The organism is Sphingobium sp. GW456-12-10-14-TSB1, assembly GCF_059424385.1.
The window spans coordinates 2,485,001-2,540,130 of the sequence record NZ_JBWKZI010000001.1 but is presented as its reverse complement, the minus strand read 5'-3'; the positions used below and the strand labels follow the sequence as shown (position 1 = coordinate 2,540,130).

The following is a 55,130-nucleotide window of genomic DNA, read 5'->3' as shown; positions in this document are numbered from 1 at the left end:
GACAAAAACGCTTTGCCATTTTGCATAACTACAGAAATTCGTCAAGAATTTTTGTAACTACAAAAATCACTCGGCCGCCAGCAAGGCTTCGGCGCTCTGGAGGTTGACCGAAACGAGGCGGCTGACGCCGCGTTCGACCATGGTGACGCCGAACAGGCGGTGCATCCGCGCCATGCTGACGGCATTGTGGGTGACGATGAGGTAGCGGGTCTGGGTCTGGGCGACCATGGCGTCGAGCAGGTCGCAGAAGCGCTCGACATTGGCGTCGTCCAGCGGTGCGTCGACTTCGTCGAGCACGCAGATCGGCGCGGGATTGGTAAGGAACAGGCCGAAGATCAGCGCCACGGCGGTCAACGCCTGTTCCCCGCCCGACAGCAGGGTGAGCGCAGCCAGCTTCTTGCCCGGTGGCTGGGCCATGATCTCAAGCCCCGATTCCAGCGGATCGTCACTGTCGATCAGTTCCAGATGCGCCTGACCGCCATTGAACAGGGTGGTGAAGAGGCGCCGGAAGTGGGCGTCGACCGCCTCGAACGCGGCGAGCAGGCGCTGGCGGCCTTCGCGGTTGAGGCTGCCGATCGAGCCGCGCAGGCGATGGATCGCCTGGGTCAGTTCCTCGCTTTCGGCGCGGCTGCTGGCCTGCACCTGCTCCAGTTCCTCCAGTTCCAGCGCCGCGACGAGATTGACCGGGCCAATCCGCTCGCGATCGGCCGTGAAGCGGTCATGGTCGGCCTGTTCGGTCTGGGCGAGGCGGATGTCGGCGCTGGCAAAGCCCAGCTTTTCGGGCAAGAGCGGGGGTGGGCATTCGAAACGTTCGCCCGACAGCCGGTTGGTTTCGATCCGCCGTTCATCCGCGGATTCGGCGCGGGCCGTGGCGGTGGCGCGCGCTTCGCGGGCAGCGGCGAATAATTCGCCAGCCTGTGCGGATCGCTGCTCGGCCTGGCGCAAGGCAGCTTCGGCGTCCTGCTCGGCATGGCGGGCAGCATCGGCGGCAGCGGTCAGCGTCGCGCCCTGATCGTCCAGCGCGGCGATGGCCTGCGCCAGCGCGTCGGGCTGGCCCGCGATGGTGGCGCGTTCGGTGGCTATCTCGTCGCCACGTGCGACCATGGCGGCGATGCGTTTGGCCGCTTCGCCCGCGCGGGCGCGCCAGCCCTTGATCTCCGCATCGGCGGCGGCTTGCCGTTCGCGGTCGCTCGACAGGGCACGGTCGGCCAGGGCCTGATCGGCCTGTAGCTGGCTGACGATGGCGCGCGCCTTTTCGCTCGCCTGCGCCAGCGTGGCGACCAGAGTGCGCGTGTGCGCGCCGTCGGGCATGGCGGCGCGGGCCGATTGCGCGCTGTCATGATCGGCGCGGGCGGCATCGGCGTCGCGCCGCGCCTCGGCCAATCGCTCCTCAATCCCTTCGCGCCGCCCGGCCAGCCGTTCCAGCGCAGTGGTCGCCTCGTCAGCGCTGCGCAGCGCGATCCGCAAGCCCTGATCGGCCTGGGCAAGCTGGGTGCGGCCGCTGGCGAGCGATTCGCTGGCACTTTGTTCGCGCGCCTTGGCCTGCTGCTGGTCGGTGCTGGCGGCATCGACCTGCGCCTGGACGGCGGGGCGGTTCGCGGCGATCGCCTCCAGCCGGTTGAGCCGGATCAGTCGTTCCGCCGCCGCAGCCCCGCCTTCCATCGCCACATAGCCGTCCCAGCGGCGCAACTGGCCATCACGGGTGACAAGGCGCTGGCCCACGGCAAGGGGCTGGCCCTCATCCCTGTCGGAGACCGCAATCTGGGCCAGACGGCGGGCGAGTTCGGGCGGGGCGGTGACATGGGCGGCGAGTGGCGCGCAGCCGTCGGGCAGTTTGGGGTCGCTTATCAGCGACGGCGCGCCGGCCCAGCGGCGCTTGCCGTCGGGGGCGATCGGCGCTTCCAGATCGTCGCCCAGCGCAGCAGCCAAAGCGCGTTCATAGCCTGGCGCGGCCTTGAGTTGATCGAGCGCACGGGTACGACCGCCGGGACCGCTATCTACCGCGCGTTTGAGCGCAGCCGCTTCGCTGTCGAGCGCGGCGAGTGCGGCGCGCGCGGCGGAGAGCGCGCCTTCGGCAGAGGCACGTTGCTCGCTTGCCGACTGGCGCGCGGCTTCGGCGGCATGGATCGCGGCTTCTGCGGCATCGCGGGCGACGTTGGCCTGTTCCTGCGCAGCGATGGCGGCGGCGCGCTGCGCTTCCAGCGGTGCGGGGTCGGGCAGGGCGGCGGCTTCGCCGCTCAAGCGCTGAACCTCGCGTTCCGCGCGCTCCAGCCGGTTGCGCGCGGCCACCAGCGCCGCTTCGGCGACGCGCAGTTCGGCCTGCTCGCCTGCCTGCTTTGCCATCGCCTTGGCCAGATCCAGTTCGGCGTCGCGGGCGCTGTCCTCGGCGCTGGCGATGCGGCTGGCGAAATCGGGGCGCAGCTTTTCGGTTTCGGCGATGCGCGCCTTCAACCTCGCGATTTCGGCGGTAAGGCGCGCGATGGCGTCAGCGGCGTCATTGGCGAGCGTGCCTTCGCGCGCGCGATCCTCGTCCAGCCGGGCGGCCTGCTGGGCCAGATCATGCAGCCGCCGGACCACGCCGTCGCGCTCGGTGCGCAGCGTGGCGAGGCGATGGCCAGCCTCACTGGCGTCATCGCGCGCGCGTTGGGCGGCGGCGCGACGCTCGGCCAGCGCGGCCAGCGCGGCTTGGGCATGCGCGGCGGCAGCGAGTTGCGCGTCCTGCGCGGCGGCGACGGCGGCCTCAGCCTCTTTCGCCTGCGCGCGGGCGGTTTCGGCGCTGGCATGGGCCTCACGCCAGCGAGCGAAAAGGGCGCGCGCTTCGGCGACCCTGATCTGATCGGACAGGCGGATATAGCGTTCGGCGGCGCGGGCCTGACGACGCAGGGCATTGGCGCGCGCGTCCATGTCGAGCAATATTTCGGCGAGCCGGGCAAGATTGGTTTCGGCCGCGCGCAGTTTCTGCTCGGCGTCCTTGCGTCGGACATGCAGGCCCGCAATCCCGGCCGCTTCCTCCAGCATGGCGCGCCGCTCCTGGGGCCGGGCGGCGATGACGGCGGCGATTCGGCCCTGGCTGACCAGCGCCGGGCTGTGCGGGCCGGTGGCGGCGTCGGCAAAGATCAGCGACACATCCTTGGCGCGCACGTCGCGGCCATTGGCGCGATAGGCGCTGCCTGCGCCGCGCTCGATCCGCCGGGTGACCTCCAGTTCGCCGTCCGGGCCTATATCGACGGCGGAAAAAAGCTCACCCTGTTCCTGCACCGTCAGCAGCGAGACTTCGGCAAAATCGCGCTGGGGCCGGGTGGCGGTGCCTGCGAAGATCACATCCTCCATGCCGCCGCCGCGCATGGATTTGGCGCTGGATTCGCCCATGACCCAGCGTATGGCTTCCAGCAGGTTGGACTTGCCGCAGCCATTGGGGCCGACAATGCCGGTCAGGCCGGGTTCAATGCGCAATTCGGTCGCATCGACGAAGCTTTTGAAGCCGGAAAGCTTGAGCCGCTTTATCTGCATTGCTGTTGTCTGCGCCAAGGCCGCAATGCGGCGCAGAACAAGGCCGCGCAGGGGAGGCGTGCGGCCGCCCCCGCCTTCATGCGCTCAGGCGCTGATGTCCGCCCCCCGACGCGCAATCAGATGCCTGCTTCCTTGAGCTTGGGCTGAAGCGTCGCCCAGTTGGCGACATTGTCGACCAGCACGCCGTTGATCAGGAAGCTGGGCGTGCCCGTGATCTGATACTGGCTGTTGGCTGTTTCGACGCCCTTGGCCAGCTTTTCGGCTGCCCCGGTATCGGCCAGACATTGTTTCGCCTGATCTTCGGCAATGCCGCGCTGCTTGGCGAAATCGATCAGGCCCAGCGCACCGGCCAGCCGGCCGAAACGCTGTGCCGGCGGGGCGCTCATCAACGCCTGATAGGGCTGGTCGCCCAGAGCCTGCGCCTTTTCGAACATCGCGTTCTGGTTCGCGAAAAACTGTTCGGACAGGGGATAGAAGATGTCCTTGCCGCCGCAACGGGCAAGCAGCGCGGTCGAAATGTCGATCGGGTCGCGGACATAGGTGCGGAATTCAAAGCTCATCTTGCCGGTGTCGACTAGCTTCTTGATCTCCTCCGACGCTTCGACGGAAAAGTCGCGGCAATGGCTGCAAGTGTAGGAGCCATATTCGACCAGCTTCAGCTTGGCCGCCGGATTGCCCATGACGAAATAGCCCTCTGGCGTCGCCGCGATGGTTTCCGACCAGCTGGTGCCCGCTGGCGGCGCGACGGCGGCAATGGCTTCGCCCTTGGGCGCGGCGCCCTCTTCGCTCTTGCCGCAGGCGGCAAGGGTGAGGGACAGGGCGATAAGGACGACACCGGACAAGGCTTTCACGACGGGCAAGACTCCGATTATGGGCGGGTTGACGGCTTTATTAGATCAGCGGGCGACGGGGGGCAATGCAGCCTGGAGCTTGCCCCAGTCCGATCCGGCGACCAGCGCGCCGTTGATGGTGAAGCCGGGCGTGCCGTTGATCTTCACCTTGTTCCATGCCTCGTCGGTCATCGCCATGACCTGCTTCATCGCCATGGGGCTGGCGATGCAGGCATTCAACTGGGCGGGCGTGTAGCCGCGCTTGGCCATCAGCGTGTAGAGGCCTGTTTTCTGGCCGATGTCGCGTAGCGCCGCAATCTGTTCGGTCGGCTTCACCGCGTCCCGATCATAGGCAAGCAGCTGTTCCATCCACGCATCCTGATTGGCGAACAGCGCTTCATGATTGCCCATGAAGCGCGCCGGGCCGCCGCAGCGGGCAAGCAGCGCGGCGGTCAGGTCATATTTGTCGCGCACGGCGTTGCGCACTTCGACGCTGACCTTGCCGCTTTTGACATAATCGGCCTTGAGCGGGGCGCTCGCTTCGCCGACGAAATGGGCGCAATGGCTACAGGTGTAACTGACATATTCTACCAGCTTTGTAGGCGCGGCGGGATTGCCCATGGCATGGCCGCCGATCGCCGAGACGGTGACGCGGTCGACCCAGTTGGCGGCGGGCGCGGCCAGGACGGCGACGGGGAGGGCGAGAAGGGCGAGGGAAAGCAGCTTTTTCATGAGCCAAGTCCAGTTAATGACTGGTGCTGAACGCCAGCCGAACGATTATCCGATTTTGGGCAGGCCGCTGCTGTTGGCAAGTCCCTGCGCCAGCGATTCCAGCACCGTGCGCAATTCCGGGTCGCCAATGTCGCGCAGCGAATCGCCCAGTTCGACCGGAATGGGCTTGAGATTGCGGGGCGGCGGGCGGCGCTCGGCGGGACTGGGCATGATTTCGCCCTGCCGCATCGCCACTTTCGCCACGGCGGCATAGCCGAAAAAGCGGTTCACCCGTTCGATGATGTCCGGCACCATGTGCTGGACCATCGGCGCATGGCCGCTCATGACCGTGAGTTGCAGCGTGCCGCCAGCCTTTTGCCCGACCGGGAAGCGGATCGATTCGGGTGCGGAAATGCTGGCATAATGGCTGCCGACGATTTCCGACCAGCGGGTGACGATGCTCGACTGGACGAAGCCGAACTTGCGGAAGGCGGCGCGGCCAATGTCGGGCATCAGATCGGCGATTCGCCGCGATCCGCCGACGCGCGGCCGCTCCGCCGCAGGAATGGCGCGACTTTTCACTTTGGGTGTCGGGGGGCGTTCCGTCATGGGCCGCACCATGGCATAGCGCCGCCATGCGCGTCGAGGGTGACATGGTAAAAGACGGGGTAAAAATAGCAGCCGACCTGCTGGCCCATTATGATGTCCATGCCCGGCGCCTGCCTTGGCGCGCGCTGCCCGGCGCCAATGCGACCGACCCCTATCGGGTCTGGCTGTCCGAAGTCATGCTGCAACAGACGACGGTGGCGGCGGTCGGCCCCTATTTCGCGAAATTCACGGCGCGCTGGCCCAGCATAGAGGCACTGGCGGCGGCAGACGATGCCGATCTGATGGCGGCCTGGGCGGGGCTTGGCTATTATGCCCGCGCCCGCAACCTGCTGGCCTGCGCGCGTGCGGTGGTGCGCGATCATGGCGGGCATTTCCCCGATACGGAGGAGGGGTTGCGCGCCCTGCCGGGGGTGGGCGCCTATACCGCCGCTGCGGTCGCGGCGATCGCCTTTGGGCGGCGCGCGGTGGTGGTGGACGCCAATGTCGAGCGGGTGGTGGCGCGGCTGTTTGCCATCGATACGCCATTGCCAGCGGCCCGCCCGGCGATCCGCGCGGCAGCGGATGCGATCACGCCCGATGCGCGGGCGGGGGATTTTGCGCAGGCGATGATGGACCTGGGCGCGACCATCTGCACGTCGCGTAATCCGGCGTGCGGCATCTGCCCGTTGCGGGACGATTGTGCGGCAGTGCGCACGGCTGACCCCGCCGCCTATCCGGTCAAGGCGGCCAAGAAGACGCGGCCGCATCGTAACGGTCATGGCTGGTGGATCGAGCGGGCGGACGGTCATGTCTGGCTGGTGCGCCGTCCGGACAAGGGGCTGCTGGGCGGGATGCGGGCATTGCCCAGTTCCGACTGGAGCGCTGAACCCGACGCCGCGCCACCTTTTGCCGGGGACTGGCGGACGCTGGCCGATCCGGTTGCCCATGTCTTTACTCATTTCTCACTGGCGCTGACCGTTCATACCACCCATGTGGAGCAGGATCATGTCCCGTCCGGCGCAGGCGAATGGTGGCCGGTCGAACGCATTGCCGATGCGGGCCTGCCCACTTTATTCGCCCGCGCGGCGCAGGCGGTGTTGAAGGAGAAGGATGCGGATGCACGGCACTGACCCCCGGCTCGATGACCCGCCCGGCTTTGTCGGCGGCACGCTCGATCGTGTCGACCATATCCGCTCGAACCCTGCGTTGCTGGCGGAGACATTTGCCGATCCGGCAGCGCGCGTGCTGGTGTTGGACGGGCTGGAGCCGGTCGAGGTCGATGGCGCGCTGGTGCTGGAGCCGATCGATGGCGGCGCGATGGTCGAGGATCATGTGCTGCTGGGCGTCGATCCGGCGGGACGACCGATCTTCGCTGAATTGCTGGTCGAATTGACGAGCGGTTCGGGAGCGACGCCCCGTAGCCGGGCATTGGCAGGGCAAGTGTCAGCGCAGGAACTGGCGCTTTACGGGACAGCGCGCAGTTTGCTGCATTGGCACGTGCGCCACCGCTTCTGCGCGGTCTGCGGCGGGCGGACTGCGCCGGTCAAGGCAGGCTGGGCGCGCCAGTGCGGGGCGTGTCAGGCGGAGCATTTTCCACGCGTGGACCCGGTGTCGATCATGCTGGCGGAATATGAGGGCAAGGTGCTGCTGGGCCGCCAGCATGCCTGGCCACCAGGACGCTATTCGGCGCTCGCGGGCTTTATCGAGCCGGGCGAGACGATCGAGGAAGCGGTGGCGCGCGAATTGTTCGAGGAAGCGGGTATCCGCGTCCATGGCGTGCGCTATGTGATGAGCCAGCCCTGGCCCTTCCCGTCGTCGTTGATGATCGCCTGCGTCGCGCAGGCAGCGGGCGACGCGCTGACGCTGGACTCGACCGAGATTGAGGACGCCTTCTGGTGCGATGCCGATGGCGTGCGTGCGGCGATGGCCGGGGAGCCGGACGCACCCTTCATCGCGCCGCCGCGCATGGCGGTGGCGTGGCACTTGCTCGACCATTGGCTGGCGGGCGTTGCCCCGCGCGAGCCAAGCGCGTAAGGCCGACCCATTGTTTTTTCGTTTCGGGAATAGCTTGCCTCCATGCTCAGCCTAGAAGAAGCCCAGTCGCGCGCGCAGGATCTGGTGAGCGCCGCGCGCAAGGCGGGGGCGGACGCAGCCGACGCCATCTATGCCTGCAATGCCTCCACCAACATATCGGTGCGGCTTGGCGCGCTGGAGGATATCGAGCGGTCGGAGGGCGAGGAGATCGGCCTGCGCGTGTTCATCGGCAACCGGTCGGCCAGCATTTCCGCGTCTGACATGAACCCCGCAACGCTCGGCACGCTGGTCGACCGGGCGGTGGCAATGGCGCGCGAGGCGCCCGAAGATCCTTATGCGGGCCTTGCCCCGCAAGACCGGCTGATGAAGAAGCGCCCGCCCGCGCTGGACCTGACCGATAGCGAGGAGCCGGAACCCGCTGCGCTGCGCGAACGCGCGATGATGGCGGAGGACGCGGCGCGCGCCGTGCCGGGCATCACCAATAGCGAGGGCGGGGGCGCGTCGAGCGGGCGTAGCCAGATTGCGCTGGCGACCAGCCATGGTTTTGCGGGCGCCTATGGCGCAACCAGCCATTCGACCTGGGCCAGCGTCCTGGCGGGCAGCGGATCGGACATGCAGCGCGACTATGCCAGCCACAGCGCGCGTCATCTGGAAGATCTGGACCAGGCCGAGGCGGTCGGCGTGCGGGCGGGCCAGCGGGCGGTGGCGCGGCTGAATCCGGTCAAGGTCGATAGCGGCGTGATGCCGGTGATTTTCGATCCGCGCATTGGTTCCAGCCTGGTGGGGCACCTGATTGGCGGCATGGTCGGCCCGGCGATTGCGCGGCGATCGAGTTTCCTGCTCGAATCGCTGGGCGAGGCGCTGTTTGACGCGAACGTCACCATCATCGACGATCCGTTGCTGGCGCGCGGGCTGCGATCGCGCCCGTTCGATGGCGAAGGGCTGCCGGTCGAACGGCGCGCGCTGATCGACAAGGGGGTGCTGACCGGCTGGCTGATGGACAGTGCGTCGGCACGCCAGTTGGGACAGGAACCGACCGGCCATGCCAGCCGTGGCGGCAGCGGCGCGCCGGGGGTCAGCATCACCAACGTCCATATGGAGCCGGGCAGCATATCCCCCGGCGACCTGATGGCGGACGTGAAGCGCGGCATCTATGTCACCGAACTGATCGGCATGGGCGTCAACGGCGTCACTGGCGATTATAGCCGGGGGGCGGCTGGCTTCCTGATCGAAAATGGCGCGGTGACCAACGCGGTGTCCGAAATCACCATCGCCAGCAATTTGAAGGCGATGTTCCGTTCCCTGATACCCGCCAATGACCTGCATTTCCGCTATGCCATGAATGTGCCGACGCTACGCGTTGACGGGATGACCGTTGCCGGGGGCTGATATCGACCTGCGCGCGATCGTGGGGGCCGTGTCTGATGCGGCCGATCATGCGCTGGCGCTATGGGCGGGTGGCGAAACGCGCGTGCGCCAGTGGGAAAAAGTGCCGGGCCACCCGGTATGCGATGCCGATCTGGAAGTCGACGGCCTGCTGCGCGCCTCGCTCGGCGCGATCGATCCGGGGGCGGGATGGCTGTCGGAGGAGACGGCCGATACCGTGCATCGGCTGGGCGTGTCGCGGGTGTGGGTGGTCGATCCGATCGACGGCACGCGCGACTATCTGCGCGGACGACGCGGCTGGGCGGTGTCGGTCGCGCTGGTCGAGGATGGCGCGGTGCGGCTGGGGATATTGGCCGCGCCTGCCCGCAACGAATATTGGATCGCGCAGGCCGGGCATGGGGCGACCCGCAATGGGCGGACGTTGCGCGCGGGATCGCGCACGCTTCTCACCGGCGCGCGGGTGCCAGCCGAACAATTGCCGCGTAACGACAATGATCTGGTGATGGTCGAAAAGCCCAACAGCATCGCGTTGCGCATGGCGATGGTTGCCGCCGATGAGGCTGATCTGGTCGCCACGGTGCGCTGGGGCAATGAATGGGACATAGCGGCCGCCGCGATCATCTGTCAGGAGGCGGGCGCGATGGTGACCGATGCGCTGGGCGATCCATTGCTGTTCAACCGGCCCCGGCCAACCGCCTTTGGCCTGCTATGCGCCGCGCCCGGCATCCACGCAGCCGCAACAGAACGGCTTGCGCCGCGCGCGCGGGAGATATTGGGCGGCTAATTGCAGGCGCTGACCGTTGGCGATGTCATTTTCCCCCGCAGAGAGGATGATCGCGCGGTGGACGGAACTGCTCCCCACGAACCAGAGGGCGTGTGACGCGCATCCAACGTCCAATTCAGGGGACGCTTCAGGGCCATCCTGGCAGTCTTGAACGCATTTGCAGTTGGGCAAAAGCCATCGAAAGAATTGGTCTGTGCGTGTCGTTTAACGGGATGTTTAAGACAAGGGCGGTAGCCAGTTTCTATCCAGATTATCGGGGACATAGGGCTATCAGGTGACGAAAAATCCGTCTGTGGACCTGATTAAAGGGGTGCTGATTCTATTCGTCATGGCAGGGCATGCCATGGAACTGACCCATCAGGCGCATCTGGCGATGTGGGTCGGTGCGGGTTTTCGCATGCCGTTGATGATAGGCATTTCGGGCTATCTGCTCAATGTCATCCGCACGCGACATGATCCGCCAGAGCGAATTTTTGGTCGCTATGCCAATCGCATTCTGCTGCCATGGATGGTCGCGCTACTCATATATATACTGGTTAGCGGCTGGACAGTGAGTTGGACCCTGCCGATCGAGTTACTGCTGCGTCCGCCATTTCACCTTTGGTACATACCGGTCCTGTTCTTCCTGATCCTGGTGACGCGACTGGTGCCTTTCTCGCCGCTCCAGTTGCTTGCCGTCGGGACGCCGATCAGTCTGGCGATCATGTATAGTTTTGGACTGGGGCATGGCGCGATCGGCGACAGTCTGTTGTCGCCCGACAATCGCTTCCTGCGCTTTCCTGTCTATTTCTTCTTCGGAATGCTGGTGGCGGAGCGAGGGTTGCCGAGCCGTTATCTGGGGGTGGTATTGCTGACCGGTGCGTTGGGCATGATATGGTGGAGCACCCTCCAAGGTAGCGACAACGACCTGGCCTTCGTGCCTGCGCGGTTGCTGATGTGCCTGGGGTTGATCGCACTGTTGCCGCGCTTGTCAGCCTTGCGACTGTCGTTTGCGCCCCTCAATGCGCTCGGGCGGGACAGTTTGTTCTTCTATCTGTGGCATCCCCTTGTGATGGCGGTGTTGATGATGGCGGGAGCAGATACTCTCCCCATGTTTGTCCTGTCGCTTCTGCTGCTGGCGGTTGCCAGCAAGTTGACGGCACGCCATGCGCTGGTCCAGCGGTTCGTCGGCAGTAGGGCGGCGATGCGTTCTGCGTCAGCGCCAATCGGGCCGGACACTGTTCCGGCCCGCGCTGCTTAGACTGCGATCAGTCGCGCATCACTAGAACGATTCTTACAGCTTGCCATATTTGGCTTCGAAGCCGGCGATGTCGCCTGCGGCGAGATATTTGGCCTGGTCGATCCACTGGTCGCGGACCGGGCGGCCCTTGAAATTGCCCAATTTGGCGTCGATCGCGGCGAGGTCCGTGTCGGTCCAGGCGGCGATCTGGGCGAAGCGGGTGACGCCGAGTTCGATCAGCAATGTCTTGAGCTTTGGTCCCACGCCCTTGAGGCGGAGCAGGTCGTCGTCGCCTTCCGGTGCGGCCGTGGCGGCGGGTGAGACCGGCATGGGTTCCGGCGCTGGTTCGGGGGCAGTCGCGATCGGGGCTATCGGTGCTGTCGGCGCGGCCACGGGTTCGACCGGCGCGGCGATGGGGGGCGCGGGTGTCGGCTCCACCAGAGCGGCAGGCGGGGTCTGGGCGGGCGGCGTGGGTGCGATGTCTTGCGGGGCGTCCTGCGCCTTGTCCTTGCCGGACAGCAGAAAGACGAGGCCGATGATCACCAGCAGCCCGATCAACAGCCACAGGCCATAGTCCATGAAAAATTCCTGCATCGCGCGCTGCCTTTCGTGATTATGCCGTGCCTATGTAAATAGGTGTCGCCCCGGACGGCAAGGCTTCATGCCTGTTCGCGGGCGACTTCGCGCCAGCCGATGTCGCGGCGGCAAAAGCCGGTGGGAAAGTCGATGGCGTCGACTGCGGCGTAAGCTGCCGCCTGCGCCGCGCCGACCGTATCGCCGGTGGCAGTCACATTGAGGACGCGGCCGCCATTGGCGACCAGCGTGCCGTTCTGATCGGCGGTTCCAGCGTGGAACACCAGTGCGCCGCCAGCCTGCGCCGCGTCGACGCCGCTGATCGCGCCGCCCTTTTCCGGGGTGCCGGGATAGCCCTTGGCAGCCATGACGATGGTGAGAGCGGTGCGATCGGCCAGCGCGACTGGTCCCTGGCTGGCCAGCGTACCCTGGGCGACGCTGAGCAGCAGGTCGACCAGATCGCCGTCGAAGCGCATCATCAGCACCTGACATTCGGGATCGCCGAAGCGGGCATTATATTCGATCAGTTTCGGCCCCTGATCGGTCAGCATCAGCCCGGCATAGAGCACGCCTGAGTAGGGCATGCCTTCTGCGGCCAAGGTGGCGACGGTCGGCCTGATGATCGTTTCGATCACCTGGGCTTCGAGTTCCGGGGTCAGGACGCGGGCCGGGCTGTAGGCGCCCATGCCGCCGGTGTTCGGTCCGGTGTCGCCATCGCCCACCCGCTTATGATCCTGCGCAGAGCCAAAGGGCAGGATGGCGGTGCCGTCGGTCAGCGCGAAGAAGCTGGCTTCCTCGCCGCTCATGAACTCTTCCAGCACCACTTCCTCGCCCGCCGCGCCGAACGCGCCGGAGAACATGGTGTCGAGCGCGTCCAGCGCTTCATCGCGCGTTTCGGCGATGATCACGCCCTTGCCCGCGGCGAGGCCATCGGCCTTGATCACCACCGGCAGCGCGAAATCGTCCAGCGCGGCAATCGCGCCATCCTTGGACGTGACGCGGACATAGGCAGCGGTCGGAATGTTCGCGCGTTTGCACAGATCCTTGGTAAAGCCCTTTGACCCTTCGAGTTGCGCAGCCTTCTTGCCGGGGCCGAATACCGGCACGCCCATGGTGCGCAGATTGTCGGCGAGGCCATCGACCAGCGGCGCTTCCGGGCCGATCACCACCAGCCCGATCGAATGGCGGGTGCAGAAATCCAGCACGGCGCGATGATCGGTCGCGGCAAGGTCGACCAATGTCGCGTGCTGGGCTATGCCGGGGTTGCCCGGCGCGGCATAGAGCGTATCGAGCCGGGGCGATTGCGCCAGCTTCCACGCCAGCGCATGTTCGCGGCCGCCGCCGCCAAGCAAAAGGATGTTCATGTCGCCCATGTCCCCGGAATATGATGCCTATGACAGTTCGGGCCGCCTGTTAGCGGAGGAACGGGCGGGCGACAACGCGCCGCCGCTGTCCGTCAGCGAATTGTCGGGGATGCTCAAGCGCACGGTGGAGGATCGTTTCGGCCATGTGCGGCTGCGCGGCGAGATTTCCGGGTTCAAGCGGGCGGCGTCCGGGCATCTGTATCTGGCGTTGAAAGACGATAATGCGGTGCTGGACGGGGTGATGTGGAAGGGCGGGGCGCAGCGGCTGGCCTTTGCGCCACAGGATGGGGTGGAGGTGATCGCCACCGGCAAGCTGACCACCTATCCCGGCCGGTCGAAATATCAGATCGTGATCGATCGGATGGAGTTGGCGGGCGAAGGCGCGCTGATGGCGCTGCTGGAGAAGCTGAAAGCGAAACTGGCGGGCGAAGGGCTGTTTGCGGCGGAGCGCAAGCGGCGGCTGCCCTTTCTGCCGCGCACGATTGGCGTCGTGACATCGCCCACGGGCGCCGTCATTCGCGATATTTTGCACCGGCTGGCGGATCGCTGCCCGACCGATGTGCTGGTCTGGCCGGTGCTGGTGCAAGGGCAGGGGGCTGCCGAACAGATTGCGCGTGCGGTGCGCGGATTCAGTGCGATGGAAGCGGGCGGGCGGCTGCCGCGGCCCGATCTCGTGATTGTGGCGCGGGGCGGCGGATCGATCGAGGATCTGTGGAGCTTCAACGAGGAAATCGTCGTGCGCGCGGTCGCCGACTGTTCGATTCCGATCATTTCCGCGGTCGGGCATGAAACCGACACCACGTTGTGTGACTATGCCGCCGACATGCGCGCGCCCACGCCGACGGCGGCGGCGGAACTGGCGGTGCCGGTACGGGCGGACCTGCTGGCGATGCTGGGCGAGATGGGCTTGCGTGCCGGGCGCGCGGTGCGACGCGGGGCGGGGCAGGCCAGGGAAAGGCTGGAAATGCAGGCACGGCTGATGCCGACGCCCGATATGTTGCTGGCGCCGCAGCGGCAACGGCTGGACCAGCTGTCCGACGCGCTGGGCAGCGGATTGCGGCACCGGATTGCGGATGCGCGCGCGCAACTGGGGCAAGCAGGCGGGGCGCTGCGACCGGCGCTACTTCAGCAATATCTCCAGCGGGCGAGCGAACGGCTGGACCGTTTGCGGCCACGTCCTGACTATCTGGCGCGCGTCTATCGCGACCGGGCGACGGCGCTTGACCGGGTGTCGCGCCATTTCGCCTCGCTTGATCCCGACCTGCCGCTGGCGCGGGGCTATGCGCGGGTGATGGCCGACGGGCGGCTGGTTCAGTCGGTCGCAGCGGCGCAGGCCGCAGGCGCGGTGACGCTGCATTTCCGGGACGGGACGGTCGATGCGACGGTCGGGGATAGCGGGGCATCGCTTGAGAAGCCCGCCCCAACCGCTATATCTGCTCCACCACGCCCGACGCGCAAACTGCGCGGGGCGGAAGAGCCGCAGAAGGATCTGTTTTCGTGAAGCGCCAGAAGGTCTGACCCATGTTGATGTCCAACAGCGATCGTGTCGCCCGGCTCCATTATATGGCCTATAGTTTCCGCGTGCTGCAGGCGGGCGATCATGTGCTGTGCGCGGTGACCGGCCAGAAGATTGCGCTTGAGGATTTGCGCTATTGGAGCATCGCGCGGCAGGAACCCTATGCCGATGCGGAAGCCTCTGCGCGGGCCGAAATCAGGGCGAATGGCGGCCGATGAGGCTCTGGGCGGCGGTACTGCTGATTGCGCTGGCGGGCGTTTCCGCATCTGCCGCACCCTTGCCCGACCGCGCCGACTTCACGGTCAAGGGGGCGGCGACGCAGGGTGGCGTGCTGCTGGGCACTGCCCCTGCGGGCACGGTGGCGTTGACGTTGGATGGCAAGCTGGTCCCGGTCGATGGCGATGGCCGTTTCCTGATCGCCTTTGATCGCGACGCCGGGCCGACCGGGCAACTGACCGCCCGCTTGGCCGACGGCCGCACGCTTGATCACCCGATTGCCATCGCTCCGCGTGCATGGCGGATCGAACGGATCAATGCGCCGATGCGGCCCACCAAAAGCAGCGAGGCGTTTCTGGCGCTGCGCAAGCCGGAACTGGAACAGATCGCCGCAGCGCGGGCGGTGGTGACAGACGCCACGGGGTGGCGGCAACGGTTAGTCTGGCCGCGAGTGGGGCGGATATCGGGCCTGTTCGGGTCGCAGCGCATCTATCAGGGGACGGCTGGCGCCTATCATGGCGGGGTCGACGTGGCCGGGGCGACCGGTGCGCCGGTCGTGGCCCCGGCCGACGGCGTGGTGATACTGGCCGCCGACAAGCCTTTCACGCTGGAAGGCAATTTGCTGATGATCGACCACGGCCATGGCCTGAACAGCGCGTTCCTGCATCTGTCGCGCATTGATGTGAAGCTAGGCGATCATGTATCGCAGGGACAGCGTATCGGTGCGATCGGCGCGACCGGGCGGGCTACCGGCCCGCACCTTCATTGGGGGATGAAGTGGAATGACGCGCGGATCGATCCGCTCTTGCTCGCCGGGCCGATGCCCAGCGGGCAATAGCCTCGTCAGCTTATCCGCTTCATCCTTACGGCGCGACCGCCATCGACCTTGCCCATGAAACTGCCCATGGCGGCGCGTTTCAGTTCGATCGACTGCCCGACCTTGGGATCACGCGCGGTCATCGCTTCGGTCGTGATCCATTGCGCGCCGTCGTCCAGCCCGATCTGCCATTTGCCATAGCCCAGGCTGCGAACCGATGCGATCACCGCCTGGATATGGGTGACGCCTTCCTCGGCTGGCGCATCTTCCTTGTCGTCGCCACCCCCAAGGAAGGGCAATTTGGGGAAGGAGAAGCCGAACAGGGTCTTGCGCGTCTTGTTCAGTTCGCCCTTGTCCAGCACCACCACTTCATCGCGTTGCGCCGCAGCATCCATTGCGCCGACCTGTCGGTCGAAACAGGCAAGCCGTTCCGAATCGATTGTGATCGTCCGGCATTTCAGAAGGTCATTGAAAATTTCGGGTCGGGGCTGTTGCCGTTGCGGCGCAGCGGAAGATTGGGCCGCGATACAGAGCGGGACCAGCAAAAACAGTGCGCGCAAGCCCGCCATAAATCGTCTCTCCATCACGTCGGACACATTGTTCCTCTACAATGCACCCGCCAGAGGCAAGGTCAATACGCGCCTGCAAACGCCATCCAAACATGAGCAACGCCACAATAGGGCTGCCTTGTTTGGTCGCGCGGCATGATTGCTGCATGGCGCAGGACCGCCGTGCAACTATATTGCTAACCACATGTAAAACAGTCATGCCACGTTCATGTTGCATTTATGATACAGGGGCGTTCAAAAGCGGTGAATGCCCTTTTCCCCGGCTTTACAGCGCCGTTCGCCCCGCGCAGTTTCCCCCTATCCATATGGGGGGATCGCTGTCGGGCACCATGTCCCCCTGTAGGTGCATTAGAGTGGCAGGCCATCTGCCAACCTCCAGAGCAAGGGACTGGACCGTGAAGACATTTTCCAAAAGGGCACTTTTGCGTGCCAGCGTCGCACCCGCGATTCTGGGCGCGTCGCTGATCGCGACCGCCGCCATCGCGCAGGACGCGCCGCAGGCTGCCGATGCCGAAATGGGCGACACCATCATCGTTACCGGGTCGCTGATCAAGAACCCCAATCTGGCGCGTTCGACCCCGGTTACGGCAACCACCGCCGACCAGATCGAACTGAAGCAGAACAACACCGCCGAAGAAATTCTGCGTGAAATTCCGGGCATCGTTCCCAGCATCGGTTCGGCCGTCAACAACGGCAATGGCGGCGCTTCGTTCGTCAACCTGCGCGGCCTGGGTTCCAACCGCAATATCGTCCTGATCGACGGCAACCGTCTGGTGCCTGCCGAACTGAACGGCCGTTTCGACCTTAACAACATCCCGCTGGCACTGATCGACCGCGTCGACGTGCTGACCGGCGGCGCTTCCACCACTTATGGTGCGGACGCCATTTCGGGTGTCGTCAACTTCGTGACCAAGTCCGACTTTGCCGGTCTGGAAGCGAATATCGCCAACCAGCTGACCGAAGAAGCCGATGGTCATTATGTCCGCGCCGACGTGACGCTGGGCGCCAATTTCGATGATGGCCGCGGTAATGTGGTTTTCTCGGTTGGCTATCAGCAGTCCGACCCGGTCTATCAGGGCGATCGTCCGTTCTCGAATGTCTCGATCGATTCCTTCACCGGCCTTGGCGGCGGTTCGGGCACGTCGACCCCGTCGCGTTTCACCAACGTCAACACGACCGGCGCCGATTCGATCACGACCGGTTGCGGCCTTGCGGGACAGCCAGCCTGTAACGCCGTGCAGGGCAACCGTCAGGTGACGGCCGCTGGTGGCGCTTTCCGCGGCACCTCTGCGTTCGATGCTTATAACTTCAACCCGTTCAACATCTTCCAGACGCCGTTTGAACGCTTCAACATGTACGGCGCGGGCCGCTACGAAGTCAGCGACGCGGTAGAAGTCTATTCGCGGGGCATCTTCTCGAAGAACACCGTCAGCACGATCATCGCGCCGTCGGGTGCCTTCGGCATTTCGGTCGTGGTTCCGCTCAGCAACCCCTATCTGTCGGCTGCCCAGCGTAATGCCTTCTGCGCCTTCGACACCACGCCTGGCGTTGGCTACACCGCCCGCTTCTCGGCGGCTGAATGCGCCGCCGCGGCGACCGCGACCAGCCCGACCGACCCGAACTATCGCACCGTCACGACGACCTTGTCGCGTCGTGCGACCGAACTGGGTCCGCGTATTTCCGACTTCACCACCACCTTCTTCGATTATCGCATCGGCGCGCGCGGTGGCATCACCGACTCGATCGACTGGGATCTGTCGGGTGGCTATGGTGAATCGGAGAACGTCCAGACCCAGCAGGGCTACTGGCTGAACTCGCGCGTCCGTCAGGCGCTTCTCGCGACCAACACCGCGACCTGCCTGACCGACACCAATGGCTGCGTCCCGCTCAACGTGTTCGGTCCCGATGGTTCGATCACGGCTGCGCAGAATGCCTATCTGACGGCCAACAGCCAGGTCACCACCAAGACCTCGCTGGCGCAGGTCAAGGGCACGATCAGCGGTGACTTTGGCGTCGCTTCGCCCTTCGGCACCGACAGCCTGGCGTTCGCTCTGGGTGGCGAATATCGCAAATATGGCGCCAGCCAGGAATCCGATCTGCTGTCGCAGTCGGGCGATCTGGGCGGCGCCGGTGGTGCGGCACCGAACATCGACGGCGGCTATGACGTCTATGAAGCCTATGGCGAAGTCATTCTGCCGCTGGTGCAGGACAAGCCCTTCTTCCAGGATCTGACTGTGGAAGCGGGCATCCGCTACTCCGACTATTCGGTCGATGGCGGTTCGGGTTACAACACGACCACCTGGAAGGTGGCCGGCAACTGGACGCCGGTTGACGGCATCAAGTTCCGCGGCAACTATTCGCGTGCCGTTCGTGCGCCTAACATCGCCGAACTGTTTGCTCCGGTGAACACCACGCTGACCAACCTGGACAGCGATCCCTGCGCTGGCGCTGCGCCGACCCAGAATGCCAACCTGGCGGCTGTCTGTATCGCCCAGGGCGCAACGGCAGCCCAGCTCGGCTCGATCATCAACGATCCGGCTGGCCAGGTGAACTCCACCGGTGGCGGTAACCTCGCCCTCGGCCCGGAAAAGTCGAACAGCTGGGGTCTGGGCGTGTCGCTCCAGCCAGCAGCCCTGCCGGGCTTCAGCCTGACGGTCGATTATTACAACATCAAGATCACGGGTGCGATCACCAACCCGACGCCTGATGACGTGATTTCGGCTTGCTTCGACAACATCACCGCCGCCAGCGCTTCGGACCCGGCCTGCACCGGCATCCGCCGCGATCCGGGCACCGGCGCTCTGTTTGGTGAAGCAGCCGTCGTCGGCGGTCTGCCGCAGACGCTGTCGAACCTGGGCAAGCTGGCCACGGACGGCATCGACGTTCAGCTGAACTATCAGAAGGATGTCGGTTTCGCGAAGTGGGCGCTGAGCGCCAACGGCAACTGGACCAACAGCTCGACCTTCCAGGCGACCCCGACGTCGCTCAACCGCGAATGCGTTGGTCTGTACAGCGTCAACTGCGCCTCGATCCAGCCGGAATTCTCCTGGTCGGTGCGCAACACCCTCTCGTTTGACTCGGTCGACCTGTCGCTGCTGTGGCGCTATATCGACGGCGTGAAATATGAGGATGGCGATGCCTTCGTCGGTACGCTGAACGGCAAGGAAGTCGATTTCAACCGTATCCCGGCTGAACATTATTTCGACCTGACCAGCCGCTTCCACGTCTCTGACGAAGTCACGCTGACCATGACCGTGCAGAACCTGCTGGACAACCAGCCCAAAGTGGTTGGCAACTCGATCGGTTCGACCAGCTACAACAGCGGTAACGTCTATCCGTCGACCTACGACGCGCTGGGCCGCCGCTACACGGTCGCTGCCAAGCTGCGCTTCTGATCTTTCGATCAGTCAAGATAAGGAAAGGGGGCCGGTGGCGACACCGGCCCCCTTTTTCGTGGGCGAAAGCAAGGCGGGCGAGTTAGTCGATCAATGATCGGGGCAGGTGCAGCGCAATGCCCGCATTGTCGGCCATCACCGTTGCCCAATGGATCACCTTGGCAATCTCGTCGGCATGCGCCTCCAGACCGCGCTGGGCAGCCTCGGCGCGCTGGCCGGGCGTGAAGGCCGCGCCATTTTTGGCGTCGCGGGCAAAGACCGGGCCATTGGCGATTGCGCGAACCCTCGCATCGTCCAGTTGCAGCCCGAACAGCCGCGCCAATGCAGCGAGGCTCTCGGTCGGCCTTGCGACCAGCGTTTCGCTGTCCAGCGTGGCGACCCGCGCTCCCAGTTGATCGCACAGAGTGTGGAACTGATGCTGCTGCGCCAGCCAGCCGACGGCGGCGACCTGAATATCGGTCAGTCCCAGATAGTCTGACGGGGCGATGCCCAGAGGGGCGATCATCCCTTCGCGCGCCAGCTTCTGGAACAGATCGCGCACCCACAGCCGCCCCCACATCCCTTTGCGCGCGATCGAGGCGAGATAGGGTTCGAGCGGGGCATGGAGCAGGAGGGCGCGCGCATCGGGGCGCAAGCTCATGATCGCGGGGATCAGCGGATTGATGACGTTGGAGGGCTTGACGACCACGGCCTCGCCTGGCCCGAAGGGGCGGGCCAGCAGGTGCAGGCTTGCGTCCAGCACGCGGGCAACCTCCGGCCCCTTTGCGCCGCGATGTCGCCAGCCGATCAGGTCATTGAGCAGCACCGGTTCCTTCAGACCCATCGCGATGCCCGGAATATCCATCGCGGCGGCCAGCAAGGTCGAACAGCAATAGGCCGAATGAAACAGGAAATGGATCGGCGCACGAGGCGGTGCCTGCTCCATGGCGTCGCCCAGCCGCAGCACGAGCGGTGCGTCGGTCGCGCCCAGATACTCGTCGGTCAGGAAGGGGATGTCGCCATGCCGCGCGCGTGGCACAAAGCGCATATGGACTGCGTCATGCCCCGGATCGTAGCGATGGGCCAGCCATTGGGCGTCGCGCACGATGTCGCGGATCGCAGGATCGGGGGAGCTCATGACGACCAGCCTTCGCATGGCTTTTCGGGTCATTCAAGCCGCAGGACTTTCCCTTACTTGCCCCTGCGCGCACTTGTGGTAGCGATGATGGACAGGAAGCTGGGGGGCTTTATGGACGGGGCTGTTGGTCGGTTAGTGCAGCAAGCGGCGGAGGCGCGGCGACAGGGGCGCATCGCGACGGCCGAGCAGTTGCTGGGCGACGCATTGAAGCGACAGGCAGGGGAGCCGCAGGCGCTCAACCTGCTGGGGATGATTGCGCTCGACCGGCGCGATTTTGCAGCGGCCAGCGTGCATTTTCGTGGCGCGGCCGCGGCTGATCCCAAGGAGGCGGCGCTGTGGATGAACGTGGCGTCGGCAGAGCGCGGCCTTGGCGTGGCGGAGGCGGAGCGGGCGGCGCTGCAGGCGGCGATCGACATCGACCAGCGCAATTTGATGGCGCAAATCCGCATGGCGCAACTCCAGCAACGGCTGGAAGAAACGCAAGCGGCAGCAGACAGCTGGGGCAAGGCGCTGGCGCTGTCAGCGGGACTGACCGACCTGCCGCCTGCATTGGCAGACATATTGGCGCAGGCACGGGACTTCGTTACAGCCCATCAGGCGCAATTCGCCGCTTTTGTCGAGGCGGGGGTCGCGGCCCAGTTGAAGGCATCGGACGGGGTGACGCAGCGGCGCTTTCAGGCTTGCCTGGACCGGGAGTTTGGCCGCCGGACCATCTACCAGAATCACTGTTCGGGTTTGCATTACCCCTTCCTGCCCGCCGACGAATATTTCGACCGGCAGCATTTCCCCTGGATGGACGCGCTGGAGGCAAAGACCGACGTGATCCGCGCCGAATTTCTCGCCATGGTGGACAAGCGTGGCGACGCCATCCGTCCCTATGTGCGGCAGGATGCAGGGACGCCGCAGAATAAATGGACCGCGCTTGACGGGTCGCTGGACTGGGGGGCGGCGTTCCTGTGGGAATATGGCGTACGAAACGAAGCGGTGTGCGCCGCCTGCCCGCAGACCGTCGCGGCGCTGGAGGCTTTGCCGCGCGCCGACATTCCGGGGCGGGCGCCGTCGGCCTTCTTTTCCCTGCTCAAGCCGCGCAGCCGGATTCCGGCGCATACCGGCGTCACCAATACGCGCGCGATCATTCATCTTCCACTGATCGTGCCGCAGGGCTGCTTCTTTCGCGTTGGGGGTGAAACGCGGGCATGGCAAGAAGGGGTCGCCTTCGGCTTTGACGATACGATCGATCATGAAGCCTGGAATGACAGCGATCATTTGCGGGTCGTGCTGATTTTCGACGTATGGAACCCGCATTTGTCGCTTGCGGAGCAGCAACTATTGAAGCAATTCTATGCCACGGCTGATGCGAGCAAGACGAATAACGTCCCGTCGCGCATCTGATCGACGACATGGAGGCTGGCCCATTCGGAGAGAGGGGATTCGCACTGTCGTCATTCTGGGAGAATTAGAGTGCATATGTTGAAGGCAGTGATTGCGTCCAGCCTGATCGTTCTGGCGATGCCCGCAGTGGCGCAGGACAAGGCTCCGCTGGACAAGAATGATCCCAATGCAGTGCGGTGCAAGCGGTTTCAGGTCACTGGTTCGCTGGTGAAGAAGGAACGCATCTGCAAGACCAACGCCGAATGGCGGGCGATTTCCGAGCAGCAGAACCGGGATGCCGATGACATCATCACCCGCAGCCGCGCCGGGATGAACCCCAACGGTTGAAGCACGGGAGGGGGATTGCCCCTCCCGTGCTATCGCCTCAAGCGACGCTCAAAACCAGCGCGCCGTCGCCATCTTCCACTCGGACGGTGGAGCCATCCGGCACCTCGCCGCGCAGGATCAGGTCGGCCAGCGGGTCTTGCAGGTAACGCTGGACTGCGCGCTTCAAGGGCCGCGCGCCATAGACAGGGTCATAGCCGACCCGTCCCAGCCATGCCCGCGCACCGTCGGTCAGGTCGAGCATGATCTTGCGATCCTTGAGCAGCTTCTGCACGCGGGCGACCTGAATATCGACGATCGGCGCCATATGGGCGACGCCGAGGCGATGGAACAGGATGATCTCGTCCAGGCGGTTGAGGAATTCGGGGCGGAAATGGCCGCGAACGACCTCCATCACCTGTTCCTCGACCTTTTCGACCGGATCATCATCGCCCAGCGCCGCGATATACTGGCTGCCCAGGTTCGATGTCAGGACGATGATCGTGTTGGTGAAATCGACCGTGCGACCCTGCCCGTCGGTCAGCCGGCCATCGTCCAGCACCTGGAGCAGGATGTTGAACACGTCGCCATGGGCCTTTTCCACCTCGTCGAACAGCACGACCTGATAGGGGCGGCGGCGGACGGCTTCGGTCAGCACGCCGCCTTCCTCATAGCCGACATAGCCCGGAGGCGCGCCGATCAGGCGGGCGACCGAATGTTTCTCCATGAATTCGCTCATGTCGATGCGAACCATGGCGTTTTCATCGTCGAACAGGAAACCGGCCAGCGCCTTGGTCAGCTCCGTCTTGCCGACGCCCGTGGGGCCAAGGAAGAGGAAGGAGCCAAGCGGGCGATTGGGGTCCTGTAGCCCCGCACGGGCGCGGCGCACGGCGGTGGATACGGCCCTGACCGCGTGGGCCTGGCCAATGACGCGCTTGCCCAGCGTTTCTTCCATCGCCAGCAGCTTCTCGCGCTCGCCGGTCATCATCCGCTCGACCGGAATCCCGGTCCAGCGGGCGACGACCCCGGCAATATCCTCTGCGGTCACTTCCTCGCGCAGCATCGCGCCTTCGGACGCGGTCGCCGCTTCCGCCAGGCGCTTTTCGAGGCTGGGGATCGTGCCGTAGGACAGTTCGCTCATCTTCGCGAGGTCGCCGGCGCGCTGTGCCTGTTCCAGTTCGAGCCGGGCGGCGTCTAGCTGTTCCTTGATCTTCGCTTCGCCGGCGATCTTGTCCTTTTCCGCCTGCCAACGGGTGGTGAGCGCAGCGGATTGCTCCTCCAGATTGGCAAGATCGGTTTCCAGCGTCGCCAGCCGGTCGGCCGAGGCCTTGTCGGTTTCCTTCTTGAGCGCCTCGCGCTCGATCTTGAGCTGGATGATGCGGCGGTCGAGATTTTCAATCTCTTCGGGCTTGGATTCCACTTCCATCCGCAGGCGCGACGCGGCCTCGTCCATCAGGTCGATCGCCTTGTCGGGCAGGAAGCGGTCGGTGATGTAACGGTTGGAAAGCGTTGCGGCAGACACCAGCGCGCTGTCGGTGATCCGCACGCCATGGTGCAGTTCATATTTTTCCTTCAGGCCGCGCAGGATCGAGATGGTATCCTCGACCGTGGGTTCGCCGACGAACACGGGCTGGAAACGACGCTGGAGCGCAGGGTCCTTTTCGACATGCTTGCGATATTCGTCGAGCGTCGTCGCGCCGATGCAATGGAGTTCGCCACGCGCCAAAGCGGGCTTGAGCAGATTGCCCGCATCCATCGCGCCTTCGGATTTACCCGCGCCGATCAGCGTATGCATTTCATCGATGAAGAGGACGATCTGTCCTTCGGCGGCTTTGACTTCGTCCAGCACGCCCTTCAACCGTTCCTCAAATTCACCGCGATATTTGGCGCCCGCGATCAGGCTGCCCATGTCGAGCGCCATCAGCGTGCGATCTTTCAGCGTATCGGGCACGTCGCCATTGGCGATGCGCAGCGCGAGGCCTTCGGCAATCGCGGTCTTGCCGACGCCGGGGTCGCCGATCAGCACCGGGTTGTTCTTGGTGCGGCGGGCAAGGATCTGGATGGTGCGGCGGATTTCCTCGTCCCGGCCGATGACCGGATCAAGCTTGCCGCTGCGCGCCGCTTCGGTGAGGTCGCGGGCGAATTTCTTGAGCGCATCATAGCGATCCTCAGCGCCGGCAGTGTCGGCGCTGCGGCCCTGACGCAGCTGGTTGATCGCGGCGTTGAGCGCTTCGGGCTTGACCCCGGCGGCGGCGAGCGCCTTGCCCGCAGCCGTCGTGCTGGCCAGCGTCAGCGCGAGCAGGAGTCGCTCGACGGTGACGAAGCTGTCCCCGGCCTTGGTCGCGACCTGTTCGGCCGAATCCAGCACGCGAACGGCATCATTGTCGAGGCCCGGCGTTTGCTGCGCGCCGCTGCCGGAGACCGATGGCACCTTGGCCAATGCGGCATCGGTATCACGCAGCGCGATGTCGGGCGCGCCGCCTGCGGCCTTGATCAGGCCCGACGCCATGCCCTGCTCATCTTCCAGCAATGCCTTGAGCAGATGTTCCGGGCTGATCCGCTGATGGCTCATGCGGATCGCGACGGTTTGCGCCGACTGGAGGAAGCCTTTGGCGCGGTCGGTGAATTTTTCGAGGTTCATGACTTACCTTCTTGAAGCCCTGGGCTCTTTATCAAACTGCGGCTCATGTGGTGTTGCCAAAAGGCCACACAAGAGGCACTACGCAATTTCCACCCAAATCCTTATCAGTCTGGCGCGCGGGCGAGGGCGTAATGAATGCACGCGGGCCAGGCACCGAAGCGAGCAGGGGCGGGCGGCGGAGTCGGTACAGCCCTTATAGTCGATTGATCGTCGGGAACCTATCGCGACCAGCCGCGCTGTCCAGCGTCATGCGTATTGCGCTGCTAAAACGCCCCGCTATTCTAGCGCCCTTCGCGGGCGCTTCGTCCTGCTGCATTTTCTCTGAGGTTGTCCATGACCCTTTCCCCCCTGTCGCGTCGCCTGTCCCTGCTGATCGGCCTGTCGGCCATGGCGCTGACCCCGATGACGCAGGCGGTGGCGCAGACCAGTGCGACCAGCGCCGCGCCTGCGCCGCTGTCCAGCCTGGTGGCTGCGGTCGATATTCCCTATGAACAGTTCACGCTGAAAAACGGCCTGCGGGTCATCGTCCATACCGATCGCAAGGCGCCGGTCGTCGCGGTTTCCGTCTGGTATCATGTCGGGTCGCGGTTCGAACCGGCGGGCAAGACCGGCTTTGCCCATCTGTTCGAACATCTGATGTTCTATGGCTCCGAAAATGCCGACGGGCCGTTTTTCGGCCGGCTGGAAGATATTGGCGCGACCGACTGGAACGGGACGACCTGGTTCGATCGCACCAATTATTTCGAGACGGTGCCCACCGGGGCGCTCGACCGGGCGCTGTTCCTGGAGTCCGACCGGATGGGCCATCTGCTGGGCGCGGTGACGCAGCTGAAGCTGGATACCCAGCGCGGGGTCGTTCAGAATGAAAAGCGCATGGGGGAAAATGAACCCTATGGGCTGGTCGAATATGCGCAACTGGCCGCGCTGTTGCCCGAAGGGCATCCCTATCGCCATTCGACCATCGGGTCGATGGCGGACCTCAACAACGCCAGCCTGGGCGATGTGCAGACCTGGTTCAAGACGCATTATGGTCCGAACAATGCCGTGCTGGTGCTGGCGGGGGATATTGACGTGGCGACCGCGAAGAAGAAGGTCGAACGCTGGTTCGGCAATATCGTCGCCGGTCCCCCGCCGCAGGATGTGGAAGCGACCGTGCCGACGCTCGACAAGGATGTCGAGAAGGTGATGCATGACAATGTCGCGGCGACCCGTCTCTATCGCAACTGGGTGGTGCCGGGCGTCAATGGCGCGGACCTGCCCGCGATCGATCTGGCGCTGTCGGTCTTTGGCGGGCTGGCATCCTCTCGCCTCTACAACACGCTGGTCCGCGACGAGAAGGTGGCGGTAGGCGTCAAGGCCAATGTCCAGCCGTTTGAGAAGCTGAGCATTGCCGAGATCACGGTCGATGTGAAGCCGGGGACGGATGCGATTGCGGTGGGCAAGCGGCTCGATGCGCTGCTGGCGGACTATCTGGCCAAGGGACCGACCGCCGACGAGGTACAGCGGGCCGCGACCCGGCAGCTGGCGGGGACGATATCGGGGCTGGAACAGGTGGGCGGCTTTTCGGGCAAGGCGGTGACGCTGGCCGAAGGGGCGGTCTATTCCAACGACCCGGACAAATATCGCAAGGATCTGGCCGCTTATGCCGCCGCGACGCCAGCGCAGGTGGGCGAGGCCGCGCGCAAATGGCTGGGGCGGCCAGTGTTCCGCCTGACGGTGGCGCCGGGCGAGCGATCGGCCGCCGACAATGCGCTGGCGGGGAATGTTCATGGGGAAGGGGCGACCCACAAGCCGGCCCATTTCCGCGATCCCGCTGCGCCCGCGCCGGCCGCGGCGACGCCGCCTGCGCCCACGAAGATTGCCGAACCGCCGATCGAGCCGGTCGCTGATCTGGATTTCCCTGCGGTCGAACATGCCAAGTTGAAGAACGGGATTGCGGTGCAGTTTGCGCGCCGGGCGACGGTGCCGGTCGTGCGTGTGTCCGTGGCGTTCGACGCGGGCAATGCGGCGGATGACCGGGCCAAGCTGGGGACCGCGGCGCTGACGACGGCGCTGCTGGACGAAGGCACGACAACGCGTAGCGCCCTGGAGATCGCGGAAGAGCAGGAGCGGCTGGGCGCGTCGGTGAGTGCGGGCAACAGCATGGACCGGACGACGGTGGGCCTGTTTGCGCTCAAGCCCAATCTGGACGCATCGCTGGGGCTGCTGGCCGATGTCGTGCGCAATCCGGCGTTTGCGCCGGGCGAGGTGGAGCGGCTGCGCGGGCAGATGCTGACCCGGATCGCGGCGGAAAAGACCGAGCCGACGGCGATCGCCCAGCGCATGTTGCCGCCGCTGCTCTATGGCAAGCTGCATCCCTATGGCATCCCCTTCACCGGGTCGGGCACCGAAAGCGGGGTCAAGGCGGTGACGCGGGCGGACCTGACCGCCTTCCACGATCGCTGGCTGCGGCCGGACAATGCGACGATCTTCGTCACGGGCGACACGAGCCTGGCTGAATTGCTGCCGCTGTTGGAAAAGCGCTTTGGCGACTGGAAGGCGCCAGCGACGCCCAAGGGCAGTAAGCTGTTCCGCATGGACCGGATGGCGCGTCCGCCGCGGATCATCCTGATCGACAAGCCGCAAAGCCCCCAGTCGATGATCCTGGCGGGCGTGCTGACAGCCAAGAAGGGGACCGACAATCCGGTCACGCTCCAGTCGGCCAACGAAGTGCTGGGCGGCAGCACGACGTCGCGCCTGACGATGGACCTGCGGGAAACGAAGGGCTGGGCCTATGGCGCGGGCACGTCGCTGCCCGGCGTCAAGGACACAATCCCGCTGCTGGTCTATGCCCCGGTCCAGACCGACAAGACGGGCGAATCGATCATTGCCGCGCGGCAGGACATCAAGGATTTCCTGACGACCAAGGGCACGACCGAGGCGGAGCGCAACCAGACGATCAACGGGCAGATATTGTCGCTGCCCGGCAGCTTCGAGACATCGTCCGACCTGCTGGGCGCGATGATGCGCAACAGCCTGATCGGGCGGGCCGACGATTTCTACGAAACGCTGCCCAATATCTATCGCGCGATGACCGCCGCCGATTTCGACAAGGCGGCGCGGGAGGCGATCAATGCCGACGGGCTGATCTGGGTCGTGGTCGGCGACGCGAAACTGGTTCGGCCGCAGCTTGACGCGGTGGGCCTGCCGGTCGAGGTGGGAACATTGGCCGATTGACCGGCATTCAGTGCGGACGGGCCTGCAAAAGCGTTCCGTCTGGACTGATTGGCGATCAATCGGGATTTGAGGGTATGCATCGTTGAATGATGCTTTGATGGAGTGATGATGATGGCAAGTGTCGATGGCGCCTATGACTGCGTAGCCAAGACGCCGATGGGCGACCAGAAGGGTGTGTTCACCGTGGTCAGCAGCGGTGACCGGTTTAACGGCACCTTTGCGGGCATGATGGGATCGCTCGACGTGGTCGATGGCAAGGTCGCGGGCAACAGCCTGACCTGGAAGATGGAAATGACGATGCCGATGCCGATGACGCTGGAGTGCGAGGCGGAAGTCAGCGGCGACGCCATCACCGGAACAATGCAGTTGGGCGCGTTCGGGGCTTCAGCCTTTACCGGGACGCGGCGGGCCTGACCCTGTGGGGTCCGGCCTGGCCGGACCCCATGAAGCCGACACTAAGCTGAACACCTGTAGCGACCTTGCCCGATTGTGTTTAGTTAGCTAACTAATCGACATGAAGAAGCGGGATGCCGGACGGGCTTTGTTGCATTTGCTGGGGCCGGTGGCGCGGGGGTGGCGGCAGGCTGCCGACGGGGCGCTGGCGGGGCTGGGCGTGTCCGGCAGCGCAGGCTGGTGCCTGGTGCATCTGGCCATGGAAGGCGCGCCGCCGCGACAGGCGGAACTGGCGCAATGGCTGGACGTCAGCGCGCCGTCGCTGGTGCGGACGCTGGATCAATTGCAGAAAGCGGGCTGGATCGAGCGCGTGGCCGATGCCGATGACGGACGGTCCAACCGGGTGGCGCTGACCCCGGCGGGCAAGGCCCTGGCAGGCGAGATACAGGCGCGGCTGGACAGGCTGGGCGGCGAATTGCTGAGCGGCCTGCCGGACGGGGCGATCGAGATCGGGGCTGAACTGCTGGGGTTGATGCGGTTGCGCATCGCCGAAGAAAAGCTGGCGCAGCTATTGGCCGATGGCCGCGACGATCCCGGCGTCGACGCCCGGCCGTGACGCCGGAAGGGCGCGACTATCCTGTCATGTCCTGATGGCGTGCGCCCAATAGAAAAGGCCCGCCGGTCGGGGACTGGCGGGCCTTTCGATCATATTGGGCGACGGGCGATCAATATTGGATCGTCACCGTCACGGCGCGGCGGTTCTGCGCCCAGGAGGCTTCGTCCGAGCCGAGCGCGGCGGGGCGTTCCTTGCCATAGCTGACCGTGGTGATGCGGCTGGGGTCGATGCCGAGCGAGGCGAGATAGTTTTTCGCCGCATTAGCGCGGCGTTCGCCCAGCGCGATATTATAGTCGCGGGTGCCGCGTTCGTCGGCATGTCCTTCGACCGTGACGCGCACGGCAGGATTTTGTTGCAGCCAGGCGGCCTGGCTTTGCAGCGTCGCCTGATCTTCCGCATCGATATCATATTGATCGAGGCCGAAGAAAATCCGGTCGGACGAGACCGACGCGACGAAATCTTCCTGGCTGCCCTTCACCGGGCCGGTGGGTCCGGTCGATCCGACCGGTTCGGTCGTGGCCGGGCCGGGCGCGGGCGGCAATTCGGCAGGCGGCTTTTTCGAGCAGGCGGCCAGCGCGATGATGGCGGTAGCCATGACCAGCGTTCTAGACAATTTCATCGGGGGTCTCCTTTGGTTGATCCGGGCACCGCCCGCCGGGACGGTGTCAGGGTCCGTGATGTTCGTTACGCTGTCAAGACGATTGGGTTCCATCCCGACCGCCAGGACCGCGCTATTTTCAGGGCAGCAATGGTCCCCAGGCAGGGTCGGAACCACTGAGAGGCGTGGGGATGCGGCGTTCGTTCACGCCGGTCAGGTCGACCTGCCACACCTGGCTCGTCCCCTGCTTGCCGGGCGACGTGCGGAAGAATTGCAGCACCCGGCCATTGGGCGACCAGGTCGGCTGTTCGTCCTGCCAGCCATTGGTCAAGATCCGCTCATTGTCGCCATTGGGCGTCATCACCGCGATCTTGAAATCGCCAGCCATCTTGGTGAAGGCGATAAGGTCGCCGCGTGGCGACCATTCGGGCGTCGCATAGCGGCCGCCGCCATGGCTGATCCGGCGCTGGTTGGAGCCATCGGCGTTCATGACATAGATTTGCTGGCCGCCCGACCGGTCGCTTTCGAACACGATCTGGCTGCCGTCGGGCGAATAGCTGCCGCCCACGTCGATGCCCGGCGAAGTGGTCAGGCGGACGGGGGTGCCGCCGCTGGCGGGTACGCGATAAATGTCGGTATTGCCGGCAATCGCCATCGAAAAGAGGATGTTGCGCCCGTCCGGCGACCAGCGCGGGGCGAAGGTCGGGTTGTTGCTTTCGGTCACCAGCCGCTGCTGGCCCGCGCCAATGTCGTAGATATAGAGGCGCACCCGGCTGCCCAGATAGCTGACATAGAGGATGGATTTATAATCGGGCGAGAAGCGCGGGGTGAGCGCCATCGACTGCCCATTGGTGATGAAGCGATGGTTCGCGCCGTCGCTGTCCATGATGGCGAGCCGCTTGACCCGCGCGCCCTTCGGCCCGCTTTCGGCGATATAGGCGATGCGGCTGTCGAAGAAGGGGCTTTCGCCCGACAGGCGCGCATAGATGGCGTCGGCGCATTTATGCGCGGCGCGGCGCCAGTCGCGCGGGGCGACGACATAGCCCTGACGGGTCAGTTCCTGCTTGAGCGCCACGTCATAGAGGTAGCAGCCCACGGTGATGTCGGCTTCCCCGCCGCTGGTGCGGACGAACCCCTGTACCAGCGCCTGATAGGCGCCCCATTTGTCGAATTGCGGAAAGGTGACTTCGGCAAAGGGGATTTGCGGCAGGCCAGCGGGGCCGGACGGATCGAACAGGCCCGAGCCTTTCAGGTCCGAGGCGATGACTTCGGCGATCTTGCGGCCAAGTTCGGTGGCCGACCCGGCTGGCGTGTCGACCTCCTGCTGGGCTGGCATGGGGGGGACGGCGACCTTCACATTGCTGTCAATCTCGCCGGTCACATCGACCGAGAGCTGGGCCATGGCAGGCAGGGCGGTGAGGGCGAGTAACGCGGCGGTCGCCACGCTCAGGCGGCGCAAAAGGGAGGGTTTCATCGGTTCAGCCTCGCGTCAAAGCGGAGTGGCCGGAGCCATTTCCATTGGTCGTAAAATTCGGGCGGCATGTTGCGGAAGGGGGAGGCAAGCTTGACCGCCTGAATCGCCCGTTCGGCATGGAGTTTGGCCTGGGGCCGGTTGCTGGCGGTGACGCCAAGCTGGTCGATCACCTCCGGCGTGCCGATCACCGCGCCGCTCTTGTCGAGCCGCACCTCAAGCAGGGTGACGAGCCGGTCCGCGTCCGCGCCCGACGGCGGGCGCCAGTGCGGTTTCAACTGACGGCGCAGTTCGGCGTCGAGCGCGGCCTTCTGCGCCGGGCCCATCGCGGTGGCGGGGGCTGGCGCGGGTGGTTTGCGCGGCGCGTCGGCGCTGGTGTCTATGCCCTTGAGGAAATCATCGCCCAGCAGCGATCCCTTGGGCTTGTCCGCCTTGCCCTGGCCCGATGCGCGAGCGGGCGTCTTGGCCGCAGGCTTGGTCGATGCCTTGGCGGCGGGCTTGGATGGCGCTGTGGCCTTGGGCTTTTCGGGCGCTGGTTTTTTTGGGGGCGCGGGCTTTTCCGGCGCTGGCTTGGGTTTGGGCGCGGCCTTGGCCACTTCCTTCTTGGGCGGGGCGGGCTTGGGCTTTGCCGGCGCGGCTTTGGGCTGCGGCTTGGGGGGCGCAGGCGTGGGTTTCGGCTGGGGTTTCGGCGGGACCGGCACCGGTTCGGGCGCGGGTTCTGGTTCCGGCGCGGGGGCGGCGTCCTGCGTCGGTCCCTGTTCGGGCGCGACGCTGGGCGGGGGCGGTTCGGCCGACAATTTGGGCGCGGTCGATTGCAGCGCGACCTCATCCACCATGGAGACTTCCATCGGCGGGGTCTTGAGCTTCAACGGGTTGGGGGTGGCCAGGAAGCCGACCGACAGCAGCCCGAACAGCAGGACATGCCCCGCTGTCGCGACGCCAAGGCCGATTTTCTCCGTGCGCTCCATCGCTGTCTATTCCGTCCCGTCGCTGGCCGTGTCATCGGGCGAGGAAACCAGCGACACCTTGTTCAGGCCAGCCCGGTTGAGTTCAGCCATCACCCGCATGACCCGGCCATAGTCCAGCCCCTTGTCGGCGCGCAGGAAGATTTGCGGCGCGTCCGCCTTGCCCGCATTGGCCGCGACGATCTCCGCCAGGCGATCGGGCAGATCAGCGTCGCTTACCGCATCTTCATCGACATAGGTCGCGCCGTCGCGATCGATCGACACGACGGTGGGCTTGGCGTCCTGATCCAGCCCCTTGGCACGGGTTTCGGGCAGGTTGACCGGCACGCCGGTCACGAGCAGCGGCGCTGTGACCATGAAGATGATCAGCAGCACCAGCATGACGTCGACCAGCGGCGTGACGTTGATGTCCGCCATCGGTGCGCGGCCACGGCCACGGCGGCTGGAGGGAGGGCCGGACATGGCCATTAGCGGGTGCTCCCCTTCACCATCATGCCAGCCATCTCAGGCGTTGGCGCGCAAACGCACGAGACCCCAGCCTTCGCTGGGGTGACGGTGTGTGTGGGGTGCATCACCGCTGCGCCTCCAGTTCGCGGCTGAGGGTGGCGTAGAAGCCGTCGGCAAAGCGGGTCAGGCGCGATTCCATGCGGTTGATGCCATGGCTGAAGCGGTTATAGGCGATGACCGCCGGGATCGCCGCGAACAGGCCGATCGCGGTGGCGAACAGCGCTTCGGCAATGCCCGGCGCGACCACCGCGAGCGAGCTATTCTGTTCCGCCGCGATCGCGGTGAAGGCGCGCATGATGCCCCAGACGGTGCCGAACAGGCCGACGAAGGGCGCGACCGATCCGACCGTCGCCAATATGTTGAGCCGGTCGGACAGCCGGTCAACCTCCGCCGCGATCGTGCTGGACATGGTCGTCGCCAGCCGGTCGCGCGTGCCGTCGCGGTCGATCACCTTCTGCGCGGTCGATCGACGCCATTCGGTGACGCCGGCGGCCATCACCTTGGCCGCGGGATAGTCCGCCTTGCCGCGCGCTTCGTAGAAGCGGTCAATATCCTCCGCCTTCCAGAAATCCTGCTCGAAACTCTTGCTATGCTTGCTGGCGCGGCGGAGCGTCACGGAAAAGCCGATGATGATCGCCCAGGTCCAGATGCTGGCCAGCAACAGGCCCAGCATCACGCCCTTCACGACGATGTCGGCCTGAAGAAACAGGGCTAGCGGGGAAATGGTCGCGGCGTCGGCCACCGCGGCGACGTCTGGCAGGTTGAGGGTCATGGGTGGAAATCTTCCCCTTGGCAAAGGCGGCTGAAAATATCGGTCCAGGCTTTGGGTTGCCGTTGCGGGCGACCCTGCGGCGTCAACCAGGCGACCGATATGGTAGCGTCGGTCAACTGTTCTTCGGCGCGCATGACTGATTGATGAATGGCGCAGGTCGCCGCGCCCACCTGCACCACCCGGCTGACGACCATCAGGTCATCGTCCAGGCGCGCGGGGCGGCGGTAGCGGATCGTGAGGTCGGTGACGGCATAGACGCCCGTGCCACTGTCATGCGCGGCGCGCTGGTCGATGCCGGCGGCACGCAGCATGTCGGACCGGGCGCGCTCCATATAGCGCAGATAATTGGCGTGATAGACCAGGCCCGACAGGTCGGTATCCTCAAAATAGATGCGCAGCGGGAAGTGATGCACGGCAGCGACAAAGCGTCCGGTCGCCGGCATGGGCATCTGGTCTGAAACGGGCATGGGCGGCTTTTAACCATGGCGCACCGTTCAGGCAAAGGCGGAAACGTCTGTTTCTCGCGCTGGTAGCGCATTTTGTCGCCTGTGCTTTTTGGCGCGCGCACGCCTCTGGTCCCCGGACGGCACGAAGGCTAGGGAGTGGGCGCGAGTCAGAATGTGGGAGAAGGCCAGGATGACGGATATTCAAACGGTAGGTGTGATCGGCGCAGGGCAGATGGGCGCGGGGATCGCGCAGGTTGCGGCGCAGGCGGGGTATGAGGTGATCCTGTCGGACGTCGACCTGCCGCGCGCGCAAAAGGGCCGCGACGGCATCATTCGCCTGCTCGCCAAAGGCGTGGAGAAGGGCAAGATCGCCCAGAGCGACGCGGATGAGGCGATCGCGCGGATCACCCCGGTGGGCGAAATCGCGCCGCTGGCGGACGCGCAGCTGGTGATCGAGGCGGCGACCGAGCGTGAGGAGATCAAGCGCGCGATCTTCACCAATGTCGGGCCGCTGCTGGCCGCTGACGCGATCCTGGCGACCAACACATCGTCCATTCCCATCACCCGCCTGGCGCAGGCCGCGCCGGATGCGGGGCGCTTTGTCGGCGTGCATTTCTTCAACCCCGTGCCGGTGATGGTGCTGGTAGAGGTCATTCGCGGCCTGGCCACCACGCCCGAAACGGTCGCGGCGGTCGAGGGCTTTGCGGGCCGGATCGGCAAGACGGTGGTGCAGGCGTTCGATGCGCCGGGCTTCGTCGTCAACCGCATATTGCTGCCGATGCTGAACGAGGCGGTGTTCGTGTTGGGCGAGGGCGTGGGCAGCGTGGTCGACATCGACATGGGGTGCAAGCTGGGCCTCAATCATCCCATGGGTCCGCTGACGCTATTGGATTTCGTCGGGCTGGATACGGCGCTGGAAATCCTCAACGTGTTCCTGAGCACGACGGGCGATCCCAAATATCGCCCGGCGCCGCTGCTGGTCAAATATGTCGAAGCGGGCTGGTATGGCCGCAAGACCGGGCGGGGATTTTACGACTATTCGGGCGCGGAGCCTGTGCCGACGCGGTGAGGGGCGTGAGGAAGGCAGTGCTATAGTCGGGCTGCCTTCCTCAGGGCATCGTCTTCCATTTCTCCGTCATCCTGACGAAAGTCAGGATCCATTCGGCGCTCCTGTTGCGTGACGATCCGGCCTAGCGTCGAATGGATTCCAGCTTTCGCTGGGATGACGACGGTGGAGGGGGCGGGGAGGTTATCCCGCGCCCAGTCCATGTTTTTTCATGCAGTGGCGTAGCTGGTCGTAGGTCAGGCCCAGCCCCTTGGCAGTGGCGCGCTGGTTGTAGCGGTGGCGGTCTAGCGCGGCGCGGATGATGGCGGCTTCGTGCGCGTCGACGGCAGCTTTCAGGTCGCTGATGGTTTCGATGGCGGGGGCTGGCGCTGGCGCGGGGGTGCTGTCGCCCGATGGCGCGGACGCGCCGGGCATCAGTGGCTTGGGCTTCCAGGGGGAGGCGAAGGGGTCGAAGGTCAGGCGGTCGATCGGCTTGCCCGGTTCGTCCCAGCGATAGACGGCCCGTTCCACCACATTGCGCAGTTCGCGGACATTGCCAGGCCAGCCATAGGCTTCGAGTTGCGCGGCACAGACGGGGGAAAAGCCGGGCCATTGCGGCCAGTTGAGTTCGGCGGCCATGCGCCGCCCGAAATGGTCGGCCAGCACCGGAATATCGCCTTCCCGTGCGCGCAGCGGTGGCAGGGTGATGACTTCGAAACTCAGCCGATCGAGCAGGTCGGGGCGGAAGCGCCCGGCATCGGCGGCGGCGGGCAGATCATCATTGGTCGCCGCCACGATCCGCACGTCCACCCGCAGCGGTTTCGACGCGCCGATCCGGGTCACTTCGCCATATTCGATCACGCGCAGCAGTCTTTCCTGCGCCGCCATTGAAAGCGTACCCAATTCGTCCAGAAACAGCGTGCCGCCATCGGCTTCCTCGAACCGGCCGGGCCGGGCGCGGTTCGCGCCGGTGAACGCGCCCTGTTCATGGCCGAACAGTTCGGCTTCTATAAGGGTTTCGGGCAGGGCGGCGCAGTTCATGACGATCAGCGGCTCGCCCCAGCGCGGGGAGAGGTGATGGAGCCGCTCGGCAATCAGTTCCTTGCCGGTCCCGCGCTCGCCGATCACCAGCACCGGGCGGTTGAGTTCGGCTGCGCGGCCCGCCAGTTCGACCGCGTCGAGAAAGGCGAAGGACTGGCCGACAAATTGGGTGTTTTTCTCCATGTCCCAACTTATGGTGAAATTTCCCACCTTTTGGCAAGGAATATTCTGGCACGGGCCTGGGAAAGGGCAGAAAAATGGCGCAAATCCGCGCTTTTCCGAAATTGGCACGCCCCCTGCAAAGCTACAGGCAATCCGCACAGACACAAGCGGAACGTCACGAAGGCCAAGGTTCAGGGAGTTATATCATGGAAAAGAACAACAACAGCATTCGCGAAATCGGCCAGCTGATGTCGGTCGCCGTCGCTGCGCTGCTGTTCGGATCGACCCTGATCCTGTCAGCGGTCGGCCCGGCCCGCGCCAGCGAAGCGCCGGCGTCCGCCAGTCAGGCGGCCCCCATGGCCCTGTGCTATCTGGCCTAAGGTCGCCGCCCCCAAAGCATAAGATAAGGAGTGAAGTTCAGATGGGTATTTTTTCCCGCACCCGCGACATCATCGCCGCCAACGTCACCGACCTGCTCGACAAGGCCGAAGACCCGGCGAAGATGATCCGCATGATCATCCTCGAAATGGAGGAAACCCTGGTCGAGGTGCGCGCGTCCGCCGCCCGCACGATCGCCGACCAGAAGGAAATGCGCCGCCACATCGCCAAGCTGACTGCCCTGCAGGACAGCTGGACCGAGAAGGCGCAGCTGGCCTTGTCCAAGGATCGCGAGGATCTGGCCAAGGCGGCCCTGGTCGAACGCCAGAAGGCGACCGACATGGCCGAGCATCTGGCCCATGAGATCGAAACCCTGGACGAGGCGCTGAAAGCGGCCGAAGAGGATATTTCCAAGCTGCAGGGCAAGCTGCGCGAAGCCCGCGCCCGCCAGAACAGCCTGGTCACCCGGATGCAGAGCGCGGAAAACCGCCTGCGGGTGCGCGAAGCCTATGCCGGCGAGAAGGTGAACGAGGCGTTTGCACGCTTCGACATGCTCGAAAGCCGGGTCGATCTGGCCGAAGGCCGCGCCGATGCGATGGCGCTGGGCGGCACGCCCAAGACGCTGGAGGAAGAGATTGCCGAGCTGAAGTCCGCCGACAAGGTGGATGCCGATCTGGCTGCGCTCAAGGCGTCCATGAACAAGGGAGCCTGATATCATGGAGGACATATTCCTGCCCATCATGATCTGCGGCATGTTGTTCATCGGCATGCCGTGGCTGATCTTCCACTATGTCACCAAATGGAAGCAGGCGCCCAAGATCACCGACGAGGATGAGAAGCTGCTGGATGAACTCCACCTTCTCGCCCGCCGCCTGGAAGAAAGGCTGATGACGGTCGAACGGATCGTCGCCGCCGACAACCCCGATTTCCGTCCGCGCCGCCCGGCACCCGATGCCGACCTGGGCGACGACGATTACAGCTTCGACCGGAGGAACTGAGATGACCGCCCGCCGCACCAAATTCTACCTCAACAAGGCCAATGGCAAATGGTCGGGCGTGTGCGCTGGCATCGCCGACTATAGCGGGATCGACGTCGTCTGGGTCCGTGTCGGCGCGGTGCTGATCACCCTGATGGGGGCTTTCCCCTGGACGCTGATCGCCTATTTCGCCGCCGTCTATTTCGCCGATGACAAGCCCAAGGGCCTCTATTCGGACCGGGATGACGAGAAATTCTGGCAGGGCGTGCGGACCAATCCGACCCGCTCCACCCGCGATGTCCGGTCCAAGTTCCGCGACATCGACCGCCGCCTGGCTGACATCGAAATCTACTATACCAGCCGCAACACGCGCCTGGCGGACGAGATCGACAGCCTGCGCTGAGCAGATCCGGGGCAGAATAACAGGGAGTTAAACCCATGAATTTCGGTGGACCTTTCTTTGTCCTGGCGATCATCGCCATGTCGACCCTGGGCTGGATGTTCACCACCTGGGTCCGTGCCCGCCACGGTTATCCGGTGGAAAATGAATGGACCGGCACCGTTGATCGAACGGACGGCGACGCTGGTCGAAAAATCGCCCTGTTGTCGGGTGAAAACGAAAAGCTGATGGGCCGCATCAGCCGCCTGGAGGAACGCATTGCCGTGCTGGAACGGATCGCCACCGATCCGGCCATCCGCACCGCGCGCGAAATCGAGGGGCTGCGCTGAGCGCGGTGCAAGGGAGTAGAGATCATGTTTCCATTTGCAGATTTCGCGCCGGTCGTCTTTGCCGTCGGATCGCTGGCGATCGTCGGCTGGGTGTTCACGACCTGGCTGCGCGTCAAGAACGGCTATCCGCTCGACGGCGCATGGGGGCAGGCGGTCTATCCGCAGAAGAATGAGGAAATGGTCGAGCGGGTGAAGCTGCTCAGCCAGGAAAATGCCCAGCTGCGCGCCGAAATCGGATCGATGAAGGATCGGCTGGCCGTGGTCGAGCGGATCGTCACCGACGAAAGCCACCAGCTCAATCGCGAAATCGAACGGCTGCGCAGCCCGGCCAACTGAGCGCGCGGTCAAAGGGAGAAATCATCATGAACCCGTTTGAAATGGTCGTCGCCATCATTGCGATCACCGCCATCGCCAGCGTCCTGCGCGCCAAATATGGCGTCGTGCGCCGGCACAAGGGCGAAGAATTCATCGCCCGCGGGCCGGACCCGGAAGCCGAACGGCTGCGTGCCGAGGTGAAGGCGCTGAAAGACCGCGTCGCGGTGCTGGAGCGTCTGGCGACCGATGGCACCAGCGCACTGGAACGCGAATTCGAGAAATTGCGGGACCGCGATTGAACGCGGCCCAAAGCCCAGGGAGGCTATCATGCAGGACCCCGCTCTCTATCTGACGATTGCATTGGCCGGACTGGCCGGCCTTTCCATCGTGACCATGGCCACTTTGCGCGGCTGGAACGGCTGGCTGGAATTGAAGCGCGCGGAACTGGGGCATCGCGGCGAAGCGAGCGCGCCCCCGTCGGCCGCCGCGCGGATCGAGGTCGCCGACCTTAAGGAACGCATCCGCAAGCTGGAAGCGATCGCGGCGGGCGTGGATTTGTAAAAGTCCAAAAGGCAGGTTCCCCGCCGCGCAAATCCCCCTATATGGGCGGCCATGACCGATCCAAGCGCCCTGGCCGATATTTACGAAGAATATGAATTTCTGGACGCGGACGACCGCTATCGTCTGCTGATCGATCTGGGCCGGGCGCTCGAACCCATGCCCGACGCGCTCAAGACCGATGCGACGCTGGTGCGTGGCTGTTCGGCGGCAGTGTGGGTCTATCCCACCGTGCTGGACGATGGGAGGCTGCATTTCCTGGCCGACAGCAACGCCGCGATCACCAAGGGGATCATCGCGCTGGTGCTGCTGACCGTGCAGGACAAAAGTCCCGCCACGATCGGCGCTGCGGACATAGAGGGGGCGCTGGCCCCGTTCGACCTCAAAAATCAGCTGAGTTCCAACCGGACCCAGGGCATCCCCAACATGATCGCCCTGATCCGCGACACAGCGGCGCGGTACAGCGCTTAAAGGGAAACCTGCATCAAGTTGCGGCGTTGAATGTCCCGACAAGGAGATTCAGTCATGCGCCATTTCATCGCCATTACAGCCATTGGGCTGCTCGCGGCCTGTTCGTCGGGCGACAAGGGGCCGACCCAGCGGGACACGATCGGCCAGACGTGGAAATATGAGGCCGGGTCGGGCGGCAAGCCCAAGCTGGCCTATATCGGCAGCGCCAATGCGGTGCCGACGATGACGGCGGCGGACACGTTCGCGGTCATGCTGGTCCAGCCGATGGACAATGGCGAAAAGTCGGTGACGGTGAAGCTGGTCGGCGCGCCGTTCCAGTGCGACCTGTCCGATTGCGCCGTAACCGCGACGGCCGATGGCGGCCGGCCGCTGCGCTGGAAGGGGCGGATGACCGACGCCAAGGACGGGATCGAGATATTGCCGTCGCAAAACGCCTATGAGGCGATCGCCAAGGCGCAGACGGTATCGGTCAATCTGGTGACCGGGCCGAAGGATCAGAGCGCGCCCTTTGCCTTCAACGTCGCCGGGCTGGATTTGAAGGGGTGATGCAACGACGGTTGCCCATTCACTCCTGCAATGACACGCCGGGGCTGCGCGGGTCGGCTGCGCCGATCCAGTGGCCATCGGGCGCGCGTTCGGCGGCGTTGGCTTTCAGGCCAAGGCGCGAGACGGTGACGCGGTGGCCCAGCTTCTCCAGCGGCGCCTGCATCGTTTCCAGCCCGGTGCCCTGTTCCAGCACCAGCCCGTCGCCGTTGAAGAAGATGAGGCCCATCGCGATCGAATCCTGCGCCGACATGCCCCAGTCGAAATGGGCGATCAGCGCCTTGGCCACCTGCATGATGATGGTCTTGCCGCCCGCCGCGCCGACGGTGAAGATGGGCGTCCCCTTGGCATCATAGACGATGGTGGGCGACATGGAGGAAAGGGGCCGCTTGCCCGGCCCCACGGCGTTGGCGACCGGCGCGCCATCCTTTTCCGGCGTGAAGCTGAAATCGGTCAGTTCATTGTTGAGGATGACGCCGTTGGCGACCAGCTGGCTGCCGAAAAAGCTTTCGATGGTGGATGTCCAGGCGGCGATGTCGCCATTGCGGTCGACCGCGACGAAATGGCTGGTGCCGCTTTCGGGCTGGGGCAGCGACGCGGTGCGCGGCTGCGCGCCGGGCGGGGTGCCAGGCTGATAGTCATTGAGCGCCTTGTTGAGGCGGATGCGGGCGGAGCGTTGCTTGAGATAGGTCGGGTCGATCAGGCCGCTGATCGGCACGGCGACGAAATCGGGATCGCCAAGCCAGGTGCCGCGATCGGCATAGGCCAGTTGCATCGCTTCGCCGATGACGTGCCAGGAGCGCGGATCATCCTTGCCCCAAGCGCTAAGCGGAAAGCGCTCCACCATGCCCAATATCTGGAGCACGGTAATGCCGCCGCCCGATGCCGGTCCCATGCCGCACACGGTATAGACGCGATATGTCCCGCAGACCGGCTTGCGCGGCTTGGCCTGATAGGCGGCGATGTCCGCTTCGGTCATCGGCACCGGGTTTTTGGGGGCGTTGGTGACCGCCTGCGCCATCAGCCGGGCATTGTCGCCGGTGTAGAAGGCGTCCGGCCCCTCCGCCGCGATCCGTTTGAACAGCGCGGCGAGCGGCGGATTTTTGAGGATCGTGCCCATCGGCGCGGGCTTGCCGTCGATCCAGAAATATTTCTGGATTTCGGGGAAGTCGGCCCAGACCCCCGCCACCGCCTTCATCGCCGTGTCGAGCCGCTGGCGTACCTCAAATCCCTCCTCCGCCGCGCGGATCGCGGGCTGGAACAGGTCGGCCCAGGGCAGCTTGCCCCATTTCCTGTGGGCGTCCCACGCCAGACGCAGATTGCCCGGCACGCCGACGGAATAGCCGCCGGGCCAGGCGTTGCGGAAGGACAACGGCTTGCCATCGGCGCCCATGAAGCGGTCGGGCCGGGCGGCGGCGGGCGCGGTTTCGCGACCGTCGATCGATTCCAGCACGCCGCTCTGCCCGTCATGATGCATCAGGAAACCGCCGCCGCCGATGCCGCTATTATGCGGTTCGACGACATTGAGCGTCAGCATCATCGCGATGGCCGCGTCCGTCGCGCTGCCGCCCTTGCGCAATATCTCCTGCCCGGCGGCAGCGGCGCGCGGATCGGCGGCGGAGACGGTGGCGTTGGTCGATACCGGCTCGCGCGCCATGGCGGGCAACGGCAGGGTGGCGATAAGGGCGATGGGGGCCAGCAGGCCGAGCGGGCGGAATTTCATGCCCGCTACCCTACGCATTGCGTTGCCTGCCGCAACCCTTTGACGATGCCAATAGCGGGCAGGCGGACTGCGCTTTATGACAATCCTGCCTTTGCACGGGAGGCGACACCCCTCCACCATTCGCTTCGCGAACGGTCCCTACCCCCTTGCAGGGGAGGATTTTGCGGGACTGCATTGCCACAAAAAAGGCCGCGCAGTTTGCACCGCGCGGCCTTTTCGATTCGATCGGACAAGCGGACGTTTCAGTCCTTCTTGGTCGCCTGATAGCGGGCAATGGCTTCCAGCGTGATCTGCCGGGCGTCCTCAGCGCCGCCCCAGGTGCCGATCCGCACCCATTTGGTCTTTTCCAAGTCCTTGTAATGGGTGAAGAAATGTTCGATCTGTTCCATCACGATGCCGGGCAGGTCATCCTTTTCGCCCACGTCGGCATAATAAGGGAAGGTCTTGTTGTCCGGCACGCAGACCAGCTTTTCGTCGCCGCCCGCTTCATCTTCCAGGTTCAGCACCGCGATCGGGCGTGCGCGGACGACCGAACCGGGGACGAAGGGCGAGCGCGCGATGACGAGTGCGTCCAGAGGATCGCCATCGGGCGACAGCGTGTGCGGCACGAAGCCGTAATTGGCCGGATAGCGCATCGGCGTGTGCAGGATGCGATCCACGAACAGCGCGCCCGACGCCTTGTCGAACTCATATTTCACCGGTTCGCCGCCGACCGGAACTTCGATGATGACATTCAGGCTGTTGGGCGGATCATCGCCAACCGGAATCAGTTCGATATTCATGGATACGCCTTTTGTTGCACTTGGCTTCGGGGTGTTTATGTTTTCGGTTTGAGCAGCTTGTCGAGGCTGCCCTCACCCTCTCCTGTCTTTTCGAGGCGCGGATAGCGCAGCCCGCCCGAATAATCGAGTGACAAAGTGCGGTAATATTTGTCCTTCTTTAGGATGATCTGGAACGGCGCCTTGGCCTTGATCGCCGCCTTGAACACGTCGCCCGAATATTCATCGCCATTGACTGCCACGATCTTGGCGCCGACCAGCAGGCCCGCCTTGAATGCCGGGCTGTCCCAGATGACGCTGCTGATTTCGCCGTCATTCTTGACGATCAGGCCGATGCCATAGCTTTGGTCGACAATCTTGTTCGCGCCTTCGGCCGCTTTGGTAATGGCATTGGGGGTGTCGCCATAGACCAGCTTGTACCCGCCCATGGTGAAGCCGCCCTTGGGCGTTTCGCGCGTCGGACTGTCCACATAGGTCTGGAAGAAACCGGCCCAGTCATAGGGCGCGATGCCGTTCAGCGTGTTGATGACATCCTGCCGGTTATAGACAAGTTCGCCCCAGTCGCCCGGCTTCACGCCGAAAAAGGCCTTGGCGAAATCGTCCAGCCCCTTGGCGCCCCTGGTCTGCTTGCGGATGATCGCGTCGGCCTCCAGCCAGATCATCAGCCCTTCATTATAATAGTCCTCCGACCGCTGCCAGCTGACCCAGCCCTTGGGCCGGCGGGCGGAAATGATGGGATCATGCGTCGTATCCTCCATCGGCCGCCATTGCCGACCGACCGTGGTGTCCAGCCTGGCCGCGATCTGGGCATAGGCGTCGAGCGTTTCCTGCTTGGTGAACAGGCCCGACCGCGCGCCCAGCACATAGCCCCAGAATTGCGTCTGCCCTTCATAGACCCACAGCAGATTGTCCTGCATCGGCGTGCGGAAATCGGGGGTCCATAGCAGGTCGGGGCGGCGGAACTTGCCGTCCCAGCTATGGGTGAATTCATGGGGCAGCAGGTTGCGGTCCAGCAACGCCTCGCCATCGCTCCATTTCTTGAAATAGCCCGGTTCGACCTGATTTTCCGAGCTGCGATGATGCTCCAGGCCAATGCCGCCCATTTCGTCGGTGATGGCGAGCAGGAAATCATAATGGTCGAAATGATAGCTGCCGAACAGCGCGCCCGCTTCGTCCACTAGCCTTTTGTGCTTGGCGATCTGTTCCGGGGTATAGACCAGTTCGTCGGCATCATCGGCCACGATGTTGAGCGTGACATTGTTTCCCAGATCCACCGCCTTGAAATGCTCGCCGGCAAAGACGGGCGAATCCTGCAACGCTTCATAGTCGATCACGTCATAGGCGACGGTATCGCCGGTCCGTTTGCCCCGCAGCGCGGTCGCGGCCTGCCAGCCGGCGGGATAGGTGACGGTCGCCTGCACCGGGATCTGGCGGGTATAATAGCCCGCCGGATAGAGCGAGACCGCTTCCCACTGGATATTCTGCATCTTGGGCGTCACGACGACGCGGCCCTGATTGCCCGCGGTCGCGGACAGGAACTGGAACTGGGCGACGACCTGTTTCGTCCCCTGCGGTACGTCGATGACGAAGCCGTAGACGTTCAGCGGATCGCGCTTCCAGCTGAGCGGCTTGCCATCGGCGGTGAAGGTCAGGCCGTTCAGCTTTTCCAGCTGGCCGCGCGGGGCGTGATTGCCCGGCAACCATTCGGGCATCAGCAGCGTCATCGGCCCGCTGGTCGCGACCGGGATCGTCTCCCTCACGCGGAAGATGCGCTGGGTCGTGTCGCTGGCGTCAACCTCCAGCTTGATGGTGCCGCCGGGATAGGGAATGTCCTTTGGCGCGGGGGTTGCGTCGTTGACCGGCAGGGCGGTGGGTTTGGACCGGATCGCTTCCTGGGCGGCTAGCGGGCTGGCGATCGCCAGGGAAATGCCCGTTGTCAGGCAAAGGGCGGCAGCAAGGCTGCGGATCATGAACGTCTCCGAAAATACAGGCTGGGCCGGACGGCCCTCATGCCGTCACAATGGCCTTGTCTCTTGGCCTCGTCCACCCCTTGCGCTGACCCAAATATTCATTTCACCCGGCCTGAAATGAAGCTAAAGGCCCGGCATATGGCGAAAATCGAAACCCCGCGCCCGGTTCGCGGCACGCAAGACATGTTGGGCGGCACAGCAGAAGCGTTTGCGGAACGCTTTGCGCATGTGGTCGCAACCTTTGACCGGGTGCGCAAACTTTACGGCTTTCAGCGGGTAGAGGTGCCGGTATTCGAATCCACCGCCGTATTCGCCCGGTCGCTGGGCGAATCCACCGATGTCGTGTCGAAGGAAATGTACACGTTCGAGGATCGCGGCGGCGATTCCATCACGTTGCGCCCGGAATTTACCGCCGGGATCAGCCGCGCCTATATTACCGAGGGCTGGCAGCAATATGCGCCGCTCAAGGTGGCGACGCATGGCCCGCTGTTCCGCTACGAACGGCCGCAAAAGGGCCGCTTCCGCCAGTTTCACCAGCTCGACGCTGAAATCATCGGCGCGGCCGAGCCGGGCGCGGACGTCGAATTGCTGGTGTTCGCGGACCAGTTGCTCAAGGAACTGGGCATTGACGACGGCGTGACGCTGACGCTCAACACGCTGGGCGACGCGGCCAGCCGCGAAGCCTGGCGCGCCGCGCTGATCGCGCATTTCGAGGCGCATCGCGGGGACTTGTCGGAGGATAGCGTCGATCGGCTGGCGAAGAATCCGCTGCGCATCCTCGACAGCAAAGACCCGCGCGACCGCCCCGTCGCCGACAGCGCGCCCGACATCGACGCCTATCTGACCGACGAGGCGCGTAGCTTTTTCGAGAAGGTGACGAGCGGCCTGGATGCGGCGGGCGTCGCATGGGAACGCAATGCCCGGCTGGTCCGCGGCCTCGATTATTATCGCCACACCGCGTTCGAGTTCGTCACCGACCGGCTGGGCGCGCAAGGCACGGTGCTGGGTGGCGGACGCTATGACGGGCTGATCGAGAATCTGGGCGGCCCGGCGACGCCTGCGGTCGGCTGGGCAGCGGGGATCGAGCGGCTGGCGATGCTGGTGGATGCGCCGGAGGTGGAGAAGCCGACCGTCGCCATCATCCCGATGGGCGAAGCCGCCGAAGCGAGGGCCACCGGCATCATTGCCGATCTGCGTCGCGCCGGTATCGCCTGCGACATGGGCTTTCGCGGCAATATGAAAAAGCGGATGCAGCGTGCCAATGCTTCAGGCGCGCTGTTTGCTGCTATTTTGGGCGATGATGAAATCGCCAAAGGGGTCATGGCGCTCAAAAATCTGCGGTCGGGTGAACAGCAGGAAGTGCCACTGGCTTCTCCTTATGACTTGTTGAAGATGCTGGTGGTTGGCGAAGGCATGGCTCGAAATCCAGCGCTGCTGGAAGGCGCAAAGGCAATGGTCGACTGATGCCGACCCACGCCCATCGCGCCACTCCATTCCCGTTCGCCCTGAGCCTGTCGAAGGGCCGTCGTTCTGCCGCGCGCAGGGCAGGGCAGGGCTTCGACAGGCTCAGCCCGAACGGTTTGGGGGTGGGTGCCTAATGCACATCTCCGCCGAACGCATTGCGCAGATCGAGGCGCGCCGGGATGAGGTGCAGGCGTCGATGACGCGGGCCGATCTGCCCGCCGACGCGTTTGTGCGCCTGTCCAAGGAATATGCCGAGATCGAGCCGGTGGCCCGCGCCGCGCATGAAGTGCGGCGTTTGCGGCAGGAACTGGCTGCGCTCGATTATATGACGGGGGGCGCGGATGCGGACGCGGACCCGCTGATGCGCGAAATGGCGCAGGAGGAGATGCAGATCCTCAAGAGCCAGCTGCCCGCCGCCGAACGGGCGCTGGCGCTGCAATTGCTGCCCCGCGATTCGGCCGATGCGCGCCCGGCCATGCTGGAAATCCGCGCCGGGACTGGCGGGGACGAGGCGGCGTTGTTCGCGGGCGACCTGTTCCGCATGTATCAGCGCTATGCCGATTCGGTCGGCTGGAAGATGGAGCTGATGTCCGCCAACCCCTCCGAAGCGGGCGGGTATAAGGAAGTCGTCGCGTCCGTCACCGGCACCGGCGTGTTTGCGAAACTGAAGTTTGAAAGCGGCGTCCACCGCGTCCAGCGCGTGCCCGTCACCGAAAGCGGCGGGCGCATCCACACATCGGCGGCGACCGTTGCGGTGCTGCCGGAGCCGGAGGAGGTCGACGTCCAGATCGCCGACAGCGACCTGAAGATCGACATATATCGCGCGTCGGGCGCTGGCGGCCAGCACGTCAACACCACCGATTCGGCGGTCCGCATCACCCATTTGCCCAGCGGTCTGGTCGTGATCCAGCAGGACGAACGGTCCCAGCACAAGAATAAGGCCAAGGCGATGCAGGTGCTGCGCGCGCGCCTCTACGAAGCCGAACGCGAACGCACCCAGAGCGAGCAGGCCGGGGCGCGCAAGGCGATGGTGGGATCGGGCGACCGTTCCGAACGCATCCGCACCTATAATTTCCCGCAAGGGCGCGTCACCGACCATCGCATCAACCTGACGCTGCATCGCCTGCCGGAGATATTGGAAGGGCCGGGGCTGGCCGAAGTGATCGACGCGCTGATTGCGGAGGATGAAGCCGCCCGGCTGGCGCAACTGGATGGGATCGGTTGAGCGGCATCGCAGGGGACGGGGGCATGGCCGACGCCCTGCGCGCCGCCACTGCCCGGATCAGCGCCGCCAGCGATACCCCGCGCCTGGACGCGGAATTGCTGATGGCCCATGCGCTGGGGCTTTCCCGCAACGCGTTGCTGCTGCGCCAGCGCGACCTGCGCGTCCCGCCCGGCTTTGCGGCGCTGACGGATCGCCGCGTCGCGGGGGAGCCGGTCGCCTATATTACGGGCTTTCGCGATTTCTGGACGATCAGCCTGGCCGTCACCCCCGACGTCCTTATCCCGCGCCCGGACAGCGAAACGCTGATCGAGGCGGCGGTCGCCCATTTCACGGCGCGCGCGCCGCGATCCATCCTCGACCTTGGCACAGGCTCCGGCGCGTTGCTGCTGGCGGCGCTAAGCGAATGGCCCGATGCTCACGGGCTGGGCGTCGACGCTTCGCCCGGCGCGCTGGCGGTGGCGCAAGGCAATGCGGAACGGCTGGGGCTGGCGGGCCGCGCGACCTTCCGCCCCGGCGACTGGGCGCAGGGCATTGACGGGCGCTTCGACCTGATCCTGATCAACCCGCCCTATATCGCGCGCAGCGTCGCGCTGGCGGGCGATGTGCTGCATGAGCCGGACAGCGCGCTGTTCGCGGGGGTTGAGGGGCTGGACGACTATCGCCGGATCGTGCCCGACCTGCCCCGCCTGATCGCGCCGGACGGCATGGCCGCGATCGAGATCGGCTATGATCAGAAGGATGCGGTTTCCGCGCTGCTGGGCGATGCGGGGCTGGCCGTCCGGGCGCTGCAAGACCTTGCCGGGCATGATCGTTGTCTGGTCGCAACCATGTCCAAAGGGACAGGCGCAATGCAATTAACGCCGTGACAAGCGGAAATTGCTTGGTTTCTTCAGCGAAAGTCTCTACATAGACAGCAGGGATGGCACTATATCGTGATATGGTTAGTTTAGGCCATTGATAGAAAAAGCCATTTTCTACGCTCCTGACAGTCATGACGGCGCTGCTGCCCGGCGCCGCTGGCATCTTGAGGCACTGGCCCTTTGAACCGGCCATGCCCTGCGGAGCCGTATCCGGCCTGATGTGCGGGCCGTGCTTGGGGATGGCGACGGAACAGAGTTTTCAGCCAATATGATGACAGCGAACGCAAGGATCATGTCTTGATCAACAACCGGCAGGCCGGTCGCCGCAATCGCGGCCGGAACAATAATAACAATGGACGTCCCAATAATGGTGGCAATCGCGGCGGGGGCGATAGCGGTAACCGCATCGACAACCGCGCGCGGGGCAATGCGGCCCAGCTTCTTGAGAAATACAAGAATATGGCGCGCGATGCCCAGATGGCGGGCGACCGGGTGAATGCGGAATATTATCTGCAATTTGCCGACCATTATTTCCGCGTCCTGGCCGACAATCGCGCCCGGCAGGAAGAGCAGCAGGCCAATCAGCCGCAGCGTCACCGCCGCCCGGACGAGAATTTCGACGAGGATGGCGACGATTTCGACGGCGTCGCTGACGGTGTCGACGAATTCCGCACCGATTCTGCCTCCTATGATCGCACCCCGCGCGAACAGCCCGACCGGGGCCAGCGGGACTATAATGACCGCGCGTCGCGCGATCAGGACCGTGCCCCGCGCGACAATGACCGCGCCGCGCGCGATCAGGGCGATCGTCCGCAGCGCGACCAGAATCGCCGTCAGGACGAATCACGCGATAGTCGCGAGGATCGTGGTCGCGACGATCGTGGCCGTGAAGATCGCGGCCCGCGCCGTGACCGTCCGCGTCGCGACCGTCCCGTCTTTGCCGAAGCGCAGCCGCAGGTCGAACAGCCCGCGCCTGCTCCTGTCGCAGCGCCGGTCGTAGAGGCTGCACCCGTCCAGCAGGCACCCGCGCCGCAGAGCGAAGAAGCGCCCCGTCCGCGCCGTGGCCGTCCGCGCAAGGTCGTCGAACCGGCAGCCGCCGAAGCGACCGAGGGTCTGGACATGGCGATCCTGCCGCCCTCGATCGCGCGGGCCGACAATGACAGCGAAGCCAGCGAGGAGGCGCCCAAGAAGCGCACCCGCCGCCCCCGCGCCACGACGACGCAGGCGGCCGAATAAGCCGCATCGCCGCATCCGGCATGAAAAAGGGGACGACGCCAAGCGCGCCGTCCCCTTTTTCATGCCCGCTTCCCAAGTCGGGCCGCTTGCGGCACAAGGCAACGACATTGTTGGGAGAGACCTGGCCCCATGACCGCCCTTCGCCTGTTCGTGCCGCTTTTATGTGCCCTCCCCATTGCTGCGCTGGCGCAGGACGCCGCCGATCCGACCGGGGCTTCGGCCCAGGGTGATGTTGCGGTCACCATCTATAATGGCGGCCAGTCGCTGGTGCAGGATGACCGGCAACTGGCGATGACGCAGGGGCGCAACCGCATCGAATTTCCCGATGTGTCCGCGCGCATCCGGCCTGAGACCGTCACCCTGTCTGGGCCGGGCATCGCGATCGTCGAACAGAATTTCGACTATGATCTGCTGTCGCCCGACAAGCTGATGGACAAGGCCGTCGGGCAGGAGGTGACGCTGGTGCGCACCAATCCGGCGACCGGCGCGGAAACGCGCGAGCGGGCCAAGATACTCGCGGCTAATGGCGGCATCGTCCTGCAGATCGGCGCGCGGATCGAGGTGCTGCGTGACGATGGCCTGCCGGTGCGGGTGATATTCGATCGGGTGCCGCCCAATTTGCGCGCCAAGCCGACCCTGTCGGTCACGGTCGATGCGGCGCGCGGTGGCACGGTGCCGACCCGCTTGTCCTACCTGACCCCCAATATGGGCTGGACCGCCGACTATGTCGCGCTGTTCGACGCCGCCAAGGGCGCGATGGACATGCAGGGCTGGGTCACGCTGACCAACAATACCGGCACGACCTTCAACAATGCGCGGACCATCCTGGTCGCGGGCAATCCCGCCAATGGAGGCGGTCGCCGCAACTGGTGGCAATCGGGCAGCGGCGCGATCGACCAGGCGGGAACGGAAAGCGGCCCGCGCGAGCGGCTGGGCGACTATTATCTCTATCCGCTGGAGCGCCGCACGACGATCGCCAATGCGCAGCAGAAACAGGTGAGTTTTCTGGACGTGAAGGGCGCACCGGCGCGGGCGACCTATGAATATCTCAACCCCTGGCTCGGCAGTTCAGCCGAACCGCGGAGTGCGTCGAGCGTGCTGAAATTCTCGACATCCAAACAGGGCGGGCTTGGCGATCAACTGCCCGCGGGCACGATCCGCGTCTATATGCGCGACGCGCGCGGCGATCCGCAATTCATCGGCGAAAACAGCATCGACCATACGCCGATGGGATCGTCGATGGCGCTGCGCACGGGCGAGGCGTTCGACGTCAAGGTCCGGCCAACGGTCGAACAGCGCATGAAAAAGGGCGGATCGCGCTGGGAAACACGGATGCGCTATACGCTGACCAACGCCCGGCCCGAAGCAATCACGATCGATCTGGCGCAGGACGGGCTGTGGGGCGACACCCGCGTCACCGCGCAGAGCGTGGAAGGGCGGCGCGTGTCGGCCGACCGGATGGAATGGAGCGTGCCTGTCCCAGCCAACGGGTCGATCGACCTGACCGTCACGTTCGAATCGCGCTACTGAAGCGGGTCGTAGTGCGGCTTTTGCGATATTGGGCGCCTGTTCCCGCCTTCGCGGGTTGGCTTTTGACGCTGTCTCTTTGTGCCATTGCTCCATCGGTGCAGGCCGATACCGTCATTTCCACCCGGATCGATGCCGTGTCGGTCACCGTCTATCGCGCGCCGGACCGCGCGGCTGGCGCGATCGATCGTGACTGGCCGGGCGGCTATGCACTGGTCACCGAAACCCGCACGGTCGATCTGCCGCAGGGCGAATCGGTCGTCCGGTTCGAAGGGGTGGCCGAAGGGCTGATGCCCGAAACCGCCATCCTGACCGGCATGCCGCGCGGCGTGCGGGAGAAGAATCGCGATGCGCGGCTGCTGTCGCCCGCAGGGTTGGTCGACGCCTATCTCAAGCGCCGCGTCACGCTGCGCCGCACCGACCGCGCCACCGGCAAGGTGACCGAGCAGGACGCGATACTGAGCGCCGGGCCGACCGGCGGTGTGATCGTCCACACAGAGCAGGGCTATGAAGCGCTGGGGTGCAGCGGCCTGCCCGAAAGGATGCTCTACCCACAGGCACCCAAGGATCTGTCGCCGCGTCCGACGCTGTCGGTGATTGCGACCAGTGATCGGGCGACCCGCGCGACGTTGCAACTCACCTATCTGGCCGAGGGGTTCGACTGGTCCGCTTCCTATGTCGCCGACATGCAGGGGGATGGCAGCAGGCTGGACCTGATGGCTTGGTTGACGGTCGCCAATGGCGGCGTCACCGGCTTTGCCGACGCCCAGCTCAACGTCATCGCCGGACAGCCCCATCGCCAGCCACGCGGGGATCAGCCACGGCCCACCGGCGGCCCGCTGCGCCTGACCTGCTGGCCGATGGACATTACCAGCACCCATCCGCGCTGGAACCTGTTTCCTGTCGAGATGCCCCCGGCAATGATGGCGGACGGCGCGCAGGAGATCATGGTGACGGCGCAGCGCGCGACCGGAGCGGTCCTTTCGCCGATGGCTGTTGCCGCTCCGCCGCCGCCCGCGCCGGTCGTGGCGGAACAGGAGGATCTGGGCGATCTGAAATTCTACCGCGTGCCCGTGTCCGTGACGGTCGCCGCCAGCAGCCAGAAGCAGGTCGCGCTGCTGCGCCAGCCCGGCGTCAAGGTCGAGCGCCTTTACGCCGCGACGGTCAGCGGGGCATCGGGCGCGGGCGAATCCCGGCCGATGACGCTGCGGTTGCGGCTACAGAATCGCAAGGATGATGGTCTTGGCCTGCCCATGCCGTCAGGGCGCGTCGCGGTTTTCGAGCAGGTGGGCGATATGCGCCTGCTGGCCGGGGAGGCGGACATTGGCGACAAGGCGGAAGGTGAACGGATCGACTATGACCTCGCTGAAAGCGCGGACGTCCGCATTGCGGTGCGGCCAATGGGGTCGACGCGCGAGCGCCCGGACTGGACGATCGCGCTCAGCAACGCCCGGCCATTCGACGTGATCGCCGAAGTCACCATCCCGCACGACATAGAGCCCCGCCCGAAGGACATGGAGCGGCGCGGCAATGCATGGATCTGGCGAGTCACAGTCCCCGCCAATGGCAAGGCCGACCTTACCTATACGCGGCGTTTGCCGCGCTGAGCTTTCAGGCGTCGGGCAGGGGCCGGGGCCGGTGATTTTCGTCCAGCGCGACGAAGGTGAACAGCCCGCTGGTCAGGTCCACCTGCTCCTCCTGCGGTCCGCGAACCGCCACCACGTCGATGCGGATGGCGACCGACGTGCGGCCCCGCCGCTCTTCATGGGCGTAGACCGACACGACATCCCCCAGCAATATGGGGGTGATGAACTTCATGCTTTCGATCGCGACGGTCGCAACCGCGCCCTGCGCGATCCGATGGGCGATGATGCCGCCCGCAATGTCCATCTGGCTGAGTACCCAGCCGCCGAAAATATGGCCATTGGCGTTGATGTCCGCCAGCCGCGGCATCACGCGCAACACGACATCACCGCGCGTCTTGGTCATGCTCTGGCACCTCATCCTTGATCCGGTCGATTACCTGTTCATCATGCCCGGTGCCGCTGGACAGGAAAACCAGCGCCATCAGGCCGGTTCCCAGCATGAAGGTCAACCATACGCCCAAAATCGTGGCGATGACCATGTGGATCGGCATCGGCCCGGCCCATAGCCGCAGGAAGATGAGCGAAGCCGCCACGCAGGCCGCGCCCCCCGCGGCCATCCACAGCATGATGCGGCGAAACCGCGTCCATGCGGCTGCGGCAATTTGTGGATCGTCGAGGGCTTGTTTGCGTGTCATCTCTTTTCTTTGGCTTACGAAAATGTGATCATCAAGCATTGAGACATAATGTCCAGGAAAGGAGAGCGGTCATGACCATCGCGGCGATATTGGAGGGCAAGGGGCGTGACGTCATCCAGGTGCGATCGACCGACAGCGTGCTGTCCGTCGTGACGCTGCTGGCGGAACAGCGGATCGGTTGCGTGCCGGTGGTGGATGACGGGCAGGTAGTCGGGATATTTTCCGAGCGCGACCTGGTCTATCGCGTCGCGACCGAAGGCGCGGCGGCGCTGGAGCGTCCCGTTGCGGAAGTGATGACCGCCCCTGCCATCACCATTGACGACGACACGCCGGTCATGGCGGGCCTGTCGCTGATGACCAAGCGGCGCATCCGCCACCTGCCGGTCGTCGTCGGCGGCGAATTGATCGGGCTGATTTCGATCGGCGATCTCGTCAAGTTCCGCATCGACCGGATCGAGGCGGAAGCGGCCGCTCTGCGCGACTATATCCAGACCGCCTGAAAGACGGGCTCGACACGCGCTTTTGCGCGCCTGTCGGGCCACATTCTCAGGCGGGCGCCTGAACCGGCGACGCGCGGCGAATCACCAGCGCGACCAGTTCCATCAGCGTGCCCCGCGCGCACAGCATCAGCGCGGCGAGGAAGGCTATGCCCCCCGTCGGCACCAGCACGGCAAGCCGCACCGGCGCAGCCAGCGGCGGCAGGATGCGATCGACCGCCAGCACGACGCCCGCCATCAGGATCGCGCAGCCCAGCCCCGGCGCAGCGGCCCGCACCAGATCGATCAGGCGCAGGCCCATCGGCGCCCCGGCGAGCCGCGCCGTCACGATCGTCAGGATCGGAAATGCGCCGAGCCACGCCCAGGCAAGGCCAATCGCGCCGAAGGAGATGCCGATCAGGAAGGCGACCGGCATCAGCACCGCGCCGACGCCCGCGATTCGCGCGGTCGTGCCGGGGCGGCCCAGCGCATTGCTGACCGGCGCAAACATCACCTGCAACGTCATGAACGGCATGGCCAGCGCCAGCACCGCGACGAAGGGGGCCATCTCCAGCCATTTCGCCCCGAACAATGTTTCGACCAAAGGCTCTGCGGTCACGGCCATGCCCAGATAGACCGGGCAGGATATGAGCAGCAGCAGCCGCACGGCCTTGCAAAAGGACCAGGCAACGCGCGATGGGTCTTTCTGCATCCGCGCATAGGCGGGAAAGGCGACGTCGTTGAGCGGCGGGATGAACTTGCTGACGAAAATCTGGGTCAGGAACAGCGCTTCGGCATACAGGCCCAGCTGGTGCGGCTCCAGCACCCGTCCGCCGATGAAAATATCCGCCTGGCTCTGGATGATCCAGAAAAGCTGGCCGCCCAGCAGCGAAGCGCCATAGGCGACCATCGCGCCAGTGCCGCGAAAATCGAATGTGGGAATCGGCCGGAACCCGGTCGCCAGCACATAGCCCAGCCCCTTGACCCAGAAGCCCGCGATCGGCGCGAACACCAATGTCCATACGCCCCAGCCCGACAGCGCGCCGACCAGCGCCACGGCGGCGGAGGCGATGGCGGCGATCAGGTTGACCAGGGCAGGCCGCTTGAAATCGAGCGCCCGCCCCATGATCGCTTCGGGAATCGAGATGAAGGGAGTGGAGAGGTAGAGCAAAGCCTGCACCCGCAGCAGGTCGGCGACCATCGGCTGGTCGTAATAATCCGCCGCGATCGGCGCGATTCCGAGCTGGAGCAAGGCCAGGCTGCCATTGAGCAGCAGCATGATGGTGAAGGCTTGCCGCAGGCGGTGCGAATCCAGCTTGTCCGACTGCACCAGTGCGCTGACCAGCCCATAGCCGTTGAGGAAGGTGGCGAAATTCAAGATCACCTGGGTCATCGCGAACAGGCCGTAATCGCTCGGATCG

54 protein-coding genes (1 of these 54 cut by a window edge) are annotated in these 55,130 nt (G+C 65.0%); 32 read left to right on the top strand and 22 right to left on the bottom strand.

All coding sequences use genetic code 11. The features are described 5' to 3' along the window. Positions 1-66: 66 nt before the first annotated feature. From AC07X9_RS12400 to AC07X9_RS12385, 4 genes are all read right to left on the bottom strand, one after another. The gene (locus AC07X9_RS12400) at positions 67-3,510 is read right to left on the bottom strand and encodes a chromosome segregation SMC family protein (protein WP_017182942.1); all 3,444 of its coding nucleotides are present in this window, start codon (positions 3,508-3,510) and stop codon (positions 67-69) included. A 116-nt stretch (positions 3,511-3,626) separates the two neighbouring features. Further along, on the bottom strand, positions 3,627-4,361 hold the full coding sequence (locus tag AC07X9_RS12395) for a thioredoxin domain-containing protein (RefSeq protein ID WP_026002353.1): 735 nt from the start codon (positions 4,359-4,361) through the stop codon (positions 3,627-3,629). Between the two features lie 45 nt (positions 4,362-4,406). Beyond that, entirely contained in the window at positions 4,407-5,072 is a 666-nt protein-coding gene (locus AC07X9_RS12390; protein WP_017182944.1) for a thioredoxin domain-containing protein, read from the bottom strand. Between the two features lie 45 nt (positions 5,073-5,117). Next, positions 5,118-5,660: a DUF721 domain-containing protein gene (locus AC07X9_RS12385; protein WP_026002354.1), complete on the bottom strand. Its 543-nt coding sequence runs from the start codon at positions 5,658-5,660 to the stop codon at positions 5,118-5,120. Between the two features lie 26 nt (positions 5,661-5,686). Here AC07X9_RS12385 and mutY point away from each other — a divergent pair, with 26 nt between their 5' ends. The 5 genes from mutY (at position 5,687) to AC07X9_RS12360 (ending at position 11,083) form a co-directional block, all read left to right on the top strand. Next, positions 5,687-6,769 carry an A/G-specific adenine glycosylase gene (gene mutY, locus AC07X9_RS12380; RefSeq protein WP_086485776.1) on the top strand — a complete coding sequence of 361 codons (1,083 nt, stop codon included), beginning with the start codon at positions 5,687-5,689 and terminating at the stop codon, positions 6,767-6,769. Continuing rightward, positions 6,756-7,673: an NAD(+) diphosphatase gene (gene nudC / locus AC07X9_RS12375; protein WP_026002355.1), complete on the top strand. Its 918-nt coding sequence runs from the start codon at positions 6,756-6,758 to the stop codon at positions 7,671-7,673. The genes mutY and nudC overlap by 14 nt, the downstream gene beginning before the upstream one ends. A gap of 42 nt (positions 7,674-7,715) precedes the next feature. Next, the gene (locus AC07X9_RS12370) at positions 7,716-9,062 is read left to right on the top strand and encodes a TldD/PmbA family protein (RefSeq protein WP_017182948.1); all 1,347 of its coding nucleotides are present in this window, start codon (positions 7,716-7,718) and stop codon (positions 9,060-9,062) included. Beyond that, a complete protein-coding gene (locus AC07X9_RS12365) occupies positions 9,049-9,843 on the top strand; it encodes a 3'(2'),5'-bisphosphate nucleotidase CysQ (protein WP_017182949.1) in 795 nt (264 codons plus the stop codon). The genes AC07X9_RS12370 and AC07X9_RS12365 overlap by 14 nt, the downstream gene beginning before the upstream one ends. Before the next feature lie 274 nt (positions 9,844-10,117). Next, positions 10,118-11,083: an acyltransferase family protein gene (locus AC07X9_RS12360; protein WP_241763633.1), complete on the top strand. Its 966-nt coding sequence runs from the start codon at positions 10,118-10,120 to the stop codon at positions 11,081-11,083. Positions 11,084-11,116: 33 nt separating this feature from the next. Here the strand turns inward: AC07X9_RS12360 and AC07X9_RS12355 are convergent, their stop codons facing one another. Together AC07X9_RS12355 and purD are read right to left on the bottom strand one after the other, a co-directional pair. Continuing rightward, positions 11,117-11,656, bottom strand: a complete 540-nt coding sequence (locus AC07X9_RS12355; RefSeq protein ID WP_017182951.1) for a helix-hairpin-helix domain-containing protein — start codon at positions 11,654-11,656, stop codon at positions 11,117-11,119. Positions 11,657-11,721: 65 nt separating this feature from the next. Further along, on the bottom strand, positions 11,722-12,999 hold the full coding sequence (purD, locus tag AC07X9_RS12350) for a phosphoribosylamine--glycine ligase (RefSeq protein ID WP_017182952.1): 1,278 nt from the start codon (positions 12,997-12,999) through the stop codon (positions 11,722-11,724). 7 nt (positions 13,000-13,006) lie between these two features. On the opposite strand from purD, the gene xseA reads away from it, so the two are divergent. The 3 genes from xseA to AC07X9_RS12335 are packed head-to-tail and all read left to right on the top strand — an operon-like array spanning position 13,007 to position 15,569. Continuing rightward, on the top strand, positions 13,007-14,500 hold the full coding sequence (gene xseA, locus AC07X9_RS12345) for an exodeoxyribonuclease VII large subunit (RefSeq protein ID WP_026002356.1): 1,494 nt from the start codon (positions 13,007-13,009) through the stop codon (positions 14,498-14,500). A 20-nt stretch (positions 14,501-14,520) separates the two neighbouring features. Continuing rightward, on the top strand, positions 14,521-14,733 hold the full coding sequence (locus tag AC07X9_RS12340) for a DUF2093 domain-containing protein (RefSeq protein ID WP_017182954.1): 213 nt from the start codon (positions 14,521-14,523) through the stop codon (positions 14,731-14,733). Further along, positions 14,730-15,569 (top strand): M23 family metallopeptidase, encoded by an 840-nt coding sequence (locus AC07X9_RS12335; RefSeq protein WP_017182955.1) that lies wholly within the window; start codon positions 14,730-14,732, stop codon positions 15,567-15,569. The genes AC07X9_RS12340 and AC07X9_RS12335 overlap by 4 nt, the downstream gene beginning before the upstream one ends. A gap of 5 nt (positions 15,570-15,574) precedes the next feature. Here the strand turns inward: AC07X9_RS12335 and AC07X9_RS12330 are convergent, their stop codons facing one another. Beyond that, positions 15,575-16,117 (bottom strand): hypothetical protein, encoded by a 543-nt coding sequence (locus AC07X9_RS12330; protein ID WP_017182956.1) that lies wholly within the window; start codon positions 16,115-16,117, stop codon positions 15,575-15,577. A 395-nt stretch (positions 16,118-16,512) separates the two neighbouring features. On the opposite strand from AC07X9_RS12330, the gene AC07X9_RS12325 reads away from it, so the two are divergent. Then, positions 16,513-19,512, top strand: a complete 3,000-nt coding sequence (locus tag AC07X9_RS12325; RefSeq protein ID WP_086485775.1) for a TonB-dependent receptor domain-containing protein — start codon at positions 16,513-16,515, stop codon at positions 19,510-19,512. 82 nt (positions 19,513-19,594) lie between these two features. Here AC07X9_RS12325 and AC07X9_RS12320 read toward each other — a convergent pair whose 3' ends face one another. After that, positions 19,595-20,629 (bottom strand): hypothetical protein, encoded by a 1,035-nt coding sequence (locus AC07X9_RS12320; RefSeq protein ID WP_037514486.1) that lies wholly within the window; start codon positions 20,627-20,629, stop codon positions 19,595-19,597. 111 nt (positions 20,630-20,740) lie between these two features. Between AC07X9_RS12320 and AC07X9_RS12315 the strand changes: the two genes are divergently transcribed. Then, positions 20,741-22,021, top strand: a complete 1,281-nt coding sequence (locus tag AC07X9_RS12315) for an aspartyl/asparaginyl beta-hydroxylase domain-containing protein (RefSeq protein WP_241763634.1) — start codon at positions 20,741-20,743, stop codon at positions 22,019-22,021. Positions 22,022-22,096: 75 nt separating this feature from the next. Then, on the top strand, positions 22,097-22,348 hold the full coding sequence (locus tag AC07X9_RS12310) for a hypothetical protein (RefSeq protein ID WP_017182960.1): 252 nt from the start codon (positions 22,097-22,099) through the stop codon (positions 22,346-22,348). 37 nt (positions 22,349-22,385) lie between these two features. On the opposite strand, the gene clpB is transcribed toward AC07X9_RS12310, so the two are convergent. Further along, the gene (gene clpB, locus AC07X9_RS12305) at positions 22,386-24,965 is read right to left on the bottom strand and encodes an ATP-dependent chaperone ClpB (RefSeq protein WP_017182961.1); all 2,580 of its coding nucleotides are present in this window, start codon (positions 24,963-24,965) and stop codon (positions 22,386-22,388) included. Between the two features lie 333 nt (positions 24,966-25,298). Here clpB and AC07X9_RS12300 point away from each other — a divergent pair, with 333 nt between their 5' ends. The 3 genes from AC07X9_RS12300 to AC07X9_RS12290 all read left to right on the top strand — a co-directional run bounded on the left by AC07X9_RS12300 (position 25,299) and on the right by AC07X9_RS12290 (position 29,190). Next, the gene (locus tag AC07X9_RS12300) at positions 25,299-28,181 is read left to right on the top strand and encodes a M16 family metallopeptidase (RefSeq protein ID WP_086485774.1); all 2,883 of its coding nucleotides are present in this window, start codon (positions 25,299-25,301) and stop codon (positions 28,179-28,181) included. 111 nt (positions 28,182-28,292) lie between these two features. Beyond that, entirely contained in the window at positions 28,293-28,595 is a 303-nt protein-coding gene (locus tag AC07X9_RS12295; protein WP_026002359.1) for a hypothetical protein, read from the top strand. A 100-nt stretch (positions 28,596-28,695) separates the two neighbouring features. Then, positions 28,696-29,190: a MarR family winged helix-turn-helix transcriptional regulator gene (locus AC07X9_RS12290; protein ID WP_017182964.1), complete on the top strand. Its 495-nt coding sequence runs from the start codon at positions 28,696-28,698 to the stop codon at positions 29,188-29,190. Positions 29,191-29,299: 109 nt separating this feature from the next. Here the strand turns inward: AC07X9_RS12290 and pal are convergent, their stop codons facing one another. The 6 genes from pal to AC07X9_RS12260 all read right to left on the bottom strand — a co-directional run bounded on the left by pal (position 29,300) and on the right by AC07X9_RS12260 (position 33,970). Continuing rightward, positions 29,300-29,809: a peptidoglycan-associated lipoprotein Pal gene (gene pal, locus AC07X9_RS12285; protein WP_026002361.1), complete on the bottom strand. Its 510-nt coding sequence runs from the start codon at positions 29,807-29,809 to the stop codon at positions 29,300-29,302. A gap of 118 nt (positions 29,810-29,927) precedes the next feature. Continuing rightward, the gene (gene tolB / locus AC07X9_RS12280) at positions 29,928-31,262 is read right to left on the bottom strand and encodes a Tol-Pal system beta propeller repeat protein TolB (RefSeq protein WP_026002362.1); all 1,335 of its coding nucleotides are present in this window, start codon (positions 31,260-31,262) and stop codon (positions 29,928-29,930) included. Further along, positions 31,259-32,227 (bottom strand): cell envelope integrity protein TolA, encoded by a 969-nt coding sequence (gene tolA, locus AC07X9_RS12275; protein WP_017182967.1) that lies wholly within the window; start codon positions 32,225-32,227, stop codon positions 31,259-31,261. The genes tolB and tolA overlap by 4 nt, the downstream gene beginning before the upstream one ends. Positions 32,228-32,233: 6 nt before the next feature. After that, positions 32,234-32,692 (bottom strand): protein TolR, encoded by a 459-nt coding sequence (gene tolR / locus AC07X9_RS12270; RefSeq protein ID WP_017182968.1) that lies wholly within the window; start codon positions 32,690-32,692, stop codon positions 32,234-32,236. A gap of 103 nt (positions 32,693-32,795) precedes the next feature. Next, the gene (tolQ, locus tag AC07X9_RS12265; RefSeq protein WP_017182969.1) at positions 32,796-33,503 is read right to left on the bottom strand and encodes a protein TolQ; all 708 of its coding nucleotides are present in this window, start codon (positions 33,501-33,503) and stop codon (positions 32,796-32,798) included. Next, the gene (locus AC07X9_RS12260) at positions 33,500-33,970 is read right to left on the bottom strand and encodes a YbgC/FadM family acyl-CoA thioesterase (protein ID WP_019053468.1); all 471 of its coding nucleotides are present in this window, start codon (positions 33,968-33,970) and stop codon (positions 33,500-33,502) included. Before AC07X9_RS12260 ends, tolQ begins: the two co-directional genes overlap by 4 nt. Before the next feature lie 169 nt (positions 33,971-34,139). Between AC07X9_RS12260 and AC07X9_RS12255 the strand changes: the two genes are divergently transcribed. Further along, a complete protein-coding gene (locus AC07X9_RS12255) occupies positions 34,140-35,018 on the top strand; it encodes a 3-hydroxyacyl-CoA dehydrogenase NAD-binding domain-containing protein (protein ID WP_026002363.1) in 879 nt (292 codons plus the stop codon). Between the two features lie 180 nt (positions 35,019-35,198). Here the strand turns inward: AC07X9_RS12255 and pspF are convergent, their stop codons facing one another. Next, positions 35,199-36,218, bottom strand: a complete 1,020-nt coding sequence (pspF, locus tag AC07X9_RS12250) for a phage shock protein operon transcriptional activator (RefSeq protein WP_017182973.1) — start codon at positions 36,216-36,218, stop codon at positions 35,199-35,201. Between the two features lie 185 nt (positions 36,219-36,403). Here pspF and AC07X9_RS12245 point away from each other — a divergent pair, with 185 nt between their 5' ends. Genes AC07X9_RS12245 through AC07X9_RS12200 form a run of 10 tightly spaced genes read left to right on the top strand, consistent with a single transcriptional unit; the run spans position 36,404 to position 40,171 of the window. Next, positions 36,404-36,577, top strand: coding sequence for a hypothetical protein (locus tag AC07X9_RS12245; protein WP_017182974.1), 174 nt, complete (start codon positions 36,404-36,406; stop codon positions 36,575-36,577). Positions 36,578-36,618: 41 nt separating this feature from the next. Next, complete coding sequence (pspA, locus tag AC07X9_RS12240) at positions 36,619-37,287, top strand: phage shock protein PspA (protein WP_017182975.1); 669 nt, start codon at positions 36,619-36,621, stop codon at positions 37,285-37,287. Positions 37,288-37,291: 4 nt separating this feature from the next. Continuing rightward, positions 37,292-37,573: an envelope stress response membrane protein PspB gene (pspB, locus tag AC07X9_RS12235; RefSeq protein WP_017182976.1), complete on the top strand. Its 282-nt coding sequence runs from the start codon at positions 37,292-37,294 to the stop codon at positions 37,571-37,573. Position 37,574: 1 nt separating this feature from the next. Continuing rightward, positions 37,575-37,955, top strand: a complete 381-nt coding sequence (gene pspC, locus AC07X9_RS12230; RefSeq protein ID WP_006953513.1) for an envelope stress response membrane protein PspC — start codon at positions 37,575-37,577, stop codon at positions 37,953-37,955. 35 nt (positions 37,956-37,990) lie between these two features. Then, positions 37,991-38,281, top strand: a complete 291-nt coding sequence (locus AC07X9_RS12225) for a hypothetical protein (protein WP_017182978.1) — start codon at positions 37,991-37,993, stop codon at positions 38,279-38,281. Positions 38,282-38,305: 24 nt separating this feature from the next. Continuing rightward, positions 38,306-38,617, top strand: a complete 312-nt coding sequence (locus tag AC07X9_RS12220) for a hypothetical protein (RefSeq protein ID WP_017182979.1) — start codon at positions 38,306-38,308, stop codon at positions 38,615-38,617. A 26-nt stretch (positions 38,618-38,643) separates the two neighbouring features. Beyond that, complete coding sequence (locus AC07X9_RS12215) at positions 38,644-38,895, top strand: hypothetical protein (RefSeq protein ID WP_017182980.1); 252 nt, start codon at positions 38,644-38,646, stop codon at positions 38,893-38,895. Positions 38,896-38,923: 28 nt separating this feature from the next. Beyond that, positions 38,924-39,157 (top strand): hypothetical protein, encoded by a 234-nt coding sequence (locus AC07X9_RS12210; RefSeq protein ID WP_017182981.1) that lies wholly within the window; start codon positions 38,924-38,926, stop codon positions 39,155-39,157. A 51-nt stretch (positions 39,158-39,208) separates the two neighbouring features. Continuing rightward, a complete protein-coding gene (locus tag AC07X9_RS12205; RefSeq protein ID WP_017182982.1) occupies positions 39,209-39,625 on the top strand; it encodes a SufE family protein in 417 nt (138 codons plus the stop codon). A gap of 54 nt (positions 39,626-39,679) precedes the next feature. Continuing rightward, the gene (locus tag AC07X9_RS12200) at positions 39,680-40,171 is read left to right on the top strand and encodes a hypothetical protein (protein WP_017182983.1); all 492 of its coding nucleotides are present in this window, start codon (positions 39,680-39,682) and stop codon (positions 40,169-40,171) included. Between the two features lie 19 nt (positions 40,172-40,190). On the opposite strand, the gene ggt is transcribed toward AC07X9_RS12200, so the two are convergent. The 3 genes from ggt to AC07X9_RS12185 all read right to left on the bottom strand — a co-directional run bounded on the left by ggt (position 40,191) and on the right by AC07X9_RS12185 (position 44,640). Continuing rightward, positions 40,191-41,891: a gamma-glutamyltransferase gene (gene ggt, locus AC07X9_RS12195; RefSeq protein WP_017182984.1), complete on the bottom strand. Its 1,701-nt coding sequence runs from the start codon at positions 41,889-41,891 to the stop codon at positions 40,191-40,193. A 242-nt stretch (positions 41,892-42,133) separates the two neighbouring features. Then, positions 42,134-42,673 carry an inorganic diphosphatase gene (gene ppa, locus AC07X9_RS12190; protein WP_017182985.1) on the bottom strand — a complete coding sequence of 180 codons (540 nt, stop codon included), beginning with the start codon at positions 42,671-42,673 and terminating at the stop codon, positions 42,134-42,136. A gap of 35 nt (positions 42,674-42,708) precedes the next feature. Continuing rightward, entirely contained in the window at positions 42,709-44,640 is a 1,932-nt protein-coding gene (locus AC07X9_RS12185; RefSeq protein ID WP_017182986.1) for a M61 family metallopeptidase, read from the bottom strand. Between the two features lie 138 nt (positions 44,641-44,778). Between AC07X9_RS12185 and hisS the strand changes: the two genes are divergently transcribed. From hisS to AC07X9_RS12155, 6 genes are all read left to right on the top strand, one after another. Then, on the top strand, positions 44,779-46,104 hold the full coding sequence (hisS, locus tag AC07X9_RS12180; RefSeq protein WP_017182987.1) for a histidine--tRNA ligase: 1,326 nt from the start codon (positions 44,779-44,781) through the stop codon (positions 46,102-46,104). A gap of 133 nt (positions 46,105-46,237) precedes the next feature. Continuing rightward, a complete protein-coding gene (gene prfA, locus AC07X9_RS12175; RefSeq protein WP_017182988.1) occupies positions 46,238-47,329 on the top strand; it encodes a peptide chain release factor 1 in 1,092 nt (363 codons plus the stop codon). A 23-nt stretch (positions 47,330-47,352) separates the two neighbouring features. After that, positions 47,353-48,195 (top strand): peptide chain release factor N(5)-glutamine methyltransferase, encoded by an 843-nt coding sequence (gene prmC, locus AC07X9_RS12170; RefSeq protein ID WP_017182989.1) that lies wholly within the window; start codon positions 47,353-47,355, stop codon positions 48,193-48,195. Between the two features lie 291 nt (positions 48,196-48,486). Continuing rightward, positions 48,487-49,425 carry a DUF4167 domain-containing protein gene (locus AC07X9_RS12165; RefSeq protein ID WP_017182990.1) on the top strand — a complete coding sequence of 313 codons (939 nt, stop codon included), beginning with the start codon at positions 48,487-48,489 and terminating at the stop codon, positions 49,423-49,425. A gap of 129 nt (positions 49,426-49,554) precedes the next feature. Continuing rightward, complete coding sequence (locus AC07X9_RS12160; RefSeq protein WP_017182991.1) at positions 49,555-50,955, top strand: DUF4139 domain-containing protein; 1,401 nt, start codon at positions 49,555-49,557, stop codon at positions 50,953-50,955. 95 nt (positions 50,956-51,050) lie between these two features. Further along, positions 51,051-52,559, top strand: a complete 1,509-nt coding sequence (locus AC07X9_RS12155; protein WP_017182992.1) for a DUF4139 domain-containing protein — start codon at positions 51,051-51,053, stop codon at positions 52,557-52,559. Between the two features lie 4 nt (positions 52,560-52,563). Here AC07X9_RS12155 and AC07X9_RS12150 read toward each other — a convergent pair whose 3' ends face one another. Both AC07X9_RS12150 and AC07X9_RS12145 read right to left on the bottom strand, forming a co-directional pair. Continuing rightward, complete coding sequence (locus AC07X9_RS12150; protein WP_017182993.1) at positions 52,564-52,941, bottom strand: acyl-CoA thioesterase; 378 nt, start codon at positions 52,939-52,941, stop codon at positions 52,564-52,566. Then, a complete protein-coding gene (locus AC07X9_RS12145; RefSeq protein ID WP_017182994.1) occupies positions 52,922-53,233 on the bottom strand; it encodes a hypothetical protein in 312 nt (103 codons plus the stop codon). Before AC07X9_RS12145 ends, AC07X9_RS12150 begins: the two co-directional genes overlap by 20 nt. Positions 53,234-53,304: 71 nt before the next feature. Between AC07X9_RS12145 and AC07X9_RS12140 the strand changes: the two genes are divergently transcribed. After that, complete coding sequence (locus AC07X9_RS12140) at positions 53,305-53,733, top strand: CBS domain-containing protein (protein ID WP_017182995.1); 429 nt, start codon at positions 53,305-53,307, stop codon at positions 53,731-53,733. Between the two features lie 46 nt (positions 53,734-53,779). Here AC07X9_RS12140 and AC07X9_RS12135 read toward each other — a convergent pair whose 3' ends face one another. Beyond that, a protein-coding gene (locus tag AC07X9_RS12135; protein ID WP_017182996.1) for a lipopolysaccharide biosynthesis protein crosses the window boundary here: on the bottom strand, positions 53,780-55,130 show its 3' portion. Its footprint extends 137 nt past the window's final position; only the last 1,351 of its 1,488 coding nucleotides appear in the window; its start codon lies off the right edge, out of view; it ends in the stop codon at positions 53,780-53,782.

What these genes read in the sequence shown, in the direction of transcription:
- pspB (WP_017182976.1), top strand. Translation starts at nt 37,292, where the DNA reads ATGGAGGACATATTCCTGCCCATCATGATCTGCGGCATGTTGTTCATC.
- tolB (WP_026002362.1), bottom strand. Translation starts at nt 31,262, where the DNA reads ATGAAACCCTCCCTTTTGCGCCGCCTGAGCGTGGCGACCGCCGCGTTA.
- AC07X9_RS12295 (WP_026002359.1), top strand. Translation starts at nt 28,293, where the DNA reads ATGGCAAGTGTCGATGGCGCCTATGACTGCGTAGCCAAGACGCCGATG.
- AC07X9_RS12145 (WP_017182994.1), bottom strand. Translation starts at nt 53,233, where the DNA reads ATGACACGCAAACAAGCCCTCGACGATCCACAAATTGCCGCAGCCGCA.
- AC07X9_RS12335 (WP_017182955.1), top strand. Translation starts at nt 14,730, where the DNA reads ATGAGGCTCTGGGCGGCGGTACTGCTGATTGCGCTGGCGGGCGTTTCC.
- mutY (WP_086485776.1), top strand. Translation starts at nt 5,687, where the DNA reads ATGCGCGTCGAGGGTGACATGGTAAAAGACGGGGTAAAAATAGCAGCC.
- AC07X9_RS12390 (WP_017182944.1), bottom strand. Translation starts at nt 5,072, where the DNA reads ATGAAAAAGCTGCTTTCCCTCGCCCTTCTCGCCCTCCCCGTCGCCGTC.
- AC07X9_RS12210 (WP_017182981.1), top strand. Translation starts at nt 38,924, where the DNA reads ATGCAGGACCCCGCTCTCTATCTGACGATTGCATTGGCCGGACTGGCC.
- AC07X9_RS12370 (WP_017182948.1), top strand. Translation starts at nt 7,716, where the DNA reads ATGCTCAGCCTAGAAGAAGCCCAGTCGCGCGCGCAGGATCTGGTGAGC.
- AC07X9_RS12185 (WP_017182986.1), bottom strand. Translation starts at nt 44,640, where the DNA reads ATGATCCGCAGCCTTGCTGCCGCCCTTTGCCTGACAACGGGCATTTCC.
- xseA (WP_026002356.1), top strand. Translation starts at nt 13,007, where the DNA reads ATGTCCCCGGAATATGATGCCTATGACAGTTCGGGCCGCCTGTTAGCG.
- ggt (WP_017182984.1), bottom strand. Translation starts at nt 41,891, where the DNA reads ATGAAATTCCGCCCGCTCGGCCTGCTGGCCCCCATCGCCCTTATCGCC.
- AC07X9_RS12355 (WP_017182951.1), bottom strand. Translation starts at nt 11,656, where the DNA reads ATGCAGGAATTTTTCATGGACTATGGCCTGTGGCTGTTGATCGGGCTG.
- tolR (WP_017182968.1), bottom strand. Translation starts at nt 32,692, where the DNA reads ATGGCCATGTCCGGCCCTCCCTCCAGCCGCCGTGGCCGTGGCCGCGCA.
- AC07X9_RS12260 (WP_019053468.1), bottom strand. Translation starts at nt 33,970, where the DNA reads ATGCCCGTTTCAGACCAGATGCCCATGCCGGCGACCGGACGCTTTGTC.
- AC07X9_RS12290 (WP_017182964.1), top strand. Translation starts at nt 28,696, where the DNA reads ATGAAGAAGCGGGATGCCGGACGGGCTTTGTTGCATTTGCTGGGGCCG.
- prmC (WP_017182989.1), top strand. Translation starts at nt 47,353, where the DNA reads ATGGCCGACGCCCTGCGCGCCGCCACTGCCCGGATCAGCGCCGCCAGC.
- AC07X9_RS12220 (WP_017182979.1), top strand. Translation starts at nt 38,306, where the DNA reads ATGTTTCCATTTGCAGATTTCGCGCCGGTCGTCTTTGCCGTCGGATCG.
- AC07X9_RS12330 (WP_017182956.1), bottom strand. Translation starts at nt 16,117, where the DNA reads ATGGCGGGCTTGCGCGCACTGTTTTTGCTGGTCCCGCTCTGTATCGCG.
- purD (WP_017182952.1), bottom strand. Translation starts at nt 12,999, where the DNA reads ATGAACATCCTTTTGCTTGGCGGCGGCGGCCGCGAACATGCGCTGGCG.
- AC07X9_RS12245 (WP_017182974.1), top strand. Translation starts at nt 36,404, where the DNA reads ATGGAAAAGAACAACAACAGCATTCGCGAAATCGGCCAGCTGATGTCG.
- AC07X9_RS12200 (WP_017182983.1), top strand. Translation starts at nt 39,680, where the DNA reads ATGCGCCATTTCATCGCCATTACAGCCATTGGGCTGCTCGCGGCCTGT.
- AC07X9_RS12205 (WP_017182982.1), top strand. Translation starts at nt 39,209, where the DNA reads ATGACCGATCCAAGCGCCCTGGCCGATATTTACGAAGAATATGAATTT.
- AC07X9_RS12300 (WP_086485774.1), top strand. Translation starts at nt 25,299, where the DNA reads ATGACCCTTTCCCCCCTGTCGCGTCGCCTGTCCCTGCTGATCGGCCTG.
- AC07X9_RS12255 (WP_026002363.1), top strand. Translation starts at nt 34,140, where the DNA reads ATGACGGATATTCAAACGGTAGGTGTGATCGGCGCAGGGCAGATGGGC.
- AC07X9_RS12150 (WP_017182993.1), bottom strand. Translation starts at nt 52,941, where the DNA reads ATGACCAAGACGCGCGGTGATGTCGTGTTGCGCGTGATGCCGCGGCTG.
- AC07X9_RS12385 (WP_026002354.1), bottom strand. Translation starts at nt 5,660, where the DNA reads ATGACGGAACGCCCCCCGACACCCAAAGTGAAAAGTCGCGCCATTCCT.
- pspA (WP_017182975.1), top strand. Translation starts at nt 36,619, where the DNA reads ATGGGTATTTTTTCCCGCACCCGCGACATCATCGCCGCCAACGTCACC.
- prfA (WP_017182988.1), top strand. Translation starts at nt 46,238, where the DNA reads ATGCACATCTCCGCCGAACGCATTGCGCAGATCGAGGCGCGCCGGGAT.
- pspC (WP_006953513.1), top strand. Translation starts at nt 37,575, where the DNA reads ATGACCGCCCGCCGCACCAAATTCTACCTCAACAAGGCCAATGGCAAA.
- AC07X9_RS12140 (WP_017182995.1), top strand. Translation starts at nt 53,305, where the DNA reads ATGACCATCGCGGCGATATTGGAGGGCAAGGGGCGTGACGTCATCCAG.
- tolQ (WP_017182969.1), bottom strand. Translation starts at nt 33,503, where the DNA reads ATGACCCTCAACCTGCCAGACGTCGCCGCGGTGGCCGACGCCGCGACC.
- AC07X9_RS12400 (WP_017182942.1), bottom strand. Translation starts at nt 3,510, where the DNA reads ATGCAGATAAAGCGGCTCAAGCTTTCCGGCTTCAAAAGCTTCGTCGAT.
- AC07X9_RS12225 (WP_017182978.1), top strand. Translation starts at nt 37,991, where the DNA reads ATGAATTTCGGTGGACCTTTCTTTGTCCTGGCGATCATCGCCATGTCG.
- clpB (WP_017182961.1), bottom strand. Translation starts at nt 24,965, where the DNA reads ATGAACCTCGAAAAATTCACCGACCGCGCCAAAGGCTTCCTCCAGTCG.
- AC07X9_RS12160 (WP_017182991.1), top strand. Translation starts at nt 49,555, where the DNA reads ATGACCGCCCTTCGCCTGTTCGTGCCGCTTTTATGTGCCCTCCCCATT.
- pal (WP_026002361.1), bottom strand. Translation starts at nt 29,809, where the DNA reads ATGAAATTGTCTAGAACGCTGGTCATGGCTACCGCCATCATCGCGCTG.
- pspF (WP_017182973.1), bottom strand. Translation starts at nt 36,218, where the DNA reads ATGGAGAAAAACACCCAATTTGTCGGCCAGTCCTTCGCCTTTCTCGAC.
- tolA (WP_017182967.1), bottom strand. Translation starts at nt 32,227, where the DNA reads ATGGAGCGCACGGAGAAAATCGGCCTTGGCGTCGCGACAGCGGGGCAT.
- hisS (WP_017182987.1), top strand. Translation starts at nt 44,779, where the DNA reads ATGGCGAAAATCGAAACCCCGCGCCCGGTTCGCGGCACGCAAGACATG.
- ppa (WP_017182985.1), bottom strand. Translation starts at nt 42,673, where the DNA reads ATGAATATCGAACTGATTCCGGTTGGCGATGATCCGCCCAACAGCCTG.
- AC07X9_RS12310 (WP_017182960.1), top strand. Translation starts at nt 22,097, where the DNA reads ATGTTGAAGGCAGTGATTGCGTCCAGCCTGATCGTTCTGGCGATGCCC.
- AC07X9_RS12215 (WP_017182980.1), top strand. Translation starts at nt 38,644, where the DNA reads ATGAACCCGTTTGAAATGGTCGTCGCCATCATTGCGATCACCGCCATC.
- AC07X9_RS12315 (WP_241763634.1), top strand. Translation starts at nt 20,741, where the DNA reads ATGGACGGGGCTGTTGGTCGGTTAGTGCAGCAAGCGGCGGAGGCGCGG.
- nudC (WP_026002355.1), top strand. Translation starts at nt 6,756, where the DNA reads ATGCACGGCACTGACCCCCGGCTCGATGACCCGCCCGGCTTTGTCGGC.
- AC07X9_RS12340 (WP_017182954.1), top strand. Translation starts at nt 14,521, where the DNA reads ATGTTGATGTCCAACAGCGATCGTGTCGCCCGGCTCCATTATATGGCC.
- AC07X9_RS12320 (WP_037514486.1), bottom strand. Translation starts at nt 20,629, where the DNA reads ATGAGCTCCCCCGATCCTGCGATCCGCGACATCGTGCGCGACGCCCAA.